Source organism: Blastococcus sp. SYSU D00868 (genome assembly GCF_054050575.1).
In genome coordinates this window covers 1-56,696 of the sequence record NZ_JBJGZO010000009.1, presented here as the reverse complement: position 1 = coordinate 56,696, position 56,696 = coordinate 1, and the positions used below count along the sequence as shown (strand labels likewise).

At 75.2% G+C, this 56,696-nt stretch carries 52 protein-coding genes, 1 tRNA gene and 3 pseudogenes (1 of these 56 running past the window's edge); 31 read left to right on the top strand and 25 right to left on the bottom strand.

From position 1 onward, the window contains the following. The 4 genes in view from ACI79F_RS10385 to ACI79F_RS10370 are tightly spaced (at most 56 nt apart) and all read left to right on the top strand, a layout consistent with a single transcriptional unit that may run on beyond the window. Positions 1–297: the end of an aromatic ring-hydroxylating oxygenase subunit alpha gene (locus tag ACI79F_RS10385; RefSeq protein WP_456545227.1), read on the top strand. The gene continues 1,146 nt to the left of window position 1, outside the view; 297 of the gene's 1,443 nt are visible here — the last part of the coding sequence; the start codon falls outside the window, past its left edge; the stop codon is at positions 295–297. Further along, positions 294–809, top strand: a complete 516-nt coding sequence (locus ACI79F_RS10380; RefSeq protein ID WP_456545228.1) for an aromatic-ring-hydroxylating dioxygenase subunit beta — start codon at positions 294–296, stop codon at positions 807–809. Before ACI79F_RS10385 ends, ACI79F_RS10380 begins: the two co-directional genes overlap by 4 nt. 9 nt (positions 810–818) lie before the next feature. Continuing rightward, complete coding sequence (locus tag ACI79F_RS10375) at positions 819–2,030, top strand: Dabb family protein (RefSeq protein ID WP_456545229.1); 1,212 nt, start codon at positions 819–821, stop codon at positions 2,028–2,030. Positions 2,031–2,086: 56 nt separating this feature from the next. Further along, a complete protein-coding gene (locus ACI79F_RS10370; protein ID WP_456545230.1) occupies positions 2,087–3,322 on the top strand; it encodes a hypothetical protein in 1,236 nt (411 codons plus the stop codon). A 45-nt stretch (positions 3,323–3,367) separates the two neighbouring features. Here the strand turns inward: ACI79F_RS10370 and ACI79F_RS10365 are convergent, their stop codons facing one another. From ACI79F_RS10365 to ACI79F_RS10350, 4 genes are all read right to left on the bottom strand, one after another. Next, on the bottom strand, positions 3,368–4,312 hold the full coding sequence (locus tag ACI79F_RS10365; RefSeq protein WP_456545231.1) for a ribokinase: 945 nt from the start codon (positions 4,310–4,312) through the stop codon (positions 3,368–3,370). 146 nt (positions 4,313–4,458) lie between these two features. Then, on the bottom strand, positions 4,459–5,538 hold the full coding sequence (locus ACI79F_RS10360; protein WP_456545232.1) for a TauD/TfdA family dioxygenase: 1,080 nt from the start codon (positions 5,536–5,538) through the stop codon (positions 4,459–4,461). Between the two features lie 305 nt (positions 5,539–5,843). Continuing rightward, a complete protein-coding gene (locus tag ACI79F_RS10355; protein WP_456545233.1) occupies positions 5,844–6,002 on the bottom strand; it encodes a hypothetical protein in 159 nt (52 codons plus the stop codon). Further along, positions 5,999–6,565 carry a DUF6328 family protein gene (locus ACI79F_RS10350; RefSeq protein ID WP_456545234.1) on the bottom strand — a complete coding sequence of 189 codons (567 nt, stop codon included), beginning with the start codon at positions 6,563–6,565 and terminating at the stop codon, positions 5,999–6,001. The genes ACI79F_RS10355 and ACI79F_RS10350 overlap by 4 nt, the downstream gene beginning before the upstream one ends. A gap of 106 nt (positions 6,566–6,671) precedes the next feature. On the opposite strand from ACI79F_RS10350, the gene ACI79F_RS10345 reads away from it, so the two are divergent. The 4 genes from ACI79F_RS10345 to ACI79F_RS10330 all read left to right on the top strand — a co-directional run bounded on the left by ACI79F_RS10345 (position 6,672) and on the right by ACI79F_RS10330 (position 9,599). Next, the gene (locus ACI79F_RS10345) at positions 6,672–7,013 is read left to right on the top strand and encodes a DUF3140 domain-containing protein (protein ID WP_456545235.1); all 342 of its coding nucleotides are present in this window, start codon (positions 6,672–6,674) and stop codon (positions 7,011–7,013) included. Between the two features lie 7 nt (positions 7,014–7,020). Beyond that, positions 7,021–7,797 (top strand): methyltransferase domain-containing protein, encoded by a 777-nt coding sequence (locus ACI79F_RS10340; RefSeq protein ID WP_456545236.1) that lies wholly within the window; start codon positions 7,021–7,023, stop codon positions 7,795–7,797. 40 nt (positions 7,798–7,837) lie between these two features. Beyond that, positions 7,838–8,863 carry a type III polyketide synthase gene (locus tag ACI79F_RS10335; protein ID WP_456545237.1) on the top strand — a complete coding sequence of 342 codons (1,026 nt, stop codon included), beginning with the start codon at positions 7,838–7,840 and terminating at the stop codon, positions 8,861–8,863. 94 nt (positions 8,864–8,957) lie between these two features. Continuing rightward, positions 8,958–9,599, top strand: coding sequence for a response regulator (locus ACI79F_RS10330; protein WP_456545238.1), 642 nt, complete (start codon positions 8,958–8,960; stop codon positions 9,597–9,599). Between the two features lie 7 nt (positions 9,600–9,606). Here the strand turns inward: ACI79F_RS10330 and ACI79F_RS10325 are convergent, their stop codons facing one another. The 3 genes from ACI79F_RS10325 to ACI79F_RS10315 all read right to left on the bottom strand — a co-directional run bounded on the left by ACI79F_RS10325 (position 9,607) and on the right by ACI79F_RS10315 (position 12,650). Next, positions 9,607–11,274: a sensor histidine kinase gene (locus tag ACI79F_RS10325; RefSeq protein ID WP_456545239.1), complete on the bottom strand. Its 1,668-nt coding sequence runs from the start codon at positions 11,272–11,274 to the stop codon at positions 9,607–9,609. 42 nt (positions 11,275–11,316) lie between these two features. Further along, complete coding sequence (locus ACI79F_RS10320; protein WP_456545240.1) at positions 11,317–11,736, bottom strand: universal stress protein; 420 nt, start codon at positions 11,734–11,736, stop codon at positions 11,317–11,319. 107 nt (positions 11,737–11,843) lie between these two features. Next, positions 11,844–12,650 (bottom strand): putative protein N(5)-glutamine methyltransferase, encoded by an 807-nt coding sequence (locus ACI79F_RS10315; RefSeq protein ID WP_456545241.1) that lies wholly within the window; start codon positions 12,648–12,650, stop codon positions 11,844–11,846. A gap of 38 nt (positions 12,651–12,688) precedes the next feature. On the opposite strand from ACI79F_RS10315, the gene ACI79F_RS10310 reads away from it, so the two are divergent. Then, positions 12,689–13,360: a class I SAM-dependent methyltransferase gene (locus ACI79F_RS10310; RefSeq protein ID WP_456545242.1), complete on the top strand. Its 672-nt coding sequence runs from the start codon at positions 12,689–12,691 to the stop codon at positions 13,358–13,360. 17 nt (positions 13,361–13,377) lie between these two features. Here the strand turns inward: ACI79F_RS10310 and ACI79F_RS10305 are convergent. The 6 genes and pseudogenes from ACI79F_RS10305 to ACI79F_RS10280 all read right to left on the bottom strand — a co-directional run bounded on the left by ACI79F_RS10305 (position 13,378) and on the right by ACI79F_RS10280 (position 17,925). Continuing rightward, positions 13,378–13,448: transfer RNA gene (locus ACI79F_RS10305), tRNA-Gly, on the bottom strand. A 107-nt stretch (positions 13,449–13,555) separates the two neighbouring features. Continuing rightward, positions 13,556–13,843: pseudogene (locus ACI79F_RS10300) on the bottom strand (ATP-binding protein); the annotation flags it as partial. 231 nt (positions 13,844–14,074) lie between these two features. Continuing rightward, a pseudogene (locus tag ACI79F_RS10295) lies at positions 14,075–14,365 on the bottom strand (response regulator transcription factor); the annotation flags it as partial. Positions 14,366–14,617: 252 nt separating this feature from the next. Beyond that, a pseudogene (locus tag ACI79F_RS10290) lies at positions 14,618–15,646 on the bottom strand (sensor histidine kinase); the annotation flags it as partial. A 742-nt stretch (positions 15,647–16,388) separates the two neighbouring features. Further along, positions 16,389–17,345, bottom strand: coding sequence for a methyl-accepting chemotaxis protein (locus ACI79F_RS10285; RefSeq protein WP_456545243.1), 957 nt, complete (start codon positions 17,343–17,345; stop codon positions 16,389–16,391). 1 nt (position 17,346) lies between these two features. Then, the gene (locus ACI79F_RS10280) at positions 17,347–17,925 is read right to left on the bottom strand and encodes a PAS domain-containing protein (RefSeq protein ID WP_456545244.1); all 579 of its coding nucleotides are present in this window, start codon (positions 17,923–17,925) and stop codon (positions 17,347–17,349) included. 136 nt (positions 17,926–18,061) lie between these two features. On the opposite strand from ACI79F_RS10280, the gene dcd reads away from it, so the two are divergent. Beyond that, positions 18,062–18,652, top strand: a complete 591-nt coding sequence (dcd, locus tag ACI79F_RS10275) for a dCTP deaminase (protein WP_456545245.1) — start codon at positions 18,062–18,064, stop codon at positions 18,650–18,652. Here the strand turns inward: dcd and ACI79F_RS10270 are convergent. From ACI79F_RS10270 to ACI79F_RS10260, 3 genes are all read right to left on the bottom strand, one after another. Beyond that, positions 18,618–19,943, bottom strand: coding sequence for an MFS transporter (locus ACI79F_RS10270; RefSeq protein ID WP_456545246.1), 1,326 nt, complete (start codon positions 19,941–19,943; stop codon positions 18,618–18,620). The genes dcd and ACI79F_RS10270 overlap by 35 nt on opposite strands. Before the next feature lie 134 nt (positions 19,944–20,077). Then, a complete protein-coding gene (locus ACI79F_RS10265; protein ID WP_456545247.1) occupies positions 20,078–22,375 on the bottom strand; it encodes a (Fe-S)-binding protein in 2,298 nt (765 codons plus the stop codon). A gap of 457 nt (positions 22,376–22,832) precedes the next feature. Beyond that, a complete protein-coding gene (locus ACI79F_RS10260; protein ID WP_456545248.1) occupies positions 22,833–23,831 on the bottom strand; it encodes a type IV toxin-antitoxin system AbiEi family antitoxin domain-containing protein in 999 nt (332 codons plus the stop codon). Between the two features lie 356 nt (positions 23,832–24,187). Between ACI79F_RS10260 and dnaK the strand changes: the two genes are divergently transcribed. The 7 genes from dnaK (at position 24,188) to ACI79F_RS10225 (ending at position 31,218) form a co-directional block, all read left to right on the top strand. Next, positions 24,188–26,056 (top strand): molecular chaperone DnaK, encoded by a 1,869-nt coding sequence (dnaK, locus tag ACI79F_RS10255; protein WP_456545249.1) that lies wholly within the window; start codon positions 24,188–24,190, stop codon positions 26,054–26,056. Beyond that, the gene (grpE, locus tag ACI79F_RS10250; protein ID WP_456545250.1) at positions 26,053–26,751 is read left to right on the top strand and encodes a nucleotide exchange factor GrpE; all 699 of its coding nucleotides are present in this window, start codon (positions 26,053–26,055) and stop codon (positions 26,749–26,751) included. Before dnaK ends, grpE begins: the two co-directional genes overlap by 4 nt. A 19-nt stretch (positions 26,752–26,770) precedes the next feature. Then, positions 26,771–27,979: a molecular chaperone DnaJ gene (gene dnaJ / locus ACI79F_RS10245; RefSeq protein ID WP_456545251.1), complete on the top strand. Its 1,209-nt coding sequence runs from the start codon at positions 26,771–26,773 to the stop codon at positions 27,977–27,979. Next, positions 27,976–28,449, top strand: a complete 474-nt coding sequence (locus tag ACI79F_RS10240; protein ID WP_456545252.1) for a heat shock protein transcriptional repressor HspR — start codon at positions 27,976–27,978, stop codon at positions 28,447–28,449. The genes dnaJ and ACI79F_RS10240 overlap by 4 nt, the downstream gene beginning before the upstream one ends. Then, entirely contained in the window at positions 28,446–28,925 is a 480-nt protein-coding gene (locus tag ACI79F_RS10235; protein WP_456545253.1) for a MarR family winged helix-turn-helix transcriptional regulator, read from the top strand. Before ACI79F_RS10240 ends, ACI79F_RS10235 begins: the two co-directional genes overlap by 4 nt. Before the next feature lie 161 nt (positions 28,926–29,086). After that, the gene (locus ACI79F_RS10230) at positions 29,087–29,572 is read left to right on the top strand and encodes a MarR family winged helix-turn-helix transcriptional regulator (RefSeq protein WP_456545254.1); all 486 of its coding nucleotides are present in this window, start codon (positions 29,087–29,089) and stop codon (positions 29,570–29,572) included. A gap of 47 nt (positions 29,573–29,619) precedes the next feature. Continuing rightward, on the top strand, positions 29,620–31,218 hold the full coding sequence (locus ACI79F_RS10225) for an MFS transporter (protein ID WP_456545255.1): 1,599 nt from the start codon (positions 29,620–29,622) through the stop codon (positions 31,216–31,218). Between the two features lie 82 nt (positions 31,219–31,300). On the opposite strand, the gene ACI79F_RS10220 is transcribed toward ACI79F_RS10225, so the two are convergent. Further along, complete coding sequence (locus ACI79F_RS10220; protein ID WP_456545256.1) at positions 31,301–31,741, bottom strand: OsmC family peroxiredoxin; 441 nt, start codon at positions 31,739–31,741, stop codon at positions 31,301–31,303. A gap of 83 nt (positions 31,742–31,824) precedes the next feature. Continuing rightward, positions 31,825–32,283: a MarR family winged helix-turn-helix transcriptional regulator gene (locus ACI79F_RS10215; protein WP_456545257.1), complete on the bottom strand. Its 459-nt coding sequence runs from the start codon at positions 32,281–32,283 to the stop codon at positions 31,825–31,827. Positions 32,284–32,485: 202 nt separating this feature from the next. Between ACI79F_RS10215 and clpB the strand changes: the two genes are divergently transcribed. The 9 genes from clpB (at position 32,486) to ACI79F_RS10170 (ending at position 43,417) form a co-directional block, all read left to right on the top strand. Beyond that, on the top strand, positions 32,486–35,074 hold the full coding sequence (gene clpB, locus ACI79F_RS10210) for an ATP-dependent chaperone ClpB (protein WP_456545258.1): 2,589 nt from the start codon (positions 32,486–32,488) through the stop codon (positions 35,072–35,074). Positions 35,075–35,162: 88 nt separating this feature from the next. Beyond that, the gene (locus ACI79F_RS10205) at positions 35,163–35,786 is read left to right on the top strand and encodes a hypothetical protein (RefSeq protein WP_456545259.1); all 624 of its coding nucleotides are present in this window, start codon (positions 35,163–35,165) and stop codon (positions 35,784–35,786) included. Positions 35,787–35,867: 81 nt separating this feature from the next. Beyond that, positions 35,868–37,556 carry a molybdopterin-dependent oxidoreductase gene (locus tag ACI79F_RS10200; RefSeq protein WP_456545260.1) on the top strand — a complete coding sequence of 563 codons (1,689 nt, stop codon included), beginning with the start codon at positions 35,868–35,870 and terminating at the stop codon, positions 37,554–37,556. Positions 37,557–37,706: 150 nt separating this feature from the next. After that, positions 37,707–38,378: a fasciclin domain-containing protein gene (locus tag ACI79F_RS10195; RefSeq protein WP_456545261.1), complete on the top strand. Its 672-nt coding sequence runs from the start codon at positions 37,707–37,709 to the stop codon at positions 38,376–38,378. A gap of 62 nt (positions 38,379–38,440) precedes the next feature. Continuing rightward, complete coding sequence (gene pyrE, locus ACI79F_RS10190) at positions 38,441–38,995, top strand: orotate phosphoribosyltransferase (protein ID WP_456545262.1); 555 nt, start codon at positions 38,441–38,443, stop codon at positions 38,993–38,995. Positions 38,996–39,090: 95 nt separating this feature from the next. Beyond that, positions 39,091–40,488 carry an FAD-binding oxidoreductase gene (locus ACI79F_RS10185; protein ID WP_456545263.1) on the top strand — a complete coding sequence of 466 codons (1,398 nt, stop codon included), beginning with the start codon at positions 39,091–39,093 and terminating at the stop codon, positions 40,486–40,488. A 5-nt stretch (positions 40,489–40,493) separates the two neighbouring features. After that, complete coding sequence (locus ACI79F_RS10180) at positions 40,494–41,840, top strand: FAD-dependent oxidoreductase (protein WP_456545264.1); 1,347 nt, start codon at positions 40,494–40,496, stop codon at positions 41,838–41,840. A 123-nt stretch (positions 41,841–41,963) separates the two neighbouring features. Continuing rightward, complete coding sequence (fbaA, locus tag ACI79F_RS10175; RefSeq protein ID WP_456545265.1) at positions 41,964–42,998, top strand: class II fructose-bisphosphate aldolase; 1,035 nt, start codon at positions 41,964–41,966, stop codon at positions 42,996–42,998. Continuing rightward, positions 42,995–43,417, top strand: coding sequence for a DUF3151 domain-containing protein (locus tag ACI79F_RS10170; RefSeq protein ID WP_456545266.1), 423 nt, complete (start codon positions 42,995–42,997; stop codon positions 43,415–43,417). The genes fbaA and ACI79F_RS10170 overlap by 4 nt, the downstream gene beginning before the upstream one ends. A gap of 115 nt (positions 43,418–43,532) precedes the next feature. On the opposite strand, the gene ACI79F_RS10165 is transcribed toward ACI79F_RS10170, so the two are convergent. The 4 genes from ACI79F_RS10165 to ACI79F_RS10150 form a co-directional block, all read right to left on the bottom strand. Then, on the bottom strand, positions 43,533–44,525 hold the full coding sequence (locus ACI79F_RS10165; protein WP_456545267.1) for a type IV toxin-antitoxin system AbiEi family antitoxin domain-containing protein: 993 nt from the start codon (positions 44,523–44,525) through the stop codon (positions 43,533–43,535). 217 nt (positions 44,526–44,742) lie between these two features. After that, entirely contained in the window at positions 44,743–45,573 is an 831-nt protein-coding gene (locus ACI79F_RS10160) for an ATP-binding cassette domain-containing protein (RefSeq protein ID WP_456545268.1), read from the bottom strand. Next, complete coding sequence (locus ACI79F_RS10155; protein ID WP_456545269.1) at positions 45,570–46,628, bottom strand: ABC transporter permease; 1,059 nt, start codon at positions 46,626–46,628, stop codon at positions 45,570–45,572. Before ACI79F_RS10155 ends, ACI79F_RS10160 begins: the two co-directional genes overlap by 4 nt. Positions 46,629–46,774: 146 nt before the next feature. Next, on the bottom strand, positions 46,775–47,401 hold the full coding sequence (locus tag ACI79F_RS10150; RefSeq protein ID WP_456545270.1) for a hypothetical protein: 627 nt from the start codon (positions 47,399–47,401) through the stop codon (positions 46,775–46,777). 67 nt (positions 47,402–47,468) lie between these two features. Here ACI79F_RS10150 and ACI79F_RS10145 point away from each other — a divergent pair, with 67 nt between their 5' ends. Then, positions 47,469–48,758 (top strand): adenylosuccinate synthase, encoded by a 1,290-nt coding sequence (locus ACI79F_RS10145; protein WP_456545271.1) that lies wholly within the window; start codon positions 47,469–47,471, stop codon positions 48,756–48,758. A 52-nt stretch (positions 48,759–48,810) separates the two neighbouring features. Here ACI79F_RS10145 and ACI79F_RS10140 read toward each other — a convergent pair whose 3' ends face one another. Further along, the gene (locus ACI79F_RS10140) at positions 48,811–49,845 is read right to left on the bottom strand and encodes a glycerophosphodiester phosphodiesterase family protein (RefSeq protein ID WP_456545272.1); all 1,035 of its coding nucleotides are present in this window, start codon (positions 49,843–49,845) and stop codon (positions 48,811–48,813) included. Positions 49,846–50,133: 288 nt separating this feature from the next. Here ACI79F_RS10140 and rsgA point away from each other — a divergent pair, with 288 nt between their 5' ends. Continuing rightward, positions 50,134–51,156 (top strand): ribosome small subunit-dependent GTPase A, encoded by a 1,023-nt coding sequence (rsgA, locus tag ACI79F_RS10135; protein WP_456545273.1) that lies wholly within the window; start codon positions 50,134–50,136, stop codon positions 51,154–51,156. Between the two features lie 25 nt (positions 51,157–51,181). Then, positions 51,182–52,471: a phosphoribosylamine--glycine ligase gene (gene purD, locus ACI79F_RS10130; protein WP_456545274.1), complete on the top strand. Its 1,290-nt coding sequence runs from the start codon at positions 51,182–51,184 to the stop codon at positions 52,469–52,471. Positions 52,472–52,484: 13 nt separating this feature from the next. On the opposite strand, the gene ACI79F_RS10125 is transcribed toward purD, so the two are convergent. Continuing rightward, on the bottom strand, positions 52,485–53,897 hold the full coding sequence (locus ACI79F_RS10125; protein WP_456545275.1) for an AI-2E family transporter: 1,413 nt from the start codon (positions 53,895–53,897) through the stop codon (positions 52,485–52,487). Between the two features lie 103 nt (positions 53,898–54,000). On the opposite strand from ACI79F_RS10125, the gene purB reads away from it, so the two are divergent. Then, positions 54,001–55,308: an adenylosuccinate lyase gene (gene purB, locus ACI79F_RS10120; protein ID WP_456545276.1), complete on the top strand. Its 1,308-nt coding sequence runs from the start codon at positions 54,001–54,003 to the stop codon at positions 55,306–55,308. After that, entirely contained in the window at positions 55,308–56,180 is an 873-nt protein-coding gene (locus tag ACI79F_RS10115) for a phosphoribosylaminoimidazolesuccinocarboxamide synthase (RefSeq protein ID WP_456545277.1), read from the top strand. Before purB ends, ACI79F_RS10115 begins: the two co-directional genes overlap by 1 nt. Before the next feature lie 19 nt (positions 56,181–56,199). Here the strand turns inward: ACI79F_RS10115 and ACI79F_RS10110 are convergent. Then, on the bottom strand, positions 56,200–56,696 hold a 497-nt coding region (locus tag ACI79F_RS10110; protein WP_456545278.1), incomplete at its 5' end, for an LGFP repeat-containing protein.

The window sequence follows — 56,696 nt, the reverse complement described above, 5'->3', positions numbered from 1 at the left end:
GAGGCCACCGCCGGCGACGAGCGCGCCGAGACCGACTACAGCGACATGTCCCGCGGCATGGCCGCCGACGCGTCCGGCGAGCGCGGCCGCTCCACCGACGAGGGCGCCATGCGCGGCTTCTGGCGCCACTGGGCCACCGCGGTGGGCGCGGGCGGCCCGGTCGACGTCGGGACGCCCCCGCCGCCGCACCCCGAGCCCACCCCGCTGCCCAGCAAGCGCCCGCACGGGCTGGACGAGATCCTCGCCGGGCTCGAGACGGGCGCCCCGACCGCCGCCGAGGAGGTGGCGGCCCGATGACCGCGCTGGACACGGCCCTGGCCGGCTCCACCCGCACCGTGACCCGGGCCGAGGTGGAGGACTTCCTCTTCGCCGAGGCCGACCTGCTCGACCGCCAGCGCTACGACGACTGGCTGGCCCTGTTCGTCGAGGGCGGCCGGTTCGAGGTGCCGACCACCGACGCCGGCGACACCCCGGCCAGCCAGGGCGGGTACTTCGTCTGCGACGACTGGGACCTGCTGCGCGCCCGGGTGAAGCGGCTGAAGAGCCGCAAGGCGCACGCGGAGAACCCCGCGTCGCTGACGCACCGGATGATCGCCAACGTGCGGCTGCTGGAGCGGGACGGCGACGAGCTGGCCGTGACCGCCAACTTCATCGTCCACCGCGCCCGCGACGGGCACACCAACGCCTTCCCCGGCCGCTACGCGCACCGGCTGCTGGTGACCGAGGACGGGCTGCGCTTCCGGCTGCGCCGCTCGGTCCTCGCGCTCGAGCGGCTCGAGGCCGGCGCCCGGCTCTCCTTCATCCTCTAGGGGCTGCTCATGATCCGGCACACCGTGGCCTTCCGGTTCGCCGAGGGCGTCGACCAGCCGACGATCGACGCCCTCCTCGCCGAGCTGGAGACCTTCCCGGCGCACTACCCGGCGATGCAGCGGTGGTCCTCGGGCCTCAACCGCAGCACCCGCGACGACCGCTTCACCCACGCGTTCTCGGTCGAGTTCGACACCGAGGCCGAGCTCGCCGCCTACCTGTCCAGCGAGCGGCACGAACGCTTCGTCACCGAGGTCTTCCGGCCGGTCGTCGCCGAGCGGGCCATCGTCAGCTACGAGTACACGCCCAGCGCAGGAGACGTCATGACCGCACCGGCGAAGACCCGCCCGCACGGCCCGTTCGGGATGGAGTACGCCCGCATCGAGGTCCCCGACCTCGACGAGACGATCGACTTCCTCGTCTACCACGTGGGGCTCCAGGTGGAGGAGCGGACGGCGGAGCGGGCCTACCTGCGCACCGACATCGAGCACCACTGCATCGAGCTCGTCTCGGCGCCGCACCGGGAGATCGGGCACACCGTGGCCGTCGGCTACAGCGTGGAGAACGCCGAGGTGCTCGGCCAGATCCAGAAGCGGGTCGTCGACGCCGGCCTCGAGGTGCTGGAGCTCGAGGAGCGCCAGCAGGCCCTGTGCGACGAGGGCTTCGCCGTCCGCGACCCCGACGGGATGATCGTGGAGCTGTTCACCGAGTACCAGGAGTACGCCGAGGCCCCGCACGTCGAGCTGCGGCCGGTCGACCTCGTGCACCCGTTCCTGATCACCGAGAGGTTCGACGAGATGGTCGGCTTCTACCAGGGCGTGCTCGGCTTCGTCCCCAGCGACCACGTCGTCGGCTCGACGACGTTCTTCCGCTGCGAGGACCGCTACCACCACAGCCTGGCGATCTCGCGCAGTCGCGGGGAGGGCTCCTTCGTCGGCCACCTGTGCTTCGCGATGAAGAGCCTCGACCACGTCATGCGGATGCGCGCCCGCGCCCTCTACAAGGGCCGGCCGATCGTCTCGGACATGGTCAACCACTCGGCGTCGACGTCGATCGCCTTCTACATGCACGAGCCGCGCTTCGGGCCTCGCTACGAGCTGTGCGACTCCCACCGGGTGTTCACGCCGGAGGAGCACGAGACGCACCGCGCCCGGAAGATGCCGGCCGACCCGCGCAACATCGACGTCTGGCGGCCCGCCGGCGACGACTGGGGCCGTTTCTGAGCCGCACCGCGGACGTCGCCGAGGGCGGCGGGGAGCTCCTCCCCGCCGCCCTCGGCGTGCTGTCGGCCACCCCGGCGCCGCACGGGGCGGAGCGGCCGGCCGCCGAGGCACTGGCCGCCTGGGGCCGGGGCGCGCTGCCCGGGCTGGGCTGGTCCGTGACGCCCGTGGGGGAGGCCGGCGCGAACGTCGTCGTCACGCTGCCCGGCGACGGCCCGCCGGCGCTGCTGCTCGCCTCCCACCTCGACACCTCCCTGTCCGGGCGGCCCGCCGAGGACGCGCCGGTCACCGGCCGCGCCGACGACCCCGGCCCGCTGCGGATCGACGGCGACGAGGTGAGCGGCCCCGGCCTGGGCGTGGCCCGCGGCCCCGCCGCCGCGGCGCTCACCGGACTCGCCCTCTCCGCGCAGCGGCTGGCCGGCCGCCCGCACCGCACCGTGCAGCTGCTCCTGGCCGGCTCCGGCACGCACCGCAGCGCGCTGCCGGCCGCGGTCCCGCCGGACTCCGTGCGTCCCTCCTCCAGCGCGGGGGCTGCGGCGTTCCTGGCGTCGTCCCCGCGCCCGGACGCCGTCCTGGTCGCCAAGGGCGGCCCCCCGGCCGTCCTGCGGGCCGAGCCGGGCGCGGGCTACCTGCGGCTCACCGTGACCGGCCGGATGGGCGCCGCCCTGGCGCCCGCCTCGGCCGACCCGGTCGGCGGGGTGCTCGTGCACGCCGGGACGGTGCTGGAGGCCGTGGGCCGGTGGCGGGTGGCCTTCCGCGACGCCCGCCGCGGCCGCCCCGACTCGCTCGGCGGCGAGCTGGGCCTGGGGGCGCTGTCCGGCGGTCGGCCGGACAAGCCCGACCTGCTGCCCGCGGCGCTGGACCTGCGGCTGTACGCGGTGACCGTGCCGGGGGACGACCTGGCGGCGCTCGGCGAGGAGCTGGCGGCCGCGGTGCGGGCCGGGCTGGCGAGCACGCCGCTGGCCGGCTGCGCCGTGGCCGTCGCGGCGGAGCCGCTGCACCCGGCGGGGGTCACGGCCGCCGACGCGCCGGTCGTGCGGGCCGCGGAGGCCGCCTGGGCGCGGCACCGGCCCGAGCCGCCGGTCGCCGTCCGCGACTGGACCGGGTCGACCGACGGCGTCGTCTTCCGGGCCGCCGGGATCGACACGGCGCGCACGGGGCCGGCGGCGTCGCCGGACCCGGCCGACCCGCGCCGCGACCGGCTGTCGCTGGCCGAGCTGCGCTCGTTCGCCGAGCTCTACGCCGACGTCGCCGTCACCCTCGCCGCCCCCGAGGCCGCCACCCCCGAGGCATAGGAAGCTCTACGCACGTCCTGGCCGCGAGGACGTGCGTAGAGCTTCCTATGCCCGGACGGTGTCCAGGGGCTCGGGGGCCGGGGTCCTCTCCAGGGCCTTCTGGACGTCGCGGTTGGCCGGCAGCGCGCCGCGGGCGCCGGGGCCCGTCGTGGACAGCGCCGCCGCGGTGGCCGCGTAGCGCACCGCCTCGGGCAGCTGTTGTCCCCGCGCCAGCGCCTGGCACAGCGCCCCGCAGAAGCAGTCCCCGGCGCCGGTGGTGTCGACGGGGGTGACCGTCGGCGGCCCCTGCAGCAGCGCCGGACCGCCGTCGGCCGGGACGACGACCGCGCCGCGCGCGCCCACGGTCACCACCACCGCCGTCCCCGGGCCGGCGAGCTCGCGGGCCAGCGCGGCGACCTCGGCCGGCGACCGCTCGGTGTCCTCGACGCCGGCCAGCGAAGCCAGCTCGTGCTCGTTGGGCACCAGGACGTCGACCCGCTCCAGCAGCTCCGCGGGCAGCGGCGCCGGCGGCGCGGGGTTGAGCACCACGGTGCCCGCCGCGGCGCGCGCGGCCGCGGTCACCGTCTCCATCGGCACCTCGAACTGCAGGAGCAGCACGTCGGCCCGGTGCACGGGGGCGACGTCGACGTCCTCGGGGGTCAGCGCGGCGTTGGCGCCGGGCACCACGACGATGAGGTTCTCGCCGCTGCCGCTCTCCACCGGGATCGTGGCGGTGCCGGTCGGCACCCCGGGCGTGCGGTGCACGCGGCTGACGTTCACCCGGCACTCGGCCAGCGCGGCCTGCATGCGGGCCCCGGCGGGGTCGTCGCCGACCCGCCCGACCATGTGCACGCCGGGCCCGAGGCGGCCGGCGGCGGCGGCCTGGTTGGCACCCTTGCCGCCCGCGGCGGTGGCGGGCGTGCCGCCGATGACGGTCTCGCCGCGGCCGGGGAGCCGCTCGACGGGGATGAGCACGTCCTCGTTGAGGCTGCCGACGACGGTGACGGACAACGGACCTCCTGGTCTGGGAGCGGCGGACAGCGGACAGCGGACGGCGGCGGGCCCCCGAGGGCGCCCGCCGCCGCCGCGATCAGTGGCCATCCTCCAGGGGCCCGCCCCGAGCTCGTGAGGGGCGGGGGGAAGGGTGGTCCTCGCCGCTACAGGCCCCAGGTCATGTCGGGGACGGCGGCGCTCGCGATGTGCGCGATGCGCTCGACGTCCTCCTTCTCGCTGCGGTCGCTGTCGCGGCCCTGGACGACGGAGTTCTTGCCGAAGCCCTCGACCAGCGGCCGGCCGACGTCCCGCTTGAGCCACAGCCGCAGCAGGTGGCGACGGCGCTCGACCTCGGGGAAGTCCTCGTAGGAGGTCCGCGAGTGCAGGGCGGCGTAGTTCAGCAGCCACTGCACGTCGCCGGGTTGGAAGTCCATGTCGATCGGCAGGCCCTCCTCCTGCGACACCTCGTCGTAGAGGGCCAGGAGCTCGCGCTGCGCGTCGGTGAGCCGCGGGACGTCGGGGAAGCGCTGCGCGGACTCGATCATCGAGCTGCCGGCGTAGCTGGAGAAGACGCCGTCCACCCAGCTGCAGATCGGCGAGGTGTACCAGTCGGCGGGCGCGTCCTTGTCCTGCGCCTTCCAGTCCCAGTACCAGGTCTCGAACAGCAGCGGGGCGAGGTCGGGGCGGCGCCGCAGGATCTCGTTGTAGATCGTCGCGCCGCTGACCAGGCTGCTCGACCCGCCGGCCTTCGCGCCCCGCAGGCACATGAGGGCGACGACGTCGGAGCTGTCGGAGTGGAACGGCAGCCGGTCGCGGACCCGGGAGGGCAGCGCGCCGTCGGCCATCGTCAGGTTCGACGTCGCGATGACGTGGTCGAGCAGGTCACCGACCTCGTTCTGCTTCATCGGCACGCCCAGGTGCAGGCCGATCACGAAGAAGATCGCCGCCGCCAGCACGTCGCCGTACTCCTCGGTGCGCAGCCCGCGGACCAGGATGAAGCCGCGGCCGCTGTCGAGCTGCTCGGACACCTCGCGCAGGTGGGCGGCGTTGGCCGGGATCGGGTACTGCTCGGCGGTCACCGTCCGCAGGTCGGGGTCATCGGCGACGAACCGGCGGCCCACCTCCTCGAGCTCGGTGCGCTCGGCGTCGGAGAGCTCGTGGATCCACTCGGTCGACTGCGACAGGACGTCGCCCCGCCAGGCGGCGGGTCCCTCCACCGGGGAGAGCGAGACGGTGCTGGTCATGGGGTTCCTCCACGGGACGGGCGTGCGGTGGTCGGGGACGGATCGCCGGGGATGCACCACGAGCCCGCGGACGTCGGCGACGTCGGCGGGCTCGTGGGCGGGAGATCAGAAGGGGACCTGGACGGCCCCGGCGGCGGTGCCGGGACGGATGCTCGGGCGCAGGGACGGGGCGGGCGTGCCGGCTGCGGTCACGGTCGGCCTCCCCGGGTGTGTGTGCTGCGCGCGAGCGGTGCCCGGAACGCTAGGGCACGCCACCGCGGAGCGTCAAGAGAGACGACGTCCCGCATCGCGAGACCAGGGATGACTCAGGACGGCGTCTCCGCGCCCTCCCCGCCGACGTCGCCGCCCTCGGCGGGCTGGTCGGGGTGCGGCGTGCGGCCGTCGCCCCCGGTGCCCTCGTCCGGCTCCTGCTCGCCGCTCTCGGCGGGCTGCTCGGGGTGCGGGGTGCGGCCGGGTTCGCTCATGGTGGGTCCTCCCTCGGGGTCGACGTCGGGCCTGTATCCCCGGGTCCGTCCGGGAAACGGGGACGGCGGGCCCACAGCGGCAGCGCGTACCAGGTGAGCGCCCCGGTGAGCAGGACCAGCCCGCCGGAGGCGATCGCGACCGCCCGGTTCAGGGCGACGTCCAGCACGAGCATCGTGCCGGTGCTGATCGCGACCACGAGCATGGCCAGGCCGGCCTGCAGCAGCACGTTGGCCACGTGCACGATCGCGCCCTTCTGCCGCCGCCGGAACACCAGCCGGTGGAAGGACACCGGCGCGATGAGCAGCACCGTCGCCAGCGCGGTGGTCAGCAGGGTCACCGTGTAGACGGTCACGCCGAAGCCGTCGATCTCGGCGAACCGCTGGGTGAAGGCCAGGCCGAGCAGGAAGGCGAAGAGCACCTGCACGCCGGTGATCGCCACCCGCAGCTCCTGGAGGAGCTCGTTGAGGTTGCGGTCCAGCAGCTGGTCGAGCGTCTCGCCGCGGGCATCGGCGCTGCGCCGCGCGGCCGAGCCGTCGAAGCGCCCGGGCGGAGGGTCCTGCACGGTACGGGGTCGTACCCGGAGGTGTCGCGGCCGCACACCCGGTTCCCCGCCGGGCACGACCGGGTAGGGCGCGACCGATCGACCGACCGAGACGAGGGAGGACCCCATGGCCGACGAGGACCACGACGCCACGCGACGCCAATTCAGCGAGGCGGTGAACATGACCGCGAGCGAGCTGAAGGAGTGGCTGGCCACCGACGAGTCGCGGGAGGTGGGGCAGAAGAGCGGCGGGTCCGGGGAGTCCACCGGGCACGAGTCGGGCCGCCGGATCGTCGAGCTCCTGCGGACGAAGCAGGCCGACCTGACCGACGACGACCACGCGCACATGCGCACCGTGCACGGGTACGTGCAGCGACACCTCGCCCAGCGGCCGAAGAAGGAGGACGTCGAGTCCTCCAGGTGGCGGTACTCGCTGATGAACTGGGGGCACGACCCGCTCAAGAGCTAGGAGCCGCATGCGGCGCGACGACCCCCGGCGCAACGACAACGCGCAGTACGACGAGCTGGCCGACCAGTGGTGGGAGCCGGCGGGCGGCTTCGCGATGCTGCACTGGCTGGCCGCCGCCCGCGCCGAGCACCTCCCGCCGGCGGCCGCGCCGGGCGCCGTCCTGGTCGACCTCGCGTGCGGCGGCGGGCTCATGGCCCCGCACGCGGCGCGGCTGGGCTACCGGCACGTCGGGGTGGACCTGAACCTGGCCGGGCTGCGCACGGCCCGCGAGCACGGCGTCCTGCCGATCCGCGGGTCGGTGCTGCAGGTCCCGCTGGCCGACGCGTGCACCGACGTCGTCGTCGCCGGGGAGGTCCTCGAGCACGTGGAGGACGACGTGGCCGTCCTGGCCGAGTGCGCCCGGCTGCTGCGGCCCGGCGGCACGCTGGTCATCGACGCGATCGCCGACACCCGCCTCGCCGGCTGGGTCGCCGTCGACCTCTTCGAGCGGATCCCCGGCGGGCCGCCCCCCGGCATCCACGACCCGCGGCTGTTCGTCGACCGCAGGCGGCTGCTGGCCGCCGCCGACCGGCTCGGGCTGGACCTGCGGCTGGTCGGGCTGCGGCCCTCGCTGCGCGACCTGGTGGCCTGGCGGAGGGGTCGCCGCCCGGACGTCCGGATGCGCCGGATCCCGCTCACGTCGGTCCTCTTCGCCGGCTACGGGGTCAAGCGCGCCACCGGACCGGGCGCCCACGACCCGGTGAGGCGGCACGGAACGCCGTCCCCGCCTACCGTCGAGGGATGAGCGCCCCGCTGAGCAGCACGGACGTCCGGGAGCGACGGTGGTGAGCGCGGTCGTCACCGGCTCGGGCTCCGCCCTGCCCGCGACCCTAGACCAGGACGCCGCCTGGGAGGGCTTCTTCGCCCGGCACTACGCGGGCGTGCGGGCGGCCCGCCGGATCTTCGCCTCCGCGGGCGTGCGCACCCGGCACGCCGTCGCCAACCCGGTCGACGAGGACCTCAGCGGCTGGAGCACCGGGGCGCGGATGGCCCGCTACGTGCAGGAGGCGCTGCCCCTGGGCAAGCAGGCGGTCGCCGGGGCGCTGGACCGCGCCGGGCTGGCGCCGGGGGACGTCGGGCTGTTCGCCGTCGCCACCTGCACCGGCTACGCCACCCCGGGCCTGGATATCCGGCTGGCCGCCGACCTGGGCATGCCGCCGGGGCTGCAGCGGCTGCTGATCGGCCACATGGGCTGCTACGCGGCGATCCCCGGGCTCGCGGCCGTCGGCGACTTCGTCACCGCGCGGGCCCGGCCGGCGGTGCTGCTGTGCTGCGAGCTCACCAGCCTGCACGTGCAGCCGGCGCAGCGGGACCTCGAGCAGGTGGTGGCGCACGCGCTGTTCTCCGACGCGGCCGCCGCGGTGGTCGTGCAGCCCGGCGCCGGCTCCGGGCGGCGGCTGGCCGGCGTGGTCGCGCGCACCGACAGCTCCACCGCCGACCACATGACCTGGGACGTCACGGACCTGGGCTTCCGCATGGGGCTGTCCCCGCGGGTGCCCGACGTGCTCGCCCGGCACGTGGGCGCGGTGGTCGACGAACTGCTCACCGGGGCGGGGCTGCGGGTCGAGGACGTCGCGGGCTGGGCGGTGCACCCCGGCGGACCGCGCATCCTCGACGTCGTCCGCGACGAGCTGGGCCTGGCCGAGGAGCAGATGGCCGCCTCGCGGCGGGTGCTGGCCGAGCACGGGAACTGCTCGTCGGCCACCGTGCTGCTGGTCCTCGACGAGCTGGGCGACGTCGACGGTCCGGTCGTGGCCATGGCGTTCGGTCCCGGGCTCACGCTGTACGCGGCGCTGCTGCTGCCCGCTTGACGCTCCGTGCAGGCCGGGATGTACTCCCGACCTGCAGGAGTTACTCTGCGTGACACGCGTCAGTGACGCGTCTCACATCGAGAGGCGGTGGGCGTTGCCGGGCAGTTCCGTGCGGGTGTTCCTCGTGGACGACCACGAGGTGGTCCGCCGTGGGGTCGCCGAGGTGCTCGAGGACGACCCGGGCATCGTCGTCGTCGGCGAGGCCGGGTCGGTGGCCGAGGCGCTGGCGCGGGTGCCCGCGGTGCGCCCGCACGTCACGGTGGTGGACATGCGCCTGCCCGACGGGGACGGCGCCGAGGTGTGCCGGCAGCTGCGCGATCGCGTGCCGGGCCTGCGCTTCCTGGTGCTGACCAGCTACGCCGACGAGGAGGCGGTGGCCGCCGCGCTCGCCGCCGGGGCCTCGGGCTACCTGCTCAAGCAGGTCCGCGGCGCGGCGCTGGTCTCCGCCGTCCGCACGGTCGCCGCCGGTGGCACGCACTACGGCGTCGCTCCGCCGGCGCAGCCGGCCCCCCGCCCGCGGGACCCCGAGCGCACGCGGCGGCTGGCCACCCTCACCGAGCAGGAGCGCACGGTGCTGCGGCTGATCGGCGAGGGCCTGACCAACCGCCAGATCGGGGCCCGGATGGGGCTGGCCGAGAAGACGGTGAAGAACTACACCAGCCACCTGCTCGCCAAGCTCAACCTCGAGCGGCGCACGCAGGCGGCGATCCTGGCCACGGAGCTGCGCGACCGCTGAGGAGGGCTCAGGCGCGGGGGACCGACCAGCGCACGGAGGTCCCGGAGGCGCCGGTGGTGACCTCCATCCGGCCACCGCGCCGTTCCGCCCGGTCGGTCAGGTTGGCCAGGCCGCTGCGGGCCGTCACCGGGGGGATGCCGCGCCCGTCGTCGGTCACCACCACCGCGACCTCGGAGTCGACCAGCACCTCGACGGTCACCCGGCTGGCGCCGGCGTGCCGGACGACGTTGGTCACCAGCTCGCGCAGCGCGGCGACGGCGTCGTGCACCAGCTCGGCCGGCAGGTCCTCCGAGCCGTCCCGGATCCGCAGGTCCACCCGCAGGTCGTGACCCTCCGTGACCGAGCGCACCACCTCGGCCAGCCGCGCCCGGACAGTGGTGGTCGAGCCCGTCCCGACCTCGTGCAGCTCGAAGATCACGCTGCGGATCCGCCGGATCGTCTCGTCGAGCTCGTCCACCCGCTGGGCGATCCGCGTCGCGGCGTCGGGGGCCCGGTCCTCCAGCGAGCGGCCGATCCGGTCCAGGGCCAGCGCGCTCGCGTAGATGCGCTGCACCACGTGGTCGTGCAGGTCGCGGGCGATCCGGTCCCGGTCGGCGGCGACCTCGAGGTCGCGCTCGCGGGCGCGGCTGCGGGCCAACTCGAGGGCGACCCCGACCCGCGACGCGAACGGTGCGGCGACCTCCAGGTCCGCGGGGGTGTACAGCGGACGGCCCTCCCGCCGCAGCGCGACGAGCGTCGCCGGGGTCGGGGGGCCGGCCAGCGGCAGCACCATCGCCGGCCCGAACCCGTCGGCGACGATCTCGCGGATCACCGGCGCGTAGGGCTGGCTCTCCGCCCGGGCCGTCACGTCCTCGAGCAGGACGGGCACCCCGTCCCGGTGCGCCGTGAGCAGCCGCGTGCCGGCCATGGGCAGCCGGACGCCCTCCGCGTCGGCGCCGACCTCCCCCGCGCCCGCGATCACGGTGAACGCGTCCTCGGCGTCGCCGTCCAGCGGGGCGAGCACGCCGCAGAGGTCGGCCCCGGACAGCTCCGCCACCCGCTCGGTCACCTCGTGCAGCACCAGGTCGGGGTCGCTCGCCGACAGCAGCGAGGTGACCACGGCCGCGCCCGCCTGCACCCACGCCCGCCGCCGCTCGGCGGCCTCGGCCAGCCGGGCGTTCTCGATGGCCAGCCCCGCCGCGGCCGCGAGCGCCTCGACGACCTCCTCGTCGGCGGCCGTGAACCCGGCGCCGCCCTGCTTCTCGGTGAGGTAGATGTTGCCGAACACCGTGTCCCCGGAGCGGACGGGGACGCCGAGGAAGGACCGCATGGGCGGGTGCCCCGGCGGGAAGCCGATCGAGGAGGGGTGCGCGCCCAGGTCGTCGAGCCGCAGCGGTCGCGGGTCGTCGACGAGCAGGCCGAGGATGCCCTTCCCTTCGGGCAGCCGGCCGATCCGCGCCAGGTCCTCGTCGCCCATGCCGACCACCACGAAGCGGTCGAGCTGGCGGCCGTCGGGGGTGAGCACGCCGAGCGCGCCGTAGCCGGCGCCGGAATGCTCCATCGCCGCGCGGACGACCTCGCGCAGGGTGGACTCGAGCCGGCCGTCCTCCGCGGTCTCCCGGGCGGAGGCGGCCGCGCGGACGGCGGCGGCGAGGCGGGTGGGCTCGGCCGGACCCTCGCCGTCGGGCGGGGTCACGGCCCGACCGGCAGGGGACGGCGGCACGATCGAACGGCCGCCTCAGGCGCCGCGGGCCAGGCGACGCGCCGGCGGGCGGGGCACCGCCGGGCGCAGCAGCGTCTTGCCGGTCCCGGTGACCATGACCAGGTCCCCGCCCCGGCAGGCGCCGGCGAGCGCCTCGAAGACCGGGCGCTCGAGCACCGCGGCACGGGCGCGGCCGTGCACGCCGGTCTCGGCGATGGCCCGCAGCAGTTGCGCCTCGACCTGGGCGCGGGCGGTGGCCAGGACGGCGGGCGTCCCCCCGTCCGCGTCGTCCACCACCCAGGCGGCGACGACCGTCGCCTCCCGGCGCGCGGCCTCGTGCAGCGCCCAGACGAGCGAGCGGTAGGCGGAGGGGGAGCCGTCGACGTCCACGAGCAGGGCGGGCGGCTGACGCCGCAGACGCAGGTGTTCGAGACGGAGGGGCTCCACGTCTGTCATGGCGCCATCGTGACCGGACCGCAACCGTCGGTACAGGGACCAAGGGCCTACCTGACCTGGCCCGAGATCTGGGCGTCGGTGTTCCGGAACCTCCGCGAACCATCCGCTCACGCCTCGTCACCACGCGCGCGCCCGACGACCGCCGTGGCACCCCGGTCGCGGTCCTCGTGGACCGACGCGCGCAGGCCGGCCGCCCGGACCGCCGCGGCCGTGGACTCCGCCTGCGCCGCGCTGGTCTCCAGCAGCAGCGCCCCGCCCGGCGCCAGCCACCGCGGGGCGCCCGCCGCCACGCGCCGGTGCAGGTCGAGGCCGTCGGGGCCGCCGTCGAGCGCCGTCCGCGGCTCGTGCAGGCGCGCCTCCGGCGGCATGAGCGCGATCGCCTCGGTGGGCACGTAGGGCGCGTTGACCAGCAGCAGGTCGACCCGGCCGCGCAGCTGCCCGGGCAGGGCGTCGTAGAGGTCCCCCCGGTGGACGTGGCCGCCGTGGGGGCGCACGGTCCGCGCCGCGCACCGGACGGCGGCCGGGTCGACGTCGGCGGCGTGCAACTCGACCGCCGTGGTCCGCGCGGCGACGGCCGCGCCGAGGGCGCCGGTGCCGCAGCACAGGTCGACGACGACCTGCGGCGCCGGCACCGCGGCGAGGGCGAGGTCGACCAGCAGCCCGCTGCGCTGCCGGGGCACGAAGACCCCCGGCTCGACCGGGACGCGCACGCCGGCGAACTCCGCCCAGCCGACGACCTGCTCCAGCGGCTCCCCGGCGACCCGGCGCGCCAGCAGGGCGGCCAGCTCCGCCGGGTCGCCGGCCGCCTCGAGCAGCACGGTGGCCTCGTCCTCGGCGAAGACGCAGCCGGCGGCGCGCAGCGCGGCGACGAGCGCGGCGGTGCGCGCGGCCTCCTCGGCCGGGGCGGGGTGCACCCGGGCAGTGTGCCGGGCCCGCCGCCAGACTCGGGGGCGTGCTCCCCGACGCCGACCCGTACGCGGGACTGCCGGCCGGCTTCTCCGACCGCATGGACCCCGGCCCCGACGACCTGTTCTACCGGCCGCAGCGGCTGGTGACACACATCGACGACGAGGCGATCGCGGCCGTGGGCGCGCTGTACGCCGAGCTCGGCATCGACGGGGCCGCCGGCCGGCCGGTCCGGGTGCTCGACCTCATGTCCTCGTGGGTCTCGCACTTCCGGACGCCGCCCGCGGAGCTGGTCGTGCTCGGGATGAACGCCGCGGAGCTGGCCGCCAACCCGGCCGCCACGGAGCGGGTCGTGCACGACCTCAACGCCGATCCGCGGGTGCCGCTGCCGGACGCCGACGTGGACGCGGTCGTCTGCTGCGTGTCGATCGACTACCTGGTCCGCCCCATCGAGGTGCTGGCCGACGTGGCCCGGGTGCTGCGGCCCGGCGGCGTTCTGGCGGTGACCTTCTCCAACCGGTGCTTCCCGACGAAGGCGGTGCGCGGCTGGCTGGTCACCCCGGAGGCGCGGCGCGGGGAGCTGGTGGCGGAGCTGGTGCGCCGGTCGGGCGGGTTCGGGGAGCCGGCGGTCGCCCTGCGGACCCCGCCCGGGCTCGGCGACCCGCTCTGGGCGGTGACCGCCGTCCGCGCCGGCAACGACGACGGGCCCGGTCGGTGACCGGGCCCGTCGGGGAGAGCGGGTGACGAGAATCGAACTCGCACTGTCAGCTTGGGAAGCTGATGTTCTACCATTGAACTACACCCGCGAGCGGCCTCGGGCCGCGGCGACAACAGTAGCAAGCCCCCGCCCGCGAGCGGAGCCCGGGCACACCCGTCGGGGTGGGTCGGCGGGGCGGACGCGCCGGCCGGGCGGTCAGCTCCGTCGGGCCCGGATCACCACCGTGGTGCCCTCCGCGCTCGGGGTTGCGGTGACCTCGGCGAACGCGCTCATCAGCATGGACCCGCGGCCGCGGTCCATGCTCGGCACCCGCTCCCGCCAGTGCCCGTGGTCGCGGACCGCGACGACGACCTCGTCGTCCCCGATCTCGGCGGTGACGTCGACGAACGGCTCCGTCGGCTCCTGGGCGTGCTCGACGGCGTTGGTCGCGGCCTCGCAGGCGGCCAGCAGCAGGTCGTAGGCGAGGTCCTCGGGCAGGCCGGCGTCGGTGAACAACGCCCGCAGCCGGCGCCGCAGCGCCGGGATGGACGACGTCGTGGAGGGCAGCCGCCAGCGCGCCGAGCGGGCGATGCGCTCCTCCCGCGGCGGAGCCGGCCGGACCTCCGCAGCAGCCCGCACCGGCTCGCGGGGGCGCGGCGGTGCGGCGGGGGCCGGGACGGTGTCGACGGGCGGCGCGACGGGGTGGTCCGGGGCGGGGACGGTCGCCCCGGCCGTGCGCTCGAGCACCGCGCGCACCCGGGCGAGCAGCTCGGCGGACTCGAACGGCTTGGGCAGGTAGTCGTCGGCGCCGGCCTCCAGCCCCTCCACCGCCGCCTCCTGCCCCGCCCGCGCGGTCAGCATCACGACCGGGACGCCGCGGGTGGCGGGGTCCGTGCGCAGCGCGCGGAGCAGCTCGAACCCGTCGAGGACCGGCATCATCACGTCGGTCAGCACGAGGTCGGGCCGGCCGCGGCGGACCTCCTCCAGCGCCTGCCTCCCGTCGGCCGCCGTCCGGACGACGTGGTGCGGGGCGAGCAGCCGGGTGAGGTAGGCCCGCATGTCGGCGTTGTCGTCGACGACCAGGACGGTGGTGCGGTCCTCCCCGGGTGCCGCGGGCGGCGCGTCCGGGACCGGGTCGCCGTCCCACGGGGTCAGGGCCGCCGCGGCCGGCCGCTCCGCGGGCGGCGTGGGCTCGGCCGCGGCGGCGTCGGGCTCGCCGTAGGGGAGACGCACGGTGAAGGTGCTGCCGACCCCGGGCTCGCTGGCGACCGCGACCGTGCCGCCGTGCAGGTGCACGAGCTCCGCCACCAGCGCCAGGCCGAGGCCGGTGCCCTCCCGGCTGCGGGCCGCGCTGTCGGTGCCGCGGTGGAAGCGCTCGAAGACCGAGGAGAGCTCGTCGGCGGGGATGCCCACGCCGGTGTCGGCGACGCGGAGCTCCAGCCCCTCGTCGTCGCCGCGCAGCGAGACGTCGATGCCGCCGACGAACGTGTACTTGACCGCGTTGCCCACCAGGTTGAGGACGATCTTCTCCCACATCCGCGGGTCGACCGCGGCGTCGTGCGGGAGCGGCGGGCAGTCGACGGTGAGCGCCAGCCCGGCCCGCTCGGCGGCGGCGCGCAGCACGCCGGCCAGCTCGGCGGTGAGGGCGGCGACGTCGGTCGTGACGCGGACGGCGGCGGCGCGGCCGGCCTCGATGCTGGCGAACTCCAGCAGGTCGTCGATCAACCGGCGCAGCCGCTGCCCGTTGCGCAGCGCCAGGGTCAGGCGCTCGGCGACGTCGTCGGGCAGCCGGTCGGCGCCGTCGGCGAGCACGTCGGCCAGGGGGCCGAGCAGCAGGGTGACCGGGGTGCGCAGCTCGTGGCTGATGTCGGAGAAGAAGGCGGTCTTGGCCCGGTCGAGCTCGGCCAGCGACTCCGCGCGGGCGCGCTCGGCGGCGTAGGCGCGGGCGTTGACCACCGCGGCGGCCACCTGCCCTGCGAGCAGCTCCTGGAAGGACCGGTACTCGGCGTCCAGCGCCCGGTTGGGGTTCACCCCGGCCAGCAGCGCGCCGACGACCGCGCCTCCGCTGCCCCCGGTCAGCGGCAGCACGACGGCCTCGGTCACCGGGTCGCCCAGGGGCCCGCTGCGCGTGGCGAGGCCCCCGACCGCCAGCTCCCGGAGCGCGGCGACGTCGTCGACGGCGGCCGGCAGCCGGGTGCCGTCGCAGCCGCCGGAGGCGACCAGGTCGAGCCCGCTGCCGTCGGCCCGGCCCAGCCAGACGGCGGCGACCGGGACGTCGCCGGGCGCCTCGTCGATGGCGGCGCACATGGCCCGGACGACGGCGGCGTCGTCGTCCAGCCGGGTGCCGGAGCTGGCCACCCGGCGCAGCAGCTCCTGCCGGCGCTCGGCCAGCACCTGGCGGGTGACCTCGGTGCAGACGGCGTGCATGCCGGCGACCTCGCCGTCGTCGCCGAACGCGGGCGCGTGCGAGACCGTGAAGTAGGCCTCCTCGCGGTACCCGGCCCGCTCCAGGGGGAGCAGCAGCTGCGGGATCCAGCTCGGCTCGCGGGTGGCCATGGCGTGCTCGACCGGCCCCTGCAGGGCCGACCAGCCCTCGGCCAGGGTCACGCGCAGGTCGTCGCCGATCGCGCCGGGGTGCTTGGCGCCGATGAGCTGGGCGTAGGCGTCGTTGTAGATCTGGGTGTACTGCGGACCCCAGGTCAGGATCATCGGGAACCGCGAGGCCAGCACGGTCCGGACGGCGAAGCGCAGGCTCGCCGGCCAGGTGTGCACCGGGCCGATCGGGGTGCGGGACCATTCGAGGGCCGCCATCAGGCGGCCGTTCTCGCTCCCGCCGGAGAACAGGTCGGTCCCCGCGGGGACGGCCGGGTCCTCCGCTGCCACGCACACCTCCCACGCTCCGGACACGCCACCGGCGCAGGACGGCGGGGGTCGCGCAGCCTGCGGTGATGGGCCCAGGGGTGGGCCGCCCCGTGACCCCCGCACGGTACATGCCCTGCCTGGGCGGGCGCGGACCGGCGCGGTCGCCGCCGTCCCGACGCCCCCCAGGTCAGCGGCGCATCTCGGCCAGGAAGGAGATCGCCTCGGCGCGCAGCTGCTCGGCCATCCGGGACAGGCCGGCGCCCTCGCTGCCGGCCAGGCCGGCGGACAGGGTGCCGTCGACCGCCTCGGCGATCCCGCCGCTGAGGCCGTTCATCTCGCCCACCGTGCCCGTGACGCTGCTCATCACGGCCGCGACGTCCTCGCTGGCCCGGCCGATCTGCTCGACCTGCGCGGTGACCCGCTCGGTGGCCCGGCCGGTCTGGTCGGCGAGCTCCTTGACCTCCCCGGCGACGACGGCGAAGCCCTTGCCGGCCTCCCCGGCGCGGGCCGCCTCGATCGTGGCGTTGAGCGCGAGCAGCCGCGTCTGGGCCGCGATCGCGTCGATGAGCGCGATGATCTCGCCGATCGCGGCCGAGGAACGGGTCAGCGAGGCGATCGTCTCCCGTGCGTTGTCCACCTCCGCGGTGGCGGCGGTGCCGGCGGTGGTGAGGCCCGCGGCGGTGGCGCTGAGCTCCGTCGCCGCGGCGGCCACCTGCTCGGACATGGCCAGCACGACCGACTCGAAGCCGTCGGCCAGCCGGAGCCGGGCGGCCTGCGCCTCGGTGACGCGGTCGCTCGTGCGGCGCATGGCGTCGCGCGCGGTGTTGATGTCGGCGGCCGCCTGCCGGTAGGCGCCGGACAGGCCGGTGAGCAGCACCTCGCGGTGGAACCGGCCCTCGGCGGCGGCGGTGAGGGCGGCCCGGGACTCGCGGACGAACGCGTCGCCGACGTCGAGCGCGCGGTTGACCTCCGCCTGCAGCGCTCCGAGCTCCGGCACCTGCTCCGAGCCGGCCACCGGGGCGGCCCGCGCCTCGAGGTCACCGGCGGCCGCGGCCGCGCAGGTGCGCGTCAGCTCGGCCACGAAGGCGCGGTAGGTCGCCAGCTCGTCCGCGGTCCCGCGCCGTCCGTCCCGTCGTGCGGCCACCTCAGCGCTCCTCGGCGTCGATGAGCGACCAGACGAGGTCCTCGTAGGACGCCGCCTGCCGCGCGATCAGCTCGGTGAGCAGCGCCGAGGACGCCGCCACGGCGGCGCGTGCGGTCGGGTGCCGGCGCTCCTCGGCCAGCAACTCCCGGTAGAGCGGCCGGACCCGGTCGACGGCGCCCGCGGACGGGCGGCGGCGGTTGGAGTGGTAGCCGACGACGGCGCCGCCGGCGCCGAACGAGGGTGTCACGTGCGCCAGCACCCAGTAGGAGGCGCCGTCCGCGGCGAGGTTCTGGATGTAGGCGAACAGCTCCCGGCCGCTCTCCAGCGTCTCCCAGAGCAGCCGGAACACCGCCCGCGGCATGTCGGGGTGGCGGATCAGGTTGTGCGGCTGCCCGATCACCTCGTCGCGGGTGTAGGCGCCGACGCGGAGGAAGACGTCGTTGGCGTAGGTGATGACGCCCCGCCGGTCGGTCTTCGAGACGATCAGCTCGTCGGCGGAGAAGGTGCGCTCCTCGCCGGTCGGCCGGACGGCGGGGCGGCCGGTCCGGGGCGCGCCGGTGGGGGCGAGGGTGTCGAGCACGGGCACTCCAGGGCAGCCGGCGGACGGTCCTGTTCCTCATCGGCAGTCCCGCGCCCGTGCGCGACCGCCGGCCGGCGTCCGGCCGGACCCCCCGCGACCGGGGAGGACGCCCGCGGCGTGTCCCTAGACTCCGGCCATGCTGCTGTCCGACCGCGACATCACCGCCGCGATCGCCGAGGGGCGCCTGGGCATCGAGCCCCACGACCCCGGCCTGATCCAGCCGTCGAGCATCGACGTCCGGCTGGACCGGTTCTTCCGGGTGTTCAACAACGCCCGCTACACCCACATCGACCCGGCGCAGCAGCAGGACGACCTGACCACGCTGGTCGAGCCGGAGGGGGACGAGCCGTTCGTGCTGCACCCCGGGGAGTTCGTGCTCGGCTCGACGCTGGAGGTCGTCACCATCCCCGACGACCTCGCCGCGCGGCTGGAGGGCAAGAGCTCGCTGGGCCGCCTGGGGCTGCTCACCCACTCGACGGCGGGGTTCGTCGACCCGGGCTTCTCCGGGCACATCACGCTGGAGCTGTCCAACGTGGCGAACCTGCCGATCACGCTGTGGCCGGGGATGAAGATCGGCCAGCTGTGCCTGTTCCGGCTGACCGGCGCGGCCGAGCACCCCTACGGGTCGGCGGTGTACGGCTCCCGCTACCAGGACCAGCGCGGCCCGACGCCGTCCCGGTCCTTCCGCAACTTCACGCGCGCGGAGACCCGGCGCCCGGCTCCCTGACCACCGTCACCGGCGGCTCGGCCCCGGCCACCTCCACCACGTCCCCGCAGGGGCCCGAGGGGCGCCGGGCCGGCACCTCGTCGTCGACGTAGCGCTGCCGGGTGACCAGCCAGCCCGTGGCCGTCAGGGCGGCCACGCCGGCCAGGACGAGGACGAACATGCCGGTGTAGCCCCCCGTCGCACCGCGCAGGACCCCGACCAGCAGCGGCCCGGCGGCGGAGAGCACGTAGCCCCACCCCTGCGCGAAGGTGGACAGCGCGGCCGTGGTCTCCGGGGTGCGGGCGCGCAGCCCCATCAGGGTGAGGACCATGGCGAAGGTCCCCAGGCCCAGCGCGAGCAGGGACATCCACAGCCACGGCGCCGCCGTCGGTGCCGCCCACAGGCCCACCCACCCGGCGACGTAGCAGGCCATGAAGGACAGCAGCATCGGCCGCTGCAGCCGGGGGCGCACGGTCAGCCCCGGCACGACGGCGTTCACCGGGATGACGACCGCGGTGTTGAGGGCGAGCAGCAGGCCGGCCGTGGCCGCGGAGAGCCCGGAGTCGCGCAGGTACTGCGCCGACCAGCCGACGACGACGTAGGCCTGCATGGCCTGCAGGCCGAAGAAGACCGCCATCGCGACCGCCAGCGGGCTGCGGGCCAGGGAGCGCATCCGCACCGCGGCGTGCGTGCCCCCGGCGGCGCCCGGCCTGGCCGGCACCGCCAGCCACGGCAGCGCGGCGACGACGGCGAGCACCGCCCAGACGCCCAGTGCCCACCGCCACCCGTCGACCCCGCCGGCCTCGGCGATCGGGGCGGCGGTCAGCGACGCGACCGCGCCACCGCAGGCCATCGCCGCGCTGTAGGCGCCCACCAGCAGCCCGGTCCGGTCGGGGAAGTAGCGCTTGACGAGGCTGGGCAGCAGCACGTTGCCGAGGGCGCCGCCGACCATCGCGAGCACGGTGCCCGCGAGGAAGAGGGCGAACGAGCCGGCCAGGGCCCGCACGACGAGCCCGGCCGCCATCGCCAGCAGCGCCCCGGCGAGGACGTGGCCGTCCCGGTAGCGCGCGGCCAGCGGCGGCCCGGCGAAGCCGATGACCGCGAAGCAGAGCACGGGCATCGTGGTGATCAGCCCGGCGGCGCCGCTGGAGATGCCCAGGCCGTGCTCCAGCTCCTCCAGCACCGGCCCCACACTGTTGACCGCGGTGCGCAGGTTCAGCGCCGTGAGGACGATCGCCGTCCCCACGAGCAGCAGCCCCCGGCGGGTGGTGGCCGGCGCGGCGGCGGTGGGGCGGCGGGCGGTGCGGGTCACCCGACGATGGTCCTCCCGCGCTCGCGGCGTGGGCCGGGTGGGTCCTTCGCGACGCTAACGAGCACCGGCGGGCCCCGGACGCGCGACGGCGCGTGCCCCGAGGGGACACGCGCCGTCGCGGTGGTGCGGGTGGGTCAGGCCTGCGGGCCGTGCTCCGTCGCGGCGGAGCCGGTGCCGGCCACGTCGTCGGCCTTGGTGCCGACGTCGGCGCCCGACTCGGTGCCGGGCGCGCCGACCGGGGCCATCGAGCGGAGCAGGATCTGGCTGACGTCGAGGACCTCGACGTGCTCGCCGGCCTCGCCGCTCTGCTTCTTGGACGTCAGCGCGTCCGACAGCATCGTGATGCAGAACGGGCAGGCGGTGGAGATCACGTCGGGGTCGAGGCCGAGGGCCTCCTCCGTGCGCTCCACGTTGATCCGCTTGCCGATCTTCTCCTCCATCCACATGCGCGCGCCGCCGGCGCCGCAGCAGAAGCCGCGGTCCTTGCAGCGGTGCATCTCCTGGGTGGCCAGGCCCGGGACGGAGTCGAGGATCTCCCGCGGCGGCGTGTAGACCTTGTTGTGCCGACCGAGGAAACACGGGTCGTGGTACGTGATCTTGCGGTCGATCGGGGTGACCGGGGTGAGCCGGCCCTCGTCGAGCAACTGGTTGAGCAGCTGGGTGTGGTGCACGACCTCGTAGTGGCCCCCGACCTGCGGGTACTCGCGACCGAGCGAGTTGAAGCAGTGCGGGCAGGTCACGACGATCTTGCGCATCCCCGGCACGCGGCCCTCGAAGACGCCGTCGAGCGTCTCGACGTTCTGCTGCGCCAGCATCTGGAAGAGGAACTCGTTGCCCATGCGGCGGGCCGGGTCGCCGGAGCAGCCCTCGCCCTCGCCGAGGACGGCGAACCGGACGCCCGCGGTGTGCAGCAGCTCGGCGACGGCCTTGGTGACCTTCTTGGCGCGGTCGTCGATGGCGCCGGCGCAGCCGACCCAGAACAGGTACTCGACGTCGTAGTCGAGCGGGCCGTCGGCGACCTCGACCTCGAAGTCCATCTCCGAGATCCACTCGTTGCGGGTGCTCGGGCTGACGCCCCACGGGTTCCCGCGGTTCTCCAGGTTGCGCATCATCACGCCGGCCTCGGAGGGGAAGCTGGACTCGATGAGCACCTGGTAGCGGCGCATGTCGTCGATGTGGTCGATGTGCTCGATGTCGACCGGGCACTGCTCGACGCACGCGCCGCAGTTGGTGCAGCTCCACAGGACGTCGGGGTCGATGACCCCGCCCTCCTCCAGGGTGCCGACCAGCGGGCGGTGCGCCTGGGCGTCGTTGGTGCCCTCGATGCGGGCGTAGCCCGACGCCCAGACCTGCTCGTCGCTGGGCTTGAGGACGTCGAAGTCGGGGGCCGTCTCGCTCGCGGTCTGCGCGCCCAGCAGGTACGGGGCCTTCGCGTAGAGGTGGTCCCGCAGGTCCATGATCACCATCTTGGGCGACAGGGGCTTGCCGGTGTTCCACGCCGGGCACTGGCTCTGGCACCGACCGCACTCCGTGCAGGTGGTGAAGTCGAGCATGCCCTTCCAGGTGAAGTCCTCGATCTTGCCGCGACCGAAGACGTCGTCCTCGCCCGGGTCCTCGAAGTCGATCGGCTTGCCGTTGCTCATCATCGGCTGCAGCGGGCCCAGGGCCGGGGCGCCGGTGTCGCCCTCGCGCTTGAAGTAGATGTTGAAGAACGCGCTGAACCGGTGCCAGGCGACGCCCATGTTCAGGATCCGGCTGATCACCACGAGCCAGACCAGCGAGACGATGATCTTGACGAACGCGACGACCGAGAGCAGGTCGGGACTGTCCGGCAGGACGGTCGCCAGGGCGCCGGAGATCGGGTGCGACCAGCTCGGGGCGTCGGTCAGGTCGGAGGAGATCTTGAGGGCGCGGATCAGCAGGATGCAGACCCCGACGGTGAGGACGACGGCCTCGACGAAGTAGCCGCGGCCCTCGTTGGAGCCGGCGAACCGGCTCGAGCGGCCCTGCCGGCGCGGGTGGTCCTTCTGGCGCCGGTAGATCAGGTACAGGATCCCGAGGATCGTGCCCGTGCCGATGATGTCGGCGAACAGGTTCCACAGGAACCACTCGCCGATGAGCGGCAGGTGGAACTCGGGGTTCCAGACCTCGCCGAAGGCCTCGACCAGGGTGAGGAACAGGCCGTAGAACCCGAGGAAGACGAACCAGTGGGCGGCGCCGATGGCCGACCACTTGAGCATGCGGGTGTGGCCGAGCGACTCGACCACGAGGGTCTTCAGCCGCGGGCCGACGGGGCCCTTCCGGCTGCTGTCCGGCTGGCCGGTCCTGATGATCCGGATCATCGCGCGCACCGCCCGGTAGGCGAGCACGGACGCGACGATCAGGAACAGGACGCTGATCGTCCCCAAGACGATCTGCAGCGGGCCTGTCATAGAGTGCTTCCCTCCCGGACGCCCGGCGGCGTCGGACGATCTCCGGTCCGCCCCGGCGACGGGAGGTACGCCCTCGCCGTCGCGCACCGGCCGGGTCCGGCCGGCGGCGGACCGCCACGGGCACCGCTGCCCGCACGCCTGCGCACGATAACGGCGCGCGCTCAGGCTACTCGCCAGTAACCCCGGCCGCCGCGCGGATCGGGAGGCCGGGGGTGACGCCTCTCACGTCCCGTCCGATGGTCGTCTTCCGCACCCGTCCCGCGCCACCCGGAGCCGGTGACCGCCGCCCTCGCGCCGGGGTCGCCGTCCCCGCGGGGTCGGTCGCACGGCGGCACTGCCGCCGTGTGTTCTCAGGTGCCGCGCCACACCGCGGCAGACGCGTGCCCATCGCGGCACCGGGTCGTCCGCGGGACCCGCCCGGGGCGCCGGCCCCGGGGGGCGTCCGGCGAGCTCCGCGTCAGCGCGCGCGGAGCAGGTGTTGAGGCCGCGGCGTCGCGGTGAAGCGGCGCACGGCCGGGCCGGGACGGCTGGTCAGGTCGTGCAGGCGCGCTTCGGTGCGCGGCCAGCGCGAGTGCAGGTCCGCGTCGGTGATGCGGACGACGCCGACGTCCAGCGACCGGAGCGCGTCCTCGCGCTCCTTCTCCTCCCAGAGCACTTGTGCCGGTGTCCGCCCGCGCCAGGGGTCGGTGTACTTCACCTGCCCGTCGAACTCGACCGCGACCGCGGCGTCGTCGAACCAGGCGTCCACGACGGCCACGAGGCGGTCCCCGCTTCGGATCTCCACCTGCAATTCGGGCTGCGGCAGGCCCGCGCCGATGATCCGCAGGCGGCCCCGCGTCTCCAGCGGGGACTCGGTCCGGCCGATCGCGAGTGCTGCCGCGCGGGCGGCCCGCGGGCCTCCCGGCCAGCGGGCCGCGGCGGAGACGGCGTCGTCGAGTTCGCGTCGGGTCAGGGTCTGCCGCAGGAGGGCTGCGTCCATCGCGACGACGGCGTCGTCGATCGTCCCCTCGCGTGCGCAGTCGACGAGCGTCCGGGCGGGGCGGGTGAGGCGGAACGGCCCGTCGGTGCGGACGTCGTCGTCGGCCAGTGGGCCACAGGTGACCCGGAACCCGCGGCCGGATCGCGAGTGCGTCGGATCGGTGAGCCGGACGACCGCCTCGCCGTCGCGGCGGACGGGCAGACCCCAGAGGCGGCAGGCGGTGAGGTGGCTGAGCGCTGCGGTCGGCCGGTCGAGGGCGGTCAGGACGGCCAGTGCGTCGACCTGGTGGCGCCGTCCCGAGCTCTCCATCTGCGCCATGGCCTCGGCCGCGATGTAGACGCCACGCCGCAGTCGCACCCACGTGCCGGAGTGGCACAGGCGCCGGACCTCGGCGTGGTCGTACCCGGCCAATCGGGTGTCGGCGGCGGTGAAGACGCCGAGGCGGCGCTCGGCGGCCGCGCGGAGGAGGGGATGCACGCGGCCAGCATCGGTGCCCGTCGGTCCGGCTGATCGCGTCGCGGGCCGGCTGTGGACCCAGTGCGGACCGGTGGACGACCTGGTGCCGCCGTGCGGTTGCCGGTGCCGCGCGGCAGCGCGGCAGAGGTGTCGATCCGGCGGCACTGCCGCGGTCTGGGGACGGCTGGCCGCGTGGTCTGGGAGGACCGGCCGGTTGTGGCCGGGGTCGGGAACACCCGCGCGGCGGGTGCCGTTAGGCTGGGCAGGAAAGTTGAGCGGACCCGACGCAAGATGGACGGCGGCGTCCCTCGACGGCCCCCCGGACCAGCACGACCCAGACCACCAGCACTCCGCACTACGGAAGAGAGGCCAGCTCCATGGCTCGAGCGGTCGGTATCGACCTCGGCACCACCAACTCCGTCGTCACCGTCCTCGAGGGCGGCGAGCCGACGGTCATCGCGAACTCCGAGGGCTCGCGCACCACGCCCTCGGTCGTCGCCTTCGCCAAGAACGGCGAGGTCCTCGTCGGCCAGTCGGCCAAGAACCAGGCGGTCACCAACGTCGACCGCACCATCCGCAGCGTCAAGCGGCACATGGGCACCGACTGGAAGACCGGCGAGATCGACGGCAAGCAGTACACGCCGCAGGAGATCAGCGCCCGCATCCTGCAGAAGCTCAAGCGGGACGCCGAGACCTACCTGGGCGAGACGGTGACCGACGCCGTCATCACCGTCCCCGCCTACTTCGAGGACGCCCAGCGCCAGGCCACCAAGGAGGCCGGCGAGATCGCGGGCCTCAACGTGCTGCGCATCGTCAACGAGCCGACCGCGGCCGCCCTGGCCTACGGGCTGGACAAGGGCGAGACCGAGCAGACGATCCTCGTCTTCGACCTCGGTGGCGGCACGTTCGACGTCTCGCTGCTCGAGATCGGCGAGGGCGTCATCGAGGTCAAGGCCACCGCCGGTGACAACCACCTCGGCGGCGACGACTGGGACGAGCGGGTCGTCAAGCACCTGGTGCAGACGTTCAACGCCCAGAACGGCATCGACCTGTCCAAGGACAAGCTGGCCATGCAGCGGCTCCGCGAGGCCGCCGAGAAGGCCAAGATCGAGCTGTCCGGCGCCCAGTCGACCAACGTCAACCTGCCCTACATCACCGCCGGCGCCGAGGGCCCGCTGCACCTGGACGTCACGATCACCCGTGCCGAGTTCCAGCGGCTGACCCAGGACCTGCTCGACCGCGCCCGCGCGCCGTTCAACCAGGCGATCCGCGACGCCGGCATCTCCGTCGGCCAGATCGACCACGTCGTCCTGGTGGGTGGCTCGACCCGCATGCCCGCCGTCACCGACCTGGTCAAGGAGCTGACCGGCGGCAAGGAGCCCAACAAGGGCGTCAACCCCGACGAGGTCGTCGCCATCGGCGCCGCCCTGCAGGCCGGCGTCCTCAAGGGCGAGGTCAAGGACGTCCTGCTGCTCGACGTCACCCCGCTGTCCCTGGGCATCGAGACCAAGGGCGGGATCATGACCAAGCTCATCGAGCGCAACACCACGATCCCGACCAAGCGCAGCGAGATCTTCACGACGGCCGACGACAACCAGCCGTCCGTGCAGATCCAGGTCTTCCAGGGCGAGCGCGAGATGGCCGCCTACAACAAGAAGCTCGGCATGTTCGAGCTGACCGGCCTGCCGCCGGCGCCGCGGGGCGTGCCGCAGATCGAGGTCGCCTTCGACATCGACGCGAACGGCATCGTGCACGTGTCCGCCAAGGACCTGGGCACGGGCAAGGAGCAGTCGATGACGATCACCGGCGGCTCGGCGCTGCCCAAGGACGACATCGAGCGGATGATGCGCGACGCCGAGGCCCACGCCGAGGAGGACAAGCGCCGCCGCGAGGAGGCCGAGACCCGCAACCTGGCCGAGTCGCTGCAGTACCAGACCGAGAAGTTCCTGGCCGAGAACGGCGACAAGATCCCGGCCGACAAGAAGGAGGAGCTCGGCGAGGCCCTGACCGAGCTGCGCTCCGCCCTCGGCGGCTCGGACATCGCCGCGATCAAGGCCGCGCAGGAGAAGGTCGCCCGCATCTCGCAGGAGGTCGGCGGCGCGCTCTACGCCCAGCAGGCCGAGGCGGGTGCGGCCGGCGCGGCCGGTGCCCCCAGCGGTGACGGGCAGCCCGGTGCGGCCCAGTCCGGTGGGGACGACGACGTCGTCGACGCCGAGATCGTCGACGAGGACGACACCCGCCGATGAGTTCGGGGGACGAGCAGCCGCGGGTCGTGATCCGTGACAAGCGGCGGATCGACCCCGTCAGCGGCACGGTGCGGGAGCCGGCCGGCGCGCAGCCGGCCGGCTCCCCGCCGGGCCCGCCCACCAGTCGTGCAGCAGGGGAGCAGATGAGCGAGAACGAGACGGCGGCGGCCGCCCCGCCGGCGGCGGAGCAGCCGGCCGACGGCGACATCGCCCGCCAGCTGGCGGAGCGGACCGAGGACCTGCAGCGGGTCACCGCCGAGTACGCCAACTACCGGCGGCGGGTCGACCGCGACCGGACGCTGGTCGCCGACCAGGCAGCCGAGCGGTTCGCCGCCGGGCTGTTCCCGATCGTCGACGACATCGAGCGGGCGCGGGACCACGGCGACCTGACCGGCGCCTTCAAGGTGGTGGCCGACCGCGTGCTCGGGGTCCTGGAGGGCCTCGGGGTCGAGGCGTTCGGCGCGAGCGGGGACCCGTTCGACCCGGCGCTGCACGAGGCGGTCATGCACGACACCTCCGCCGAGGTGAGCGTGCCCACCGCCACCACGGTGCTGCGCCAGGGCTTCCGCCGCGGCGACCGGGTGCTGCGCACCGCCATGGTCGCGGTGACCGACCCGGAGCACCCGGCCCCCGCGGCCCAGCCGGCCGAGCAGGCGGCGGAGGAGCCGGCGGGCGGCTCCGCGGCGTCCGACTGAGCGCGAGAGGGGGCGTCCGATGAGCACCCGGGACTTCATCGAGAAGGACTACTACGCCGCGCTGGGCGTCGCCCAGGACGCCGACGCGGCGGCGATCAAGAAGGCCTACCGCCAGCTGGCCCGCGACCTGCACCCGGACAAGAACCCGGGCAACACGGAGGCGGAGAACCGGTTCAAGGAGGTCTCCGAGGCCTACGACGTGCTGTCGGACCCCAAGCGGCGGGCCGAGTACGACGAGGCGCGGCGGCTGTTCGGCGCCGGCGGCGCGGGGGCGCGAGCCGGGTTCCCCGGCGGGTTCCCGAACAACGCCGGCACCGGCCAGCCGTTCGACCTCGGCGACCTGTTCGGCGCGGCCGGCGGGCGCGGGGGAGCGGGGGCCGGCGGCCTCGGCGACCTGCTCGGCGGCCTGTTCGGCGGCGGCGCCGCCCCCGGCAGCGCCCGGGCGCGCAGCCAGGCGGCGTCCGGGCCGGCCCGTGGCCAGGACGTCGAGACCGAGGCGACGCTGTCGTTCGAGGAGGCGGTCCTCGGGGTGACCGTCCCGCTGCGGATGCAGAGCCCGGGCACCTGCCCGACCTGCGCCGGCAGCGGCGCGAAGCCCGGCACCTCGCCGCACACCTGCCCGGTGTGCCAGGGCGCCGGGGTGACCAGCCGCAGCCAGGGGGCGTTCGCCTTCTCCGAGCCCTGCCGCAACTGCCGCGGCAGCGGCTCGGTGGTCGACGACCCGTGCCCGACCTGCTCGGGCAGCGGCGTGACGACGCAGACCCGCACGATCACCGTCCGGATCCCGGCCGGGGTCAAGGACGGCCAGCGGATCCGGCTGGCCGGCAAGGGCGCCCCGGGACGCCGCGGCGGACCGGCCGGCGACCTGTTCGTCGTCGTCCACGTCTCCGAGCACGAGCTGTTCGGGCGCAAGGACTCCGACCTCACGCTGACCGTGCCGATCACCTTCGGCGAGGCCACCCTGGGCACCACGCTCACCGTGCCCACGCTCGACGGCAACGTCTCGCTGCGGGTCCCCGCCGGCACCGCCAGCGGGCAGACCCTGCGGGTGCGCGGCCGGGGCGTGCCGGGGAAGTCCCGCGCCGGGGACCTGCTGGTCACCGTCGAGGTCGCCGTCCCCAAGCGCGTCTCGCCGAAGGCCGAGCAGGCCATCAAGGAGCTGGAGGCCGAGCTCGGCGACCCGCGGCCGCGGATCAGCGCCGCCGTCGCCGGTGGAGGTGCCCGATGAGTGCCCCGACCGACGACCGCGGGCGCGCCGACGCCGCCCGCGCCGTCGCCGAGGACGCCCCGGTCTTCGTCATCTCGGTGGCCGCCGAGCTGGCGGGCATGCACGCGCAGACGCTGCGCCAGTACGACCGCCTCGGCCTGGTCCGCCCGGGCCGGACGGCCGGCGGCGGGCGCCGGTACAGCCCGCGGGACGTCGCGCTCCTGCGGGAGGTGCAGCGCCTCTCCCAGGAGGACGGCGTCAACCTCGCCGGGATCAAGCGGATCATCGAGCTCGAGTCGCAGGTCGAGGCCCTGCAGCAGCGGGTGCGCGAGCTGCTCACCGAGCTGGAGGTCGCCGAGAACGGCCGCATCGCCGCCGAGGCGGCCGCCCGGGCCGGCTACGGCGGGCAGACCGGCTACGGCGGCGCGCTCGTGCCCCTGCGGCCCTCGACCTCGGCGCTGGTCGTGTGGCGCCCGCGGGAGCAGCGGTGAGCGCCGAGCGGCCGGTGGACACGCACGAGGCCTACGTCGCCGTCGAGCGGGAGATCGGCCTGCTGCTGCGCCGGTCCCGGGCCCTGTCCACCCGGCTGGCCCGCGAGCTGCACCCCGACCTCGACGGCGCCGCCTACGGCCTGCTGGCGCTGCTCGCCGACGCCGGTCCGCTGCGCGCCACCGACCTGGTCGTGCGCCTGGGCCTGGACAAGAGCACCGTCAGCCGGCAGGTGTCGTCGCTGGTCGACCTGGGCCTGGTCAGCCGCGAGGCCGACCCCACCGACGGGCGGGCCCAGGTACTGACGCCGTCCCCGGAGGGGGCGCAGCGGCTGGCGCGCATCCGGGAGGCCCGCCGGGCGCGCTGGGAGGACGACCTCTCGCACTGGCCCGTCGAGGACGTCGCCCGGCTCGGCGAGCTGCTGGGCCGGTTCAACCGGCTCGGCGAGGCCCAGATCCGGGGCACCACCCCCGGCTGAGCCCCCGCCCGCTCCCGACACCGATGCCCGGCCCCGCACCCGCGGGGCCGGGCATCGCTCGTTGCGGGCGGTGGAATGGATCACGCGTGTCGGTCGTTGCAGACAACAACCAACCGGACATATGGTTGGAGTCAGCAAGCACCTGACGCTCGAGGAAGTCCATGCCCACCACGCACGAGACGCGCGACCGGCTCACCACCGGCCTCTCCGCGCTGATCCGCACCGGCCGCCACCTGTCCGTGCGCGCCGCCGACGTCCTCTACGGGGACCTGCCGTCCTTCGGCTGGGCCCTGCTGCTACCGCTCGAGCGGGGTGGGGAGCAGCGCTGCAGCGCGCTGGCCGGTGCGGCCGGCATCGACGTCTCGGTCGCCAGCCGGCAGGTGGCCGCCCTCGAGCGGGCGGGCTACGTCGAGCGCCGTCCCGACCCCCAGGACGGTCGCGCCAGCCTACTGCGGCTGACCGGGGCCGGCGCCGCGGCGCTGGCCACCACCCGCGCCCTGCGCGACGAGTGGGCCGCCTCGGCGCTGGCCCGCTGGGCCGAGGCGGACGTCGCCCGCCTCGCCGAGCTCGTCGAGCGCCTCCTCGAGGACCTCGAGGCCTCCGCCCGCACCGCCGGGCGCCCCGCCGCCGTGGCGGCGGCCTCGTGACTCCCGCGCCCGACGGCGCGCCCCTCTCGCACCCCACCAGGAGAACCGTGACCAGCACCATCGACGCACCCGCCCCCGTGGAGCAGCAGGGCCGGATGAGTCACCGCCAGATCCTCGAGGCGCTCTCGGGCATGTTGCTGGCGATGTTCGTGGCGTTCCTGTCCTCGACCGTCGTCTCCAACGCCCTGCCGACGATCATCACCGACCTGCGCGGCTCGCAGGGCCAGTACACCTGGGTGGTCACCGCGACCCTGCTCGCGTCGACCGCCTCCACGCCCATCTGGGGCAAGCTCGCCGACCTGTTCAGCAAGAAGCTGCTGATCCAGCTCTCGATCGTGGTCTTCATCGCCGGCTCGATGCTCGCCGGCCTCGCCCAGTCGGTGGAGACGCTCATCGCCTGGCGGGTGCTGCAGGGCCTGGGCCTCGGCGGCCTGCAGGCGCTGGTGCAGATCGCGATGGCCGCGATGATCAGCCCGCGCGAGCGCGGCCGGTACGCCGGCCTGCTGGGCGGCGTCATGGCGGCGGCCACCATCGGCGGCCCGCTGCTGGGCGGCCTGCTGGTCGACACCAGCTGGCTCGGCTGGCGCTGGTGCTTCTACGTCGGCGTCCCGTTCGCGGCGGTGGCGCTGGTCCTGCTGCAGCGGACGCTGCACCTGCCGGTGACCAAGCGGGACGTGTCCATCGACTACCTGGGTGCCGCCTTCCTCACCGCGGGCGTCTCGGCCCTGCTCATCTGGGTCACGCTGGCCGGCGAGACCTTCGCCTGGGCGTCGGTGGAGACGGCGCTGTTCCTCACCGGCGGCACGCTCGCCGTGGTCGCCTTCCTGGTGACCGAGACGCGGGCCAAGGAGCCGATCGTCCCGCTGCGGCTGTTCCGCGACCGCACCACGACCCTCGCCGTCGTCGCCAGCGTCGCGATCGGTGTGGCGATGTTCGGCTCCTCGGTCTTCCTCGGCCAGTACCTGCAGATCTCCCGCGGCTACTCGCCCACCGCCGCCGGCCTGCTCACCATCCCGATGGTGGCCGGCCTGCTGGTCTCCTCGACCGTCTCCGGGCAGCTGATCACCCGGTACGGCCGCTGGAAGCGCTACCTGGTCGCCGGCTCGCTGTCGGTGGTCGCCGGGTTCGGGCTGCTGGCGACGATCGACCACGCCACCCCGATGCCGCTGCTCGGTGTGTTCCTGTTCGTGCTCGGCGCCGGGATCGGCATGACCATGCAGAACCTGGTGCTCGCGGTGCAGAACACCGTCGCCGCGCAGGACCTGGGCTCGGCCAGCTCGGCGGTCGCCTTCTTCCGCAGCCTCGGCGGCACGATCGGCGTCTCGGTCCTCGGCGCGGTGCTCAGCGCCCGGGTGTCCACGCTGATCACGGCGGGGCTGCCCGAGGGGGCCGCGGCGTCCGCCGGCTCGGGCGACGTCGGCCTGGCCGACCTGTCCGACGCCCCGCCGGCCATCCGCGAGCTGATCACCGTCTCCTACGGGGACGCCACGGGCCGGATCTTCCTGGTCTCCGCGGTCGTGGCCGTGGTCGCCGTCGTCGCGATCCTGCTGATCCGCGAGGTCGCGCTCCGCACCGAGAACGGCGAGGAGCGGATGCGCAGCGAGGCGGTCCCGGCCGACGACGCGGAGCCCGTGCTCGCGCGCTGACGCCGGCCCGTCGCACGGCAGTGGCCCGGAACCGCACCGGTTCCGGGCCACTGCCGTTCCCGGCCGGCGGGCCGGGGTCCGCTCAGCTCTCGAGCGCGGCGTCCAGGGTGATCTCGCCGACGCCGGCCAGCGCCTTGCTCACCGGGCAGCCGGCCTTGGCCGCCTGCGCGGCCTGCTCGAACCCGGCGGCGTCGAGCCCCTCGACCTCGCCGCGGACGGTGAGGTGGATCGTCGTGATGGTCGGGGCGCCGTCCTTCTGGCCCAGCGTCACGTCCGCGCTGATCTCCAGCGACTGCGGCGTGCCCCCGGCCTTGCCGATCTCGCTGGAGAGGGCCATCGCGAAGCACGAGGAGTGCGCCGCGGCGATGAGCTCCTCGGGGCTGGTCGTGCCGCCGGCCTCCTCGGCGGTCCGCTTCGGGAAGCTGACGTCGAAGGTGCCGACCTTCGAGCTCGACAGCTCGACCTGGCCCGACCCCTCCTGCAGGGTGCCGTTCCAGGCCGTACGGGCGGTGCGAGAGGGCATGACTTCCTCCTGGGTCCCGGCCGCCCGGTGCTGGACGGCACGGCTCCCCGCCTACCCGGTCGGGTCGGCCACAACCCGGCCGATCAGGCGGGCGCCCGGCCCGGCGTGCCGACGCGCTCGATGAGGGTCTCGAGCTGCGTCTTCAGCCCGCGGAAGTCGTCCCGGTCGAGCTGCAGCGCCCCGATCATGTCCTCGTTGATGGCCAGCGCGCGGTCGCGCAGGGCGCGGCCGGAGTCGGTCAGCGCGATGGACACCGAGCGCTCGTCCTCCACCCGGCGGTGCCGGGTGACCAGGCCGGCGGCGGTGAGCCGCTTCAGCAGCGGGGACAGCGTGCCGCTGTCGAGGTTGAGGCGGGTCCCGAGCTGGCCGACGGTCTGGTTGTCCTCTTCCCAGAGCAACATCATCACGAGGTACTGCGGGTAGGTGAGCCCGATCTCGTCCAGCTGCGGCCGATAGCGCGCCGTGAGGGCGCGGGACGCGGCGTACAGCGCGAAGCACAGCTGGTCCTCGAGGAGGACGCTGGGGGCCGGCAGGCGCGTCATGGTGGGCAGTCTACGGCCGAATTGGGCTCTTCCTTTCGGAGCGCGGCCCTGGATGCACCCGCGAGTGAGATGTGGGTCACGCCTGGTGGCGCCGAGGGTGGACGACCAGGGTTGAGCGGAACAGACTCAACCCTGGCTTCGTTGGACCCGTCGAACCGGCCGGAGCACCCGGCCCCGACAGCGAGAGGAACACCCGCCCCCGATGGCGCAGAGCAAGCTCACCACCCGTTCGCAGGAGGCCGTCGCGGCCGCTCAGCGGCTGGCCGTCGACCGCGGCCAGGCCGCGCTGGAGCCGCTGCACCTGCTGGTCGCCCTCCTCGAGCAGACGGACGGCATCGCGGGTCCGCTGCTCACCGCGACCGGCGCCGACCCCGCCGACGTCCGCGCCAAGGCCGAGGCGGCCGTCCGCCGGCTGCCCAGCGTCAGCGGCGCCACCGTGCCCGCCCCGTCGCCGTCCCGCGAGTTCCTGCGCGTGCTGAACGCCGCCTCCGAGCAGGCGAGCGCCCTGGGCGACGAGTACGTCTCCACCGAGCACCTGCTGGTCGGCCTGGCCGGCGGGGGCGGCGAGGCCGGCGCGGTGCTGTCCGGCGCGGGCGCGACCCGCGAGGCGCTGCTCGCCGCCTTCCGCACCGTCCGCGGCAACCGCAAGGTCACCACGGCCGACCCGGAGAACACCTTCCAGGCGCTGGAGAAGTTCGCCGTCGACCTCACCGAGCGGGCCCGCGAGGGCAAGATCGACCCGGTCATCGGGCGGGACACCGAGATCCGCCGCGTCGTGCAGGTGCTCTCCCGCCGGACCAAGAACAACCCGGTCCTCATCGGCGAGCCCGGCGTCGGCAAGACCGCCATCGTCGAGGGCCTGGCCCAGCGCATCGTCGCCGGCGACGTCCCCGAGAGCCTCAAGGGCAAGCGGCTGATGGCGCTGGACCTGGGCGCGATGGTGGCCGGCGCCAAGTACCGCGGCGAGTTCGAGGAGCGGCTCAAGGCCGTCCTGCAGGAGATCACCGAGGCCGAGGGCCAGGTCATCACCTTCATCGACGAGCTGCACACCATCGTGGGCGCCGGCGCGACCGGCGAGTCCGCGATGGACGCCGGCAACATGATCAAGCCGATGCTCGCCCGCGGCGAGCTGCGCATGGTCGGCGCGACCACGCTCGACGAGTACCGCGAGCACATCGAGAAGGACCCGGCGCTGGAGCGGCGCTTCCAGCAGGTGCTGGTCGGCGAGCCCTCCGTCGAGGACACCATCGGCATCCTGCGCGGGCTCAAGGAGCGCTACGAGGTGCACCACGGGGTGCGGATCACCGACACCGCGATCGTCGCCGCCGCCACCCTGTCGGACCGGTACGTCACGGCCCGCTTCCTCCCGGACAAGGCCATCGACCTGGTCGACGAGGCCGCCAGCCGGCTGCGCATGGAGATCGACAGCCGGCCGGTCGAGGTCGACGAGGTCGAGCGCGCCGTCCGCCGGCTGGAGATCGAGGAGATGGCGCTGGCCAAGGAGGACGACCCCTCCTCGGTCGAGCGGCTGGCGGCGCTGCGCGAGGACCTGGCCGACAAGCGCCAGGAGCTCGACGAGCTGACCGCCCGCTGGCAGCAGGACAAGAGCGGCATCGTCCGCATCCAGCAGGTCAAGGAGGAGCTCGAGCGGGTCCGCCTCGACGCCGAGCGCGCCGAGCGCGACGGCGACCTGGCCCACGTCGCCGAGCTGCGCTACGGACGCATCCCGCAGCTGGAGAAGGCGCTGGCCGAGGCGGAGGCGTCGGTGGAGCAGACCGCCTCCATGCTCAAGGAGGAGGTCGGCCCCGACGACATCGCCGAGGTCGTCCAGGCCTGGACCGGCATCCCCGCGGGCCGGCTGCTCGAGGGCGAGACGCAGAAGCTGCTGCGGATGGAGGACGAGCTGGGCCGGCGCGTCGTCGGCCAGCCCGACGCCGTCCGCGCCGTGTCCGACGCCGTCCGCCGGGCGCGTTCCGGCGTCGCCGACCCCAACCGGCCCACCGGCTCCTTCCTGTTCCTCGGCCCCACCGGCGTCGGCAAGACCGAGCTGGCCAAGGCCCTGGCGGAGTTCCTGTTCGACGACGAGCGGGCGATGGTCCGCATCGACATGAGCGAGTACTCCGAGAAGCACTCGGTGGCCCGGCTGGTCGGCGCCCCGCCCGGCTACGTCGGGTACGAGTCCGGCGGGCAGCTCACCGAGGCGGTGCGCCGGCGGCCCTACACCGTCGTGCTGTTCGACGAGGTGGAGAAGGCCCACCAGGACGTCTTCGACGTCCTGCTGCAGGTCCTCGACGACGGCCGCCTCACCGACGGGCAGGGCCGCACGGTCGACTTCCGGAACACGATCCTGATCCTCACGTCGAACCTCGGCTCGCAGCTGATCGCCGACCAGTCCGTGCCCGAGGAGCGCCGCCGGGACGCCGTGATGGAGGTCGTGCGCGGGCACTTCAAGCCCGAGTTCCTCAACCGGCTGGACGACGTCGTGGTGTTCCACGCGCTGGGCAGCGAGGAGCTGGCCGGCATCGTGGACATCCAGGTCGGCGTCCTCGCCCGCCGGCTGGCCGCCCGCCGGCTCACCCTCGAGGTGACCGACGCGGCCCGCGAGTGGCTGGCGCTCAACGGGTTCGACCCGGTCTACGGCGCCCGGCCGCTGCGCCGGCTGGTGCAGTCGGCGATCGGCGACCAGCTGGCCCGCGCCCTGCTGGCCGGGGACATCCGGGACGGCGACCGCGTGCTGGTCGACGCGCCGGAGGACCTGTCCGGCGAGGGGCTGGTCGTCCGCCGGGCCTGACCGGGCCACGGCCGGGGCGGGGGTCCCCCCGTCCCGGCCGGGCGTCGGCCATGATCGGGCCGGCACACCGGCACGGCAGGGAGTGGACATGACGGCAGGGCAGGACGGTCCGGACCAGCAGGGCTGGCAGCAGCCCCCGCAGGGGCCGCCGGCGTACCCGGGCCCCGGCCAGTCCCCCTACGGCCAGTCCCCGCAGGGCTACGGGCCGGCGCCCGCCGCGCCGCCCGGCTGGGGCGCCCCGCCCCCGCAGCCCATGCCGCGGCCGGAGACGGTGCGGATCGGGATCGGCGCGTTCGTCGCCACGCTGGTGCTCGGCGTGATCTCCGCCGTGGTGCAGCTGACCGACACCGACCAGATCGTCGAGCTCCTGCGCGAGCAGGACGCCGCCCTCACCGAGGAGCAGGCCGACGCCCTGGCCACCTTCGGCGTCGTCATCGTCCTGATCACGGTCGCGCTGCAGGCGATGTTCATCTGGTTCGCCTGGGCCGGCCGCAACTGGGCCCGCATCGTGCTGTTCGTGCTCGGCGGCCTGACCATCGTGTCCGGCCTGGCCGGCCTCGCGGGGGCCAGCGCGGCGACCAGCTCGGGGTTCCTCACCTCGATGGCGGTCTTCCAGTGGCTGCTGACCGTGGTGGGCGTCGTCGCCCTGGCGCTGCGGCCGTCGTCCGAGTGGTACCGGCACGAGGGCTGGCGCCGGTCGGTCACGCGCTGAGTCCTGGCCCGGACGACGCCGTCCGGGCATCGTGACCCAACCGTGATGAACCAACCGGGCCCCCTGAGCCGAAGACCCGACGTGACCACGATCGAGCAGGCCCCCGCGCCGGCCGCCGACGCCGCCCCCGGCGGCTCCGGCGGCCGCCGGCTGCGCCGCCTGCTCGCCGCCCTCGGCGGGCTGCTGGCCGCCGCGGTGGCCCTGGGCGTCGCCCAGCTCGTCTCCGCGCTGACCGGGCCCTCCTCCGCGCCGGTCGTCGCCGTCGGGGACACGGTCATCACCCTGGTGCCCGAGTCGGTCAAGCAGTTCGCCATCCGCACCTTCGGCGAGGACGACAAGGTCGCGCTGGTCATCGGCACGCTGGTGGTCGTCGGGCTCTACGCCCTCCTCGTCGGCGTGCTGTCGCTGCGGTGGCGGGCGGTCGGCGTCCTCGGCGTCGCGCTGTTCGGCGTCCTCGGTGCCCTCGCCGCGGCGACCCGCCCGGCCGCCGAGCGGCTGGCCTGGCTGCCCTCGGTGGTCGGCGCCGCCGCCGGCGTCCTGGCGCTGCTGCTCCTGCTGCGGCCGCTCACCGGGCGCCCGGTGCTGCCGCGGTCCCGCCCGCCGGCCGACGCGACCGCCGCCGTCCGCCGGGCCGCCGAGCCCGACGCGCTCGAGCAGCTGCGGGCCGTGCTCGGCGGCTCCGGGAACCGCAAGGACCTGGACCGCCGCGGCTTCTTCCTCAGCAGCGGGGTCGCCCTCGGCGTCGCCGCGGTCACCGGCGGCGGCGGGTACCTGCTGCAGCGCCGCTTCGACGTGAGCGCCGCCCGCGCCGACCTCACCCTGCCCACCCCGGCCTCGCCGGCGCCGCGGCTCCCCGCGGGCGCCGACCTCGCCGAGACGGTGGACGGCGTCACCCCGCTGGTCACCCGCAACGCCGACTTCTACCGGGTGGACACCGCGATCACGGTGCCGCAGATCCAGCCCTCGGACTACCGGCTGCGCCTGACCGGCTCGTTCGACTCGCCGTCGGCGTACTCGCTCGAGGACCTCTACGGCCGCGACGACCTCATCGAGCGCGACATCACCCTGACCTGCGTCTCCAACGAGGTCGGCGGGCGGCTGGCCGGGACCGCCCGGTGGATCGGCGTCCCGCTCGGCGCGTTCCTGCGGGAGAACGGCGTCTCGCCGGACTCCACCCAGCTCGTCTGCCGCTCCAGCGACGGGATGACCATCGGCGCGCCGACCCGCTCGGCGCTCGAGGTCGAGGACGCGATGCTCGCCATCGGCATGAACGGCGAGCCGCTGCCCGTCGAGCACGGCTTCCCGGTGCGCATGATCATCCCGGGCCTGTACGGCTACGTGTCCGCCTGCAAGTGGCTGGCCGGCATCGAGGCCACCACCTTCGACGCCTACGACGCCTACTGGATCCAGCGCGGCTGGGCGCAGGAGGGCCCGATCAAGGTGGCGTCCCGCATCGACACCCCGGCCCCGCTGCGGGAGTTCACCGCGGGTCCTCGGGCGATCGCCGGCGTCGCCTGGGCGCAGACCCGCGGCATCGGCCGGGTCGAGGTGCGCGTCGACGACGGCGAGTGGCAGGAGGCCGAGCTGGCCCCCGAGGTCGACGCCGACGTCTGGCGGCAGTGGGTGCTGCGCCACGACTTCGCGCCCGGCAGCTACCAGCTCACGGTCCGCGCCACCACCGCCGACGGCGAGGTGCAGACCGCCGAGCGCGCCCGACCCGCCCCGGACGGAGCCACCGGGCTGCACTCGATCCGGGTGATCGCGACCTAACCCGTCGTCCCGCCCCCGGACACCCCTCCAGACCCGTCTCGGCCACCCGGCCGCAGGCGTATCACCCGACCCCTGCAACGGTCGGGGAAGCACCACCCGCCCCGCGGCGCCCCTGTCCCCGGCGCCGCACCGGAAGAGATGGAGCACCTCGTGAAGCGCACCCTGACCCGCGGCGTGATGCTGGCGGCCGCCTCGACCCTCGCGCTCGGTCTGGCCGCGTGCGGCTCGGACGACTCCGACGACACCGCGGCCGCCGGCAGCGGGTCGTCGAGCAGCAGCTCCGCCGACGAGAGCATGTCCAGCAGCGCGGCCTCCTCCGGCTCGTCGATGTCCGAGGAACCCTTCGGCGCCGGCTGCACCGCGGTCCCGGCCGACGGCGAGGGCAGCTTCGCCGGCATGACCGACGACCCGGTCGCGACGGCGGCCAGCAACAACCCCGCGCTGTCCACGCTGGTGCAGGCCGTCACGGCCGCCAACCTCGTCGACACCCTGAACACCGCGGAGGACATCACCGTCCTGGCGCCGGCCAACCCGGCCTTCGAGGCCGTCCCGGCGGACACCCTCAACGCCGTCCTCGCCGACAACGCGCAGCTGACGGCGATCCTCACCCACCACGTCATCCAGGGCCGGCTGGCCCCCGACGAGCTGGCCGGCACGCACACCACGCTCGCCGGCGACGAGGTGACGATCGAGGGGTCGGGCGAGTCGTTCACCATCGACGGCACCGTCACCCAGACGCAGGCGTCGGTCATCTGCGGCAACGTGCAGACCGCCAACGCGACCGTCTACATCATCGACCAGGTCCTGGCCCCGGCCGCCTGAGCCGATCCCGACGGCCCGGCTCCCTCGGGGGCCGGGCCGTCGTGCTGCGTAGGGTCGCCCCCATGTCGGCCCCCGCCAGCCACCCGGACCGCGACCGCCTGCTGGAGCTCATCGTCGAGCTCGCCGTCGTCCACGGGAGGGTGACGCTCTCCTCGGGCCGCGAGGCCGACTGGTACATCGACATGCGCCGGCTGACGCTGCACCACGAGGGCGCGCCGCTGGTCGGCCGGGTCATGCGCCAGCTGACCGGCGACCTGCGCTACGACGTGGTCGGCGGGCTGACCCTCGGCGCCGACCCGGTGGCGACGGCGATGCTGCACGCGGCCGCGCAGGGGGAGGGGTTCCTCGACGCGTGCGTGGTCCGCAAGGCCGGCAAGGCGCACGGGCTGCAGCGGCGGATCGAGGGCCCGGACGTCGCGGGCCGCTCGGTGCTCGTGGTGGAGGACGTCTCCACCACCGGCGGCAGCCCGCTGACCGCGGTCGAGGCGCTGCGCGAGGCCGGCGCGGAGCCGATCGCCGTCGCCGTCATCGTCGACCGCGGCGGCCGGGCCGCCGTCGAGGAGGCCGGGCTGGAGTACCGCGCCGCCTACACGCTCGCCGACCTCGGCCTGCGGTAGTCCCGGCGGCGTCCTCCCTCACCGCGCACCGTGAGGGAGGACCCGCCACGATCAGGTCAGCTGATCGTGGCCGGGCGCCGCCGTACCGTGTGACCGTGACCACCCTCGCGACCGCGTGGGCCGCCGAGCTGAGCGACGCGCTCGGCGCCGACAGCGTGCTCACCGACCCGGACGTCACCGTCTCCTACGCCCGAGACCAGGCGATGCTCGCCGAGGCCGGCACGCCCGCGGCGGTGGTGTTCCCGCGCCGCACCGAGGACGTCGCCGCGGTGATGCGGATCGCCCACCGGCACGGGGTCCCGGTGGTGCCGCGCGGCGCCGGCTCGGGCCTGGCCGGCGCCAGCAACGCCGTGGACGGCGCCATCACGCTGGTGATGACCCGGATGGACGCCGTCCTGGAGGTGTCACCGGCCGACCGGCTGGCCGTCGTCCAGCCGGGGGTGGTGAACAAGCAACTGCGCGACGCCGTCGCCGGGCACGGGCTGTTCTATCCCCCCGACCCCTCCAGCTACGACTGGTGCACCATCGGCGGCAACCTCTCCACCAACTCCGGCGGGCTGTGCTGCGTCAAGTACGGCGTCACCACCGACTACGTGCTCGGGCTGGAGATCGTGCTGGCCGACGGGCGGGTGCTGCGCACCGGCCGGCGCACGGTCAAGGGGGTGGCCGGCTACGACCTGGCCCGGCTGTTCGTCGGCTCGGAGGGCACGCTCGGCGTCATCACCGAGGCCACGCTCGCCCTGCGGCCGGCGCCGCACCGGCCGGTCACCCTGGTCGCCACCTTCGGCACCACCGCGCAGACCGGCCAGGTGGTGGAGCGGGTGGTCACCACCGGGCTGGTGCCCAGCCTGCTCGAGGTCATCGACAACACCTGCATCTGCGCCGTCGACGACCTGCTGCACGCCGACCTGGACCGCGGCGCGCACGCCCTGCTGGTCGCCCAGTCCGACGCCGGGGGCGTCGCGGCGCTGGCCGAGATCGAGGCGCTGGCCGCGCTCTGCCGCGAGGCCGGCGCCGACCTGGTGCACACCACCGACGACCCGGCCGAGGGCGACCTGCTGCTGGCCGCCCGCCGGATGGCCATCCCGGCGCTGGAGCAGCTGGGCAGCACCCTGCTCGACGACGTCGCCGTCCCGCGGTCGGCGATCGCCACCTTCCTGGACGGCTGCGACGCCATCGCCGGCCGCCGGGAGCTGACCATCGGCGTCCTCGGGCACGTCGGCGACGGCAACATGCACCCGACGATCGTCTTCGACCCCGCCGACGACGACGAGCGCACCCGCGCCTTCGCCGCCTTCGACGACATCCTCGAGCTCGGCCTGGCCCTCGGCGGCACGATCACCGGCGAGCACGGCGTCGGCTCGCTCAAGGTCGACTGGCTCGAGCGGGAGATCGGGCCGGTGTCGCTGGACGTGCACCGCTCGATCAAGGGCGCGCTGGACCCCGCCGGCCTGCTCAACCCCGGCAAGGTGCTGCGCCGCCTGACACCCTGAGCCGCATGAGCGCAGAACGGCTGCTCGTCATCGGTGGGGACGCCGCCGGCATGTCCGCGGCCGCGCAGGCCCGCCGCCTGCGCGAGGACCTGCGGATCACCGTGCTCGAGCAGGGCCCCGACGTCTCCTACTCGGCCTGCGGCATCCCCTACTGGGTGGGCGACGTGGTCAGCGACCGGGACGCGCTGATCGCCCGCACGCCGCCGGAGTTCGCCGCCCGCGACATCGACGTGCGGATCGGCACCCGCGCCGAGGAGCTCGACCTGGCCGCGGGCACGGTGCGCACCTCCGCCGGCGAGGTGCTCGGCTACGACCGGCTCGTGGTGGCCACCGGCGGGCGCCCGGCCCGCCCGCCGATCGAGGGCCTGGACGCCGACGGCGTGCACGGCGTCCACCGGCTGGCCGACGGCGCCGACATCCGCGCCGCGATCGCCGCCGGGGCGCGGCGGGCGGTGGTGCTCGGCGGCGGCTACATCGGCCTGGAGATGGCCGAGGTGCTGCACGCCCGGGGGCTGGCGGTGACCGTCGTCCTCGCCGACCCGCTGCCGATGGCCCAGCTCGACGCCGACATGGGGGAGCGGGTCTGCGCCGCGATGGGCTCCATGGGCATCGACGTCCGGCCGGACGAGCCGGTGCGCGAGGTCGAGGCCGACGCCGACGGCGTCGTCCGCGCCGTCCGCACCGACGCGGGCGCCTACGAGGCCGACCTGGTGGTGCTCGGCCTGGGCATGGGGCCGGAGGTCTCCCTCGCCCGGGACGCCGGCCTGCAGCTGGGCGGCACCGGGGCGATCGAGGTCGACCGCACCCAGCGCAGCGTCTCCCACCCCGAGGTGTCGGCCGCCGGGGACTGCTCGCAGACGTACTCCCGGATCACCGGGGAGGCGCTGCACATCGCGCTGGGCACGCACGCCAACAAGCAGGGCCGGGTGGCCGGGTCGGTGATCGCCGGGACGCCGGCCCGCTTCCCCGGCGTCCTGGGCACGGCACTGACCAAGGTCGGCGACACCGAGGTCGCCCGCACCGGCCTGTGCACGACCCAGGCCGAGCGGGCCGGCTACGACCACCGCACCGAGACCGTGCACGGCACCACCCGGGCCGGCTACTACCCGGGCGCGGAGGACATCACGGTGAAGCTGATCAGCGAGCGCGGCTCCGGCCTGCTGCTCGGCGCGCAGATCGTCGGCGGGCCGGGCAGCGGCAAGCGGATCGACGTCTTCGCGACGGCGATCTGGGCGGGGCTCACCGCCGAGGAGCTCGCCGGCTCCGACCTGTCCTACGCGCCGCCGTTCTCGCCGACCTACGACCCGGTGCTGGTGGCGGCGCGGGTGTCCAGCCGCATCGAGCAGGGCTGAGGAGGGACCCCGCCGTCCCCCGCGCCGCGCTTCGCGCGGCGCGGGCCCCTACAGCGGGGCCGGGGACGGGCGCGATACTGACCGGCGACGAGTGCGCAGTCGCCGACGACAGGAGTGCCCCGCATGCCCATCGCGACCCCTGAGGTCTACGCCGACATGATCAGCCGGGCGAAGGAGGGGGGCTTCGCCTACCCGGCGATCAACTGCACGTCCTCGGAGACGATCAACGCGGCGCTGCGCGGGTTCGCCGACGCCGGCAGCGACGGGATCATCCAGTTCTCCACCGGTGGGGCGGAGTTCGGCTCCGGCACCAAGGTGAAGGACATGGTCACCGGCGCGGTGGCGCTGGCCGAGTTCGCCCACGTCGTCGCCGAGAAGTACCCGGTCAACGTGGCGCTGCACACCGACCACTGCCCCAAGGACAAGCTGGACTCCTACGTCCGCCCGCTGATCGCGCTGTCCCAGGACCGGGTCGACGCCGGCCAGGCGCCGCTGTTCCAGTCGCACATGTGGGACGGCTCCGCGGTCGACCTCGACGAGAACCTGTCGATCGCCGAGGAGCTCATCGCCAAGTGCGCCTCGGCCAAGATCGTGCTGGAGATCGAGATCGGCGTGGTCGGCGGCGAGGAGGACGGCGTCAGCCACGACATCAACGACAAGCTCTACACCGCCCCCGGCGACTACGTCGCCACCGCCAAGGCGCTGGGCCTCGGCGAGAAGGGCGTCTACCTGCTGGCCGCGACGTTCGGCAACGTGCACGGCGTCTACAAGCCCGGCAACGTCAAGCTGCGCCCGGAGATCCTCAAGCAGGGCCAGGAGGTCGTCACCGCCGAGCTCGGCCTGCCCGAGGGCAGCAAGCCGTTCAACTTCGTCTTCCACGGCGGCTCGGGCTCGCTGCAGGAGGAGATCCGCGAGGCGCTGTCCTACGGCGTGGTGAAGATGAACGTCGACACCGACACCCAGTACGCCTTCACCCGGCCGATCGCCGGGCACATGTTCAGCAACTACGACGGCGTGCTGAAGGTCGACGGCGAGGTCGGCAACAAGAAGACCTACGACCCGCGCAGCTACCTCAAGGCGGCCGAGACCAACATGGCGGCCCGCGTCGTGCAGGCCTGCGAGGACCTGCTGTCGGCCGGCCAGTCCCCGAGCGCATGACGCACTCCCACCACAACCTGCTGGGCGAGCCGCCGGCCACGCTGCTGCCGGGCAACCCCGAGGCCGACCGGGAGCTGGCCGAGGGCGTGCCGGCGGCCGAGGTGGCGGCGCACCACCCGACGCACAGCGCGGCGTGGGCCGCGCTGGCCGAGGAGTCGATCGACCGCGCCGAGCGGCAGCTGCGGGACACGATCGAGGCCTACGCCTACGCGCGCACCGGCTACCACCGGGGCCTGGACGCGCTGCGCCGCAACGGCTGGAAGGGCTTCGGCCCGGTGCCGTGGTCGCACGAGCCCAACCGCGGGTTCCTGCGCTGCGTCACGGTGCTGGCGCGGGCGGCCGAGGCGATCGGCGAGACCGACGAGCAGGAGCGCTGCACCCAGCTGCTGCGCGACTGCGACCCGTCGCTGGCGCCCTAGTCCACTCGTCCCCGCCCAGCCGTCCCGTCGCCCTCACCGTCACCGTGCAGCGCTGCTGTCGCGCTGCACGGTGACGGCGGCGCGGCAGGGTGAGGGCGAGCGGCGGCCCGGGGGTTCAGCCGGTCCGCCGCAGCCGGCGCGCGGAGGAGGCGGTGAAGCGGCGTGGCCCGGGCAGCGGATGGGCGAGCATCGCCTCCAGCCGGGCGAGCGCCGCTGACCACCCGCGGCCGAGATCCACGTCGGCCACCCGCCAGAAGCGGACCCCGGCGGCGGCCAGCACCTCGGCCCGGCGCTTCTCCCGCCAGTGGGCCTCCTCGGTCGTGCGGCCGTTCCACGGGTCGCGGTACTTGACCCGGCCGTCGCACTCCATCGCGACGCCCGCCTCCGGCCACCAGCCGTCGACCTCCGCGGTCACGCCGTCCGCCGTCAGCGCCACCTGCAGCCGCGGTTCCGGGACGCCGTCCGCGACCAGCCGCAGCCGGGTGCGGGTCTCCAGCGGGGACTCGGCGCCGTCGCGGGCCAGGTCGCGGACCCGGCGCGCGGCGTCGGCGCCGCGCCAGCCGGCGACGGCGTCCACGGCGGCCCGGAGCTCGGCGGCGGTCAACCGGTCCTGCCAGCGAGCGGCGTCGGCGACGACCAGCGCGGCCTCCAGCGGCCAGGTCCGCGCCACGTCGGTGACGGTGCGGGCCAGGGTGGTCACCGGGAGGCCGTCGGCCAGCTCCGTCGAGCCCGCGGGCAGCGGCGCGCACGTCACCTCGTAGCCCGAGCCGCGCCGGTGCTGGTGCGGATCGGTCAGGGTCACCAGCCCCTGCATCCCGCGTGGCGTCGGGAGACCGTGCAGCACGGCTGCGGAGTGACCGCTCAGGACCGCCGAGGGGCGATCGAGGGCGAGCAGCACGGCGGTCGCCTCGATCCGGAGCCGCGCGGTGACCGTCGTGGCGGCGGCCAGCGCGGCGGCGGAGGCGTAGGCACCCCGACGCAGCCGCACCCACTCGCCGCGCGACACCAGGGTGCGCACCTCACGGTCCCCGAAGCCGGCTCGCCGCAGGTCCCGCGAGCTGACGACGCCGTGCTGCCGGTCGGCCGCGGGACGGAGGAGTGGGTGCACGTGCACGACCCTGCTGCGCCCGGCGGCTACGGCGGGCCCTCGCCCTCGTCCTGTGGACCGGAGTCGCTCGTCCACAGGCCGCCGGCGGCGGGCCGCCGCTCGTCGTCACCCTGCAGCGCTGCTGTCGCGCTGCGCGGTGACAGCAGCGCTGCGCGGTGAGGGTGAGCGGTCCGGCAGGGCGGCGGACGGGGCCCGGCGCAACACCGGTGCGGGGGGTTCAGCGGCCGTCGAGCTCGGGGTGGGTCCGGCGGATCGCCTCGGTCAGCGTGGAGAGCTCGTCGTCGCCGGCCATGAGCCGCGTGAGGCTGTCGGCGTCGACGTCCTCCCGGGTGAGGTCCCCGGCGACCGAACCGCTGGCCAGCAGCAGGAACCGGTCACCGATCAGGTGCGCGTAGCGCGGGTTGGAGGTGACGACGACGACGGCCAGGCCGCGCGCCCGCGCCGACAGCAGCGCCTGCCCCGCGAGGGTGGCCCCGGCGACGCTGCGCGGGGCGGTCGGCTCGTCCACGACGAGCGCGCGCGACCCGGAGGACAGCGCGCGGGCGATGGCCAGGCTCTGCCGCTCCCCGGGGCGCAGCGCGCTGGCCGGCTGGTCGGGGTCGACGCCGCCCAGCCCGACCCTCGCGAGCTCCCGGACGGCGGTCTCCCGCGCCGCGGCCAGGTCCAGCCGGCGCAGCGGCCACACCCCCACGGTCGGCTCGGCGCCCAGGCAGAAGTTCCGCCACACCGACAGCAGCGGGGCGACGGCGAGGTCGTTCCAGACGGTCGCGACGCCGGCGGCGCGGGCGTCCCGCGGCGAGCGGAAGCGCGCCGAGCGGCCGTCCAGCAGCAGTTCGCCCTCCTCGGGCCGGGTCAGCCCCGACAGCACCGAGACGAGGGTCGACTTGCCCGAGCCGTTCTCGCCGAGGACGCAGGTGATCGTGCCCGGCGCGAACGACGCGCTGACCCGGGACAGGGCCGCCACGCTGCCGTGCCGCACGGTGACCCGGCGCAGCTCCAGCACCGGCGGGACGCCGGCGGCTCCGGTCTCCGGGCCGGGGGCGCTCACGAGCGGGGCACCGCCCGCAGCCGGGTGCGCACGACGCCGTTGGCCAGCAGCGCGACCAGCAGCAGCCCGCCCAGGAAGGCCTGGAACCACAGCGGGTCCCAGCCGGCCAGCGTCACCCCGAAGCGGACGACGGCGTACAGCAGCGCGCCCACGGACGCGCCGATCGCGGACCCGTAGCCGCCGGTGAGCAGGCAGCCGCCGATCACCGCGGCGACGAGGAACTCGATGGCCGGCATGAGCGTCGACCCGGCCTCGGCGCTGCCGATCCGCACCAGGCCGAGCGTGCCCACCAGCCAGCCGGCCGCCGCCGTGCAGCAGAACAGGGTCAGCGTCGTGCGCCGCACCGGGACGCCGAGCTCCCGGGCGGAGCGGCGGGCGCCGCCGACGGCGAGGACGCCGTTGCCGAACCGGGTCCGCCACAGGACCCACGCGGCCCAGGCGGTCAGCGCCAGCCACCAGAGGATCGAGACGCGGAAGAACCCGTCGCCCCACCGGACGCTGGAGTCGAAGACGGCGCTGGCCGACGACCAGCCCGGTGCGTCGTCCAGCCCCTGCAGCACGGTCGTGCCGGCGATCTCCCGGGTCAGCGCCAGGGTGGTGCCCTGCAGCACGAGGTAGGCGGCGAGGGTGACCAGGAAGCCGGGCAGCCCGGTCCGGACCACCAGCCAGCCGTTGACCATCCCCACGGCCAGCGAGCCGGCCAGCGACGCGGCCAGGGCCGGCCAGATGCCCCAGCCGGCCTGGTCGACGAGCAGCCCCGTCCCCAGGGCGCCGGCCGCGGCGACCATGCCGATCGAGAGGTCGACGTGGCCGGCGATCAGCAGCAGGCCGACCGCGACCGCGCCGATGCCGAGCAGGGCGGCGCTGTCCAGCACGCCGGCCAGCCCCCCGGTGGACAGCAGGCCCGGCGCCTGCACCCCGAAGAAGACGGTGACGGCGACCAGCCCCAGCCACGCCGCGGTGCTGGGGCGGGCCAGGGTCCGGTCGACCAGGCGACGGCCCGGGCCGCGGCGGACCACGGCCGGCCCGAACCCGGGCAGCGGGCCGGCGGTCACGGGCGCCGGCAGGGGGACGACGGCAGCGGGGCCTCCTCGACTGCTCAGGGAGTGCGCCCAGTGTCCACGACGCGCCCGGGGACCGCGGAGGCGCCCGGGGACGGCGGAGCCGGCCGGGACGGCGGGGGCGGCCGGCTCCGCTGCGGTCAGGGCTGCAGCCGCCAGCGCACGCGGTCGTCGGCGTACCAGGTCCACCGGCTGACCAGCCGCGGGTACGCCACGCCGTCGCGGGTCACCTGCGCCGGGTCGCAGGCGATCTGCAGGGCGCGGCCGCGGGAGAGCCGGGGCGGGCGCATGGGCAGCGCGCTGACCGTCACCCGCAGCGTGTCCACCGCCGCCCAGTCCGGGCGGGCCGCGATGCGGGTGATCACCCCGTCGGCCACCTTCGCGTCGTCGTGGTGGGCCTGCGCGCCCAAGCGGTGGCGGCGGAACACCCGGCCGGGGCGGTCGTCCGGGGGCCCGGGGTCGACCCGGCCGGAGTGCAGCAGTACGCCGCCGTGGTCGTCGCGGAACAGCGTCATCTCACGCTCGCCGCCCGTGCCGATGCCGAGGTCGCGGGCCAGCCCGCGGGAGAGCTTGTCGTCGGCGGGCTCCCAGGAGACCACGACGTCCGCGGTGCGGGAGGCGGCGTTGAGCGCGGCGAGGACGCCGGCCAGCGCCGGCACGGGGCCGCGGACGAGCACCGTCGGCACCTCGACGGCCGCGGCCACGGCGTCCCGGGCGGGTGCCTGCTCGGGGGCCAGGCCGCGCAGGTCCAACTCGAGGACGGGCATGCGATTACCCTGCCACCTGGCAGGCCGGTGATCGCCGGTGCGGATGTGCGAGGGGATCTGACGAGCGATGCCGGCTGTCGTGCTGATCGGTGCCCAGTGGGGCGACGAGGGCAAGGGCAAGGCGACCGACCTGCTCGGTGGCCGGGTGCCCTACGTGGTGCGGTACCAGGGCGGCAACAACGCCGGCCACACCGTGATCACGCCCGACGGTGAGCGGTACGCGCTGCACCTGATCCCGTCGGGGATCCTCACCCCCGGCTGCACGCCGGTCATCGGCAACGGCGTCGTGGTGGACCCCGAGGTGCTGATCCGGGAGCTGACGGGGCTGGAGGAGCGCGGGGTCGACACCTCGCGGCTGGTCATCTCCGCCGACGCGCACTTGATCATGCCGCACCACCGGGCCCTCGACAAAGTGACCGAGCGCTTCCTCGGCAAGCGGAAGATCGGCACCACCGGCCGCGGCATCGGCCCGGCCTACGGCGACAAGGTGGCCCGCACCGGCATCCGGGTGGCCGACCTGCTCGACCTGTCGATCCTGCGCCAGAAGCTCGAGGGCACCCTGCAGGAGAAGAACCAGGTCCTGGTCAAGGTCTACAACCGCAAGGCCATCGACGTCGACGAGGTCGTCGAGGAGTACGCCGGCTACGCCGATCAGCTCAAGGGCCGGATCGTCGACACCCGGCTGATGCTCGGCAACGCCCTCGACGCCGGCGAGTGGGTGCTGCTGGAGGGGTCGCAGGGCACGCTGCTCGACGTCGACCACGGCACGTATCCGTTCGTGACGTCGTCCAACCCGACCGCCGGCGGCGCCGCGGTCGGCAGCGGCATCGGACCCACCCGCATCTCGCGGGTGGTCGGCATCCTCAAGGCCTACACGACCCGCGTCGGCTCGGGCCCGTTCCCGACCGAGCTGTTCGACGCCAACGGCGAGTACCTGCGCAAGCACGGCGGCGAGGTCGGCGTCACCACCGGCCGGGACCGCCGCTGCGGCTGGTTCGACGCGGTCATCGCCCGCTACGCCAGCCGGGTCAACGGGATCACCGACTACTTCCTCACCAAGCTCGACGTCCTCTCCGGGCTGGAGACGGTGCCGATCTGCGTGGCCTACGAGATCGACGGCGTGCGGCACGACGAGATGCCGATGACGCAGACCGACTTCCACCACGCCACGCCGGTCTACGAGGAGATGCCGGGCTGGTTCGAGGACATCCGGCACTGCCGGAGCTTCGACGAGCTGCCGGAGAACGCCCAGGCCTACGTGCGCCGGCTGGAGGAGCTCTCCGGGGCACGGGTCAGCGTCATCGGCGTGGGCCCGGGCCGGGACGAGAACGTCGTCCTGCACGACCTGATCGGGTAGCTGGGCGGAGTGCGAGAGGCGAGGGATCGTCGCCTCTCGCACTCCGTTCGGATCAAGCCGCCGCGGCGGCGGGGGCGGTCAGCTCGGCGCGGACGGCGACGGCGACCTCGGGGGAGTCGGTGATGACGCCGTCCACGCCGAGCCCGAGCAGCAGGCGGACCTCGCCGGCCGCGTCCCCGGCGGTGGCCGGGTCCTCGCCGCGCTGCAGGTGCCGCGGCAGGAAGGCGTTCTCCGCGCGCAGCGTCCACGGGGTCACCGACAGGCCCGCCCGGTGCGCGCGGGCGACGAGGTCGGTCACGCCGGTCAGGTAGCCCTCGGCGTCGCGCGGCAGGATCCGGTGCCGGCTGGGCGCGATGCCCTGCGCGTAGGTGGAGATGCCGCGCAGCCCCGCGTTGGTGAGCAGCTGGTCGTCCTCGGGGGCGTCGTCGACGAGCTGGTACATCGTCGGGCCGTCGTCGCCGAGCAGGGCGCGCAGGTGCTGCAGCCCGGGGGCGTCGAAGGACTGCACGATCACCGTGCCGTCGGGGGAGACGGCGTCGAGCCGGCGCAGCTCGGCGGCGACCAGCTCGACCATGGGCAGGCCCTGCTCGGCCGACCAGGACGGCTTCTTCAGCTCGGCCAGCACGCGGACCGGGCGCAGCGGCGTGGACCGGCGGCGCGCGATCTCGACGACCTCGTCGAGGGTCAGGACGCCGAACTGCCCGTCGTAGGCGGTGTTGAGCGGCCGCAGGTCCGGCATCCGCTCGACCGCCCGCAGCGTCCGGATCTCGGCGAGGGTGAGGTCCTCGGCGAACCAGCCGGTGCGCTCCTTGCCGCCGACCAGCCGGGTGGTGCGGCGGTCGGCGAACTCGGGACGGGTGGAGATGTCGGTGGTGCGCGACAGCTCGTTCTCGTGCCGGACGACGAGGGCGCCGTCGCGGCTGACCACGACGTCGGGCTCGATCAGGTCGGCGCCGAGGTCGATCGCGAGCTCGTAGCTCGCGGCGGTGTGCTCGGGGCGGTAGGCCGGTGCGCCGCGGTGGCCGACGACCACGGGGGCGGGGAAGCGGGTCACAGGACTGATTGCCTGCGACACGGTCGCGTGCATGTCCCCAGAACACCCCACGGAGATGGACGCATGGCGAACGCCGTGCGGCGTTTCCCGCACGTTTCGGCATCCGTGCTGGTCACGGCGCCACCAACGGGACACGTGTGACGAAAGTCGCGGGAGAGGGGCCGGGTGGGCGTGTCGCCGGCCGGGGTCCGCGGACGGGTGGCCGTGGGTGCGGGCCGACGCGATGGCATACCCCTGGATCGGCTCGCGCCCGCCGCGGCTCGACCGGGCTCACCGGAAATGGGGAGACAGCGGCCCCCCGCACGGCCCACCATCCCCGGCGTGGACGAGCTGACCGGTCTCGGCTGGGACCCCGGGCGCGCGGCCGGGCTGCCCGCCGGCACGGAGCCCGCGCGGGTGGCCCGGGTGGACCGCGGGCTGTTGACCGTCCTGGCCGCGGACGGCGAGCGGCGGGTGCACCCGTCGCCGGCGGTGTGGGAGGGCACCGGCCCGGCGGTGGGCGACTGGGTCGCGCTGCGCGGCGAGCTGGCGGTCGCCGTGCTCCCGCGGCGGACGGCGTTCGTGCGGACGGCGGCCGGGCGCACCTCCGCGCCGCAGGTCGTCGCGGCCGATCTGGACACCGTGCTCGTCGTCGACGCCCTCGGCGGGCCGGCCCGCATGCGCCGCATCGAGCGCTACCTCGCCGTCGCCTGGGGCAGCGGGGCCACGCCGGTCGTCGTCCTGACGAAGGCGGACCTGTCCGACGACCCCGCGGCCGACGTCGCCGAGGTGGCCGAGATGCTGCTCGGGGTCGACGTCCTCGCCGTCAGCGTGGTCACCGGCGAGGGGCTGGACGCGCTGCGCGCCCTGGTGGGTCCCGGCCGGACGGCGGCGATGGTGGGCCCCTCCGGCGTCGGCAAGTCGAGCCTGGTCAACGCGCTGCTCGGCGCGCCGGTGGTGGCCACTGGGGAGATCCGCGCGGCCGACCGCCGGGGCCGGCACACCACCACCCACCGGGAGCTGCACCGGCTGCCCGGCGGGGGCCTGCTCGTCGACACCCCCGGCATGCGCGAGCTGGCCCTCGCCGACGACGAGGGCATCGACACCGCCTTCGCCGACGTCGGCGAGCTGGCCGCCGCCTGCCGGTTCCGCGACTGCGCGCACCGCACCGAGCCCGGCTGCGCCGTCCTCGCGGCGGTCGAGGACGGCAGCCTCGACCTGGCCCGGCTCGCCGGCTGGCGCAAGCTGCAGGCCGAGGCGCACCGGCAGGCCCTGCGCTCGGACGCCCGGGCCCGCGCCGCCGAGAACGCGAAGGTGCGGGCGGCGTTCCGCGCCTACCGCGCCCAGCCGAACCGGGTGCGGTGACCACGCCTCGGTAGGGTCGCCGTCCGTGCGCGTGCTCGTGATCGGCTCCGGTGCCCGGGAGCACGCCCTGTGCGTGGCTCTGCAGTCCGACCCCGCGGTGACCGCGCTGGCCTGCGCCCCCGGCAACGCGGGGACGCGGGCGATCGCCGAGACCGGACCGGGTGGGGAGGCGCTCGCCGCCGCCGACCCCGTGGCGGTGGCCGCGCTCGCCACCGGGTGGGGCGCCGACCTGGTGGTCGTCGGGCCCGAGGTGCCGCTGGTCGCCGGCGCCGCCGACGCCGTCCGCGAGGCCGGGATCGCCTGCTTCGGCCCGTCGGCGCAGGCCGCGCAGATCGAGGGCAGCAAGTCCTTCGCCAAGCACGTGATGACCGCCGCCGGGGTGCCGACCGCCCGGTCCTGGGCCGTCGGCGGGCCGGCGGAGCTGGAGACCGCGCTGGACGAGGCGGCCGCGCTGGCGCCGGGGGTCCCGTACGTGGTGAAGGACGACGGGCTAGCCGCCGGCAAGGGCGTCGTCGTCACCCCCGACCGGGACGCCGCGCTGGCCCACGGCCGGGCGGTGCTGGACGCCGGCGGCGCGGTGCTGGTCGAGGAGTACCTCGACGGCCCGGAGGTGTCGCTGTTCGCCGTCACCGACGGGACGACGGTGCTGCCGCTGCTGCCCGCGCAGGACCACAAGCGCCGCGACGACGGCGACGCCGGCCCCAACACCGGCGGCATGGGCGCCTACGCCCCGCTGCCCTGGGCGCCGGCCGGCCTGGTCGACGAGGTGCTGGCCACGGTGCTGCAGCCGACGGTCGACGAGATGGCCCGCCGCGGCGAGTCCTTCGCCGGGCTGCTCTACGCGGGGCTGGCCCTGACCTCCCGCGGCGTGCGGGTGGTCGAGTTCAACGCCCGATTCGGCGACCCGGAGACCCAGGTCGTGCTGCCGCTGCTGGAGACGCCGCTGGGCGGGCTGCTGCACGCGGCGGCCACCGGCACCCTCGCCGAGCACCCGCCGCTGCGCTGGCGCGACGGCGCCGCGGTGACCGTCGTCGTCGCCGCCGAGGGCTACCCGGAGCGGCCGCGCACCGGCGACCCGGTGACCGGCGCCGACGCCGAGGGCGTGCTGCACGCCGGGACGAGCACCGACGCCGACGGGACGGTGCGCTCGGCCGGCGGGCGGGTGCTCGCCGTCACCGCGACCGGGGCCGACCTCGCCGCGGCCCGGCAGGCGGCCTACGAGCGGGTGGCCGGCGTCCGGCTGGCCGGCGCGCACTGGCGCAGCGACATCGCGCTGGCCGCGGTCGAGGGCCGGATCGCCGTCCCGACGGCCTGACGCGAGCCCCGGCTCAGCCGCGGACGCCGACCGCCGGCCGGGCGCGGTCCGGCCGCGGTTCGGGCGGCCGCGGGCCGTCGTGCCGGCGGGCCAGGTAGGTGCCGGCGACGTTCGCGCAGGCGACGACCGGCACGGAGATCAGCGCCCCGAAGATGCCGGCGACCAGCAGGCCGGCGGCGATGGCGAGGACGACGGCCAGCGGGTGCACGTGCACGGCGCGGCCCAGCAGCAGCGGCTGCAGGACGTGCCCCTCCAGCTGCATGACGAGGACGACGATCGCCAGGGCGATGAGCGCCTTGATCGGCCCGACCGACACGAGCGCGACCAGCACGGCGACCGAGCCGGCCAGGAACGAGCCGATGATCGGGATGAACGCGCCGAGGAACACCAGCGCGGCCAGCGGGATGACCAGCGGCACCTGCAGGATCGCCAGGCCGATGCCGATGCCGATCGCGTCGACCGCGGCGACGACGACGGTGGCGCGCACGTAGGAGATCAGGGTCCGCCAGGCGCGGCGGGCGGCCTCGTCCATGTAGGCCCGGGCGTCGGTCGGGAACAGGCCGACCAGCCACAGCCAGATCGACCGGCCGTCCTTGAGGAAGAAGAACAGCGTGAACAGCGCCAGGACGATGCCGGTGAAGACCTCGCCGACGGTCGTGGCCGTGTCGATGGCGCCGGAGGCCAGCTCGTCCTGGTTGTCGGTGAAGAAGCCCTGCGCCTGCTCGAGGGCGTCGTCGATCTGCCCCTGGGTGACCGGGAAGGTCGAGACGATGAAGTCGCGGACCTGCTCCAGGCCCTCGTTGACCTGGGAGGCGAGGTCGCTGAACCCGTCGATGAACCGCTCCACGACCAGCGTGATGATCCCGGCGACGACGCCCAGCCCGACCAGCAGCATCGCGAACGCGGCCAGCGACCGCGGCCAGCCGTACCGGACCAGCGCGGCCGCGCCGGGCTGCAGCAGCGCGGCCAGCAGGAGCGCCACGATGACCGGGACGACGACGACGGCGACGTAGGCGGCGGCCCACAGCAGCACGTACGCCCCGACCAGGACGACGATCAGCCGCCAGGACCAGGCGGCGGCCGTGCGCAGCCCGTTCGGGACGCTGGCGTCGCCGACCGGACGCCGCGGGGAGTGCCGGCGCCGCGCGGATCCCCCGGCCGGAGGGCCGCTCACCCCGCCGGGGCCGAGCGCGCCGTCCAGGTCGGGGGCGCCGGGCTCGGGGCTGCCCAGCGGCGGGTGGTAGGCGCCGTCCGGGTCGGCGTCGAGGTCGGCGTCCGGGGAGCCGTCGAGGGCCGCGGCCTCGTCGTCCCGCACCAGGATCGACCGGTCCTCGTCGCGCCCGTGCCAGCCGTGCGGGTCGGCCTCGGCCGCCGCGCGGATGCGTTCGCGCGCGCGGCTGACCAGCGCGTTGGCGCGTCGCAGCATCGCGTCCTCCCATCCGACCGGCAGGCGGCTCCATGATCACGCTAGCGCTGCGGGAGACTGTCACCGTGCTGCGACGAGCTGACCGGGTGCGGGCGGTACCCGCATGATCGACCGTTACACGCTCCCCGAGATGGGCCGGGTCTGGAGCGACGAGCACAAGTACGAGCTCTGGTGCCGCGTGGAGACGCTGGTCCTGGAGGCGCACGCGGCGGCCGGGCGGGTGCCGGCCGACGTGGTCGAGCCGGTGCGCAACGCGCCGCCGCCGACCGCCGCCCGCGTCGCCGAGATCGAGGAGACGACGCAGCACGACGTCATCGCGTTCCTCTCCGCGTGGGCCGACAACACCGAGCCCCGCTCGGCGGCGGCGTACGTGCACCACGGCATGACGTCGTCGGACCTGCTGGACACGGCGCTGGCGGTGCAGCTCACCGAGGCGACCGACCTGCTGCTGGCCCGGCTCGACCGCTTCGTCGCCGTCCTGCGCGACCACGCCCTGGCCCACCGCGACACGCTCAAGGTCGGCCGCACCCACGGCGTGCACGCCGAGCCGGTCGTGTGGGGCCACCGCGTCGCCGACATCGCCTTCGCCGCGGCGCGGTCGCGGGACCGGCTGCGGGCGGCGCGGGAGCGGGTCGGCGTCGTCGCCATCTCCGGTGCCGTCGGCACCTACTCGCTCATCGACCCGTCGGTGGAGGTCTCCGTGGCCGAGGCCCTCGGGCTGCGGCCGGCCGACGCCTCCACCCAGGTGGTGCTGCGCGACTCGGTCAGCGAGTGGGTCGCCGCGCTGGCGATCGTCGCGACCGTGTGCGAGACGGTGGCGCTGGAGGTCCGGCACGGCCAGCGGACCGAGGTGCGGGAGCTGTCCGAGGCGTTCGGCTCGGGCCAGAAGGGCTCCAGCGCGATGCCGCACAAGAAGAACCCGATCCGCTCGGAGCGCATCGCCGGGCTCGCGCGGGTGGTGCGCGCCGCCGTCGTCCCGGTGATGGAGGGCATCCCGCTGTGGCACGAGCGGGACATCTCGCACTCCTCGACCGAGCGGGTGTTCCTGCCCGACGCGGCGATCACCACCGACTACCTGCTGCACCTGACCACCGGCCTGGTGGAGAACCTGGTCGTCGACGTGCAGCGGATGCGCGACAACCTCGACCTCACCGGCGGGTTGATCTACACCTCCTCGGTGCTGCTCGAGGTCGTCGAGAGCGGACTGTCCCGGGAGGACGCCTACGCGCTGGTGCAGGGCGCGGCGATGGAGACCTGGAACACCGGGACGCCGTTCCGCGAGACGCTGCGGGCCCGCGCCGCCACGGCCGGGGTCACCCTCGACGAGGCCCGGCTGGACGAGATCTGCCGGCCGGAGCGGTACGTCGAGCAGCTGGGCCCGCTGTTCGACCGCGTCGCGAAGCTGAGCTGATGCTCGACCTGCCGCTCGTCGCCCGGGGCAAGGTGCGCGAGGTCTACGACGCCTCCACCGCGGCCGCCCCCGACCGGCTGCTGCTGGTCGCCTCCGACCGGATCTCGGCCTACGACCACGTGCTGCCGACGCCGATCCCGGACAAGGGGCGGGTGCTCACCGCGCTGAGCGTCTGGTGGTTCGAGCAGCTGGCGCCGGTGCTGGCGGAGTTCGGGGCGGGCCACCACCTCGTCTCGGCGACGGACGTGCCCGCCGCGGTGGCCGGCCGGGCGATGCTGGTCCGCCGCCTGACGATGCTGCCGGTCGAGTGCGTGGCCCGCGGCTACCTGTCCGGCTCCGGCACGAAGGAGTACGAGCGCACCGGCTCGATCCGCGACGTGCCGCTGCCGGCCGGGCTGGTCGAGGGCTCGCGGCTGCCGGAGCCGGTGTTCACGCCGTCGACCAAGGCCGAGCTGGGCGAGCACGACGAGGCGATCGACTACGCCACCGTGGTGTCGCTGGTGGGTGCCGCGCGGGCGGAGGAGCTGCGCGAGCTGACCCTGGCGCTGTACCGGCGCGGCGCCGAGATCGCGCTGGAGGCCGGCATCGTGCTGGCCGACACGAAGTTCGAGTTCGGGCTCTCGGCCGAGGGGCAGCTGACCCTCGGCGACGAGGTGCTCACCCCCGACTCCTCGCGCTTCTGGCCCGCGGTCACCTGGTCGCCGGGCGGGGTGCAGCCGTCGTTCGACAAGCAGTACGTGCGGGACTGGCTGACGTCGTCCGGCTGGGACCGCGTGTCCGCCCCGCCGGCGCTGCCGGACGACGTCGTCGCCGCCACCCGCGACCGCTACGTGACCGCCTACGAGGAGCTGACCGGCCGGCCCTTCGCCTGACGGTCGTCCCGCGTCGGGATCAGCGGGTGGCGGTGACCTGTGCTCCCCACCCGATGAGGGTGATGAACCCGCCCTGGAAGTACTGGACCCGCGCCCCGTCCGGTCGGGCGAACTCGTCGGTGGTGGGGTAGCCGAGGCGGCCGAACTCCCAGCCGGTGCGGCCCCAGGCGTCGCGGATGGCGCCGAACGTGGGGTGGGCGCCGGTGGCGGGGGACCAGTGCACGACGCCGCCCTGGAAGCCCTGCCAGCAGCCGCCGCCGCGCAGGCCGCAGTTCTCGTCGGTGGTCGGGTAGCCGAGCCGGCCGAACTCCCAGCCGGTGCGGCCCCAGGCGTCGCGGATGGCGCCGAACGTGGCGTGCGCTCCCGAGGCGGGCGACCAGTGCACGACCCCGCCCTGGAAGCCCTGCCAGCAGCCGCCGCCGCGCAGGCCGCAGTTCTCGTCGGTGGTCGGGTAGCCGAGCCGGCCGAACTCCCAGCCGGTGCGGCCCCAGGCGTCGCGGATGGCGCCGAACGTGG

Coding starts and splice junctions, on each gene's coding strand:
- ACI79F_RS10215 (WP_456545257.1), bottom strand. CDS start 32,283: ATGACGCGCCTGCCGGCCCCCAGCGTCCTCCTCGAGGACCAGCTGTGC.
- dcd (WP_456545245.1), top strand. CDS start 18,062: ATGCTGCTGTCCGACCGCGACATCACCGCCGCGATCGCCGAGGGGCGC.
- pyrE (WP_456545262.1), top strand. CDS start 38,441: ATGTCGGCCCCCGCCAGCCACCCGGACCGCGACCGCCTGCTGGAGCTC.
- clpB (WP_456545258.1), top strand. CDS start 32,486: ATGGCGCAGAGCAAGCTCACCACCCGTTCGCAGGAGGCCGTCGCGGCC.
- ACI79F_RS10340 (WP_456545236.1), top strand. CDS start 7,021: ATGCGGCGCGACGACCCCCGGCGCAACGACAACGCGCAGTACGACGAG.
- ACI79F_RS10205 (WP_456545259.1), top strand. CDS start 35,163: ATGACGGCAGGGCAGGACGGTCCGGACCAGCAGGGCTGGCAGCAGCCC.
- ACI79F_RS10355 (WP_456545233.1), bottom strand. CDS start 6,002: ATGAGCGAACCCGGCCGCACCCCGCACCCCGAGCAGCCCGCCGAGAGC.
- fbaA (WP_456545265.1), top strand. CDS start 41,964: ATGCCCATCGCGACCCCTGAGGTCTACGCCGACATGATCAGCCGGGCG.
- ACI79F_RS10180 (WP_456545264.1), top strand. CDS start 40,494: ATGAGCGCAGAACGGCTGCTCGTCATCGGTGGGGACGCCGCCGGCATG.
- ACI79F_RS10375 (WP_456545229.1), top strand. CDS start 819: ATGATCCGGCACACCGTGGCCTTCCGGTTCGCCGAGGGCGTCGACCAG.
- ACI79F_RS10145 (WP_456545271.1), top strand. CDS start 47,469: ATGCCGGCTGTCGTGCTGATCGGTGCCCAGTGGGGCGACGAGGGCAAG.
- ACI79F_RS10360 (WP_456545232.1), bottom strand. CDS start 5,538: ATGACCAGCACCGTCTCGCTCTCCCCGGTGGAGGGACCCGCCGCCTGG.
- ACI79F_RS10170 (WP_456545266.1), top strand. CDS start 42,995: ATGACGCACTCCCACCACAACCTGCTGGGCGAGCCGCCGGCCACGCTG.
- purB (WP_456545276.1), top strand. CDS start 54,001: ATGATCGACCGTTACACGCTCCCCGAGATGGGCCGGGTCTGGAGCGAC.
- ACI79F_RS10150 (WP_456545270.1), bottom strand. CDS start 47,401: ATGCCCGTCCTCGAGTTGGACCTGCGCGGCCTGGCCCCCGAGCAGGCA.
- ACI79F_RS10140 (WP_456545272.1), bottom strand. CDS start 49,845: ATGCACGCGACCGTGTCGCAGGCAATCAGTCCTGTGACCCGCTTCCCC.
- ACI79F_RS10345 (WP_456545235.1), top strand. CDS start 6,672: ATGGCCGACGAGGACCACGACGCCACGCGACGCCAATTCAGCGAGGCG.
- grpE (WP_456545250.1), top strand. CDS start 26,053: ATGAGTTCGGGGGACGAGCAGCCGCGGGTCGTGATCCGTGACAAGCGG.
- dnaK (WP_456545249.1), top strand. CDS start 24,188: ATGGCTCGAGCGGTCGGTATCGACCTCGGCACCACCAACTCCGTCGTC.
- ACI79F_RS10125 (WP_456545275.1), bottom strand. CDS start 53,897: ATGCTGCGACGCGCCAACGCGCTGGTCAGCCGCGCGCGCGAACGCATC.
- ACI79F_RS10240 (WP_456545252.1), top strand. CDS start 27,976: ATGAGTGCCCCGACCGACGACCGCGGGCGCGCCGACGCCGCCCGCGCC.
- ACI79F_RS10380 (WP_456545228.1), top strand. CDS start 294: ATGACCGCGCTGGACACGGCCCTGGCCGGCTCCACCCGCACCGTGACC.
- ACI79F_RS10115 (WP_456545277.1), top strand. CDS start 55,308: ATGCTCGACCTGCCGCTCGTCGCCCGGGGCAAGGTGCGCGAGGTCTAC.
- ACI79F_RS10220 (WP_456545256.1), bottom strand. CDS start 31,741: ATGCCCTCTCGCACCGCCCGTACGGCCTGGAACGGCACCCTGCAGGAG.
- dnaJ (WP_456545251.1), top strand. CDS start 26,771: ATGAGCACCCGGGACTTCATCGAGAAGGACTACTACGCCGCGCTGGGC.
- ACI79F_RS10320 (WP_456545240.1), bottom strand. CDS start 11,736: ATGACAGACGTGGAGCCCCTCCGTCTCGAACACCTGCGTCTGCGGCGT.
- ACI79F_RS10230 (WP_456545254.1), top strand. CDS start 29,087: ATGCCCACCACGCACGAGACGCGCGACCGGCTCACCACCGGCCTCTCC.
- ACI79F_RS10265 (WP_456545247.1), bottom strand. CDS start 22,375: ATGACAGGCCCGCTGCAGATCGTCTTGGGGACGATCAGCGTCCTGTTC.